The 43,411-nt window shown below is 71.7% G+C and carries 53 protein-coding genes and 2 pseudogenes; 30 read left to right on the top strand and 25 right to left on the bottom strand.

Annotated elements, in window-relative coordinates:
- The 3 genes from JWN97_RS00255 to JWN97_RS00265 all read right to left on the bottom strand — a co-directional run.
- Nucleotides 1–1,403: acetate--CoA ligase (locus JWN97_RS00255; protein WP_297616347.1), on the bottom strand; the 1,403-nt coding region annotated here is incomplete at its 3' end.
- A 270-nt stretch (nt 1,404–1,673) separates the two neighbouring features.
- Nucleotides 1,674–3,308, bottom strand: coding sequence for a cation acetate symporter (locus JWN97_RS00260; RefSeq protein ID WP_297616350.1), 1,635 nt, complete (start codon nt 3,306–3,308; stop codon nt 1,674–1,676).
- Between the two features lies 1 nt (nt 3,309).
- On the bottom strand, nt 3,310–3,678 hold the full coding sequence (locus JWN97_RS00265) for a DUF485 domain-containing protein (protein WP_297616353.1): 369 nt from the start codon (nt 3,676–3,678) through the stop codon (nt 3,310–3,312).
- Between the two features lie 166 nt (nt 3,679–3,844).
- On the opposite strand from JWN97_RS00265, the gene JWN97_RS00270 reads away from it, so the two are divergent.
- Together JWN97_RS00270 and JWN97_RS00275 are read left to right on the top strand one after the other, a co-directional pair.
- Nucleotides 3,845–4,516: a phosphatase PAP2 family protein gene (locus JWN97_RS00270; protein ID WP_297616356.1), complete on the top strand. Its 672-nt coding sequence runs from the start codon at nt 3,845–3,847 to the stop codon at nt 4,514–4,516.
- On the top strand, nt 4,513–5,409 hold the full coding sequence (locus tag JWN97_RS00275) for an NAD(P)-dependent oxidoreductase (RefSeq protein WP_297616358.1): 897 nt from the start codon (nt 4,513–4,515) through the stop codon (nt 5,407–5,409). The genes JWN97_RS00270 and JWN97_RS00275 overlap by 4 nt, the downstream gene beginning before the upstream one ends.
- Nucleotide 5,410: 1 nt before the next feature.
- On the opposite strand, the gene JWN97_RS00280 is transcribed toward JWN97_RS00275, so the two are convergent.
- Both JWN97_RS00280 and soxR read right to left on the bottom strand, forming a co-directional pair.
- Nucleotides 5,411–5,836: a GNAT family N-acetyltransferase gene (locus tag JWN97_RS00280; protein WP_297616361.1), complete on the bottom strand. Its 426-nt coding sequence runs from the start codon at nt 5,834–5,836 to the stop codon at nt 5,411–5,413.
- The gene (soxR, locus tag JWN97_RS00285) at nt 5,833–6,312 is read right to left on the bottom strand and encodes a redox-sensitive transcriptional activator SoxR (RefSeq protein ID WP_297616364.1); all 480 of its coding nucleotides are present in this window, start codon (nt 6,310–6,312) and stop codon (nt 5,833–5,835) included. The genes JWN97_RS00280 and soxR overlap by 4 nt, the downstream gene beginning before the upstream one ends.
- Nucleotides 6,313–6,362: 50 nt before the next feature.
- Between soxR and JWN97_RS00290 the strand changes: the two genes are divergently transcribed.
- The 4 genes from JWN97_RS00290 to JWN97_RS00305 all read left to right on the top strand — a co-directional run bounded on the left by JWN97_RS00290 (nt 6,363) and on the right by JWN97_RS00305 (nt 9,587).
- The gene (locus tag JWN97_RS00290; RefSeq protein ID WP_297616367.1) at nt 6,363–7,058 is read left to right on the top strand and encodes an SDR family oxidoreductase; all 696 of its coding nucleotides are present in this window, start codon (nt 6,363–6,365) and stop codon (nt 7,056–7,058) included.
- Nucleotides 7,058–8,110, top strand: coding sequence for an S-adenosylmethionine:tRNA ribosyltransferase-isomerase (locus tag JWN97_RS00295; RefSeq protein ID WP_297616498.1), 1,053 nt, complete (start codon nt 7,058–7,060; stop codon nt 8,108–8,110). Before JWN97_RS00290 ends, JWN97_RS00295 begins: the two co-directional genes overlap by 1 nt.
- A 199-nt stretch (nt 8,111–8,309) precedes the next feature.
- The gene (locus JWN97_RS00300; protein ID WP_056886861.1) at nt 8,310–8,513 is read left to right on the top strand and encodes a cold-shock protein; all 204 of its coding nucleotides are present in this window, start codon (nt 8,310–8,312) and stop codon (nt 8,511–8,513) included.
- 144 nt (nt 8,514–8,657) lie between these two features.
- On the top strand, nt 8,658–9,587 hold the full coding sequence (locus tag JWN97_RS00305; protein ID WP_297616374.1) for a sensor histidine kinase: 930 nt from the start codon (nt 8,658–8,660) through the stop codon (nt 9,585–9,587).
- Here the strand turns inward: JWN97_RS00305 and JWN97_RS00310 are convergent.
- Nucleotides 9,584–9,706 carry a hypothetical protein gene (locus tag JWN97_RS00310; protein ID WP_297616376.1) on the bottom strand — a complete coding sequence of 41 codons (123 nt, stop codon included), beginning with the start codon at nt 9,704–9,706 and terminating at the stop codon, nt 9,584–9,586. The genes JWN97_RS00305 and JWN97_RS00310 overlap by 4 nt on opposite strands.
- Nucleotides 9,707–9,811: 105 nt before the next feature.
- Between JWN97_RS00310 and JWN97_RS00315 the strand changes: the two genes are divergently transcribed.
- The 3 genes from JWN97_RS00315 (at nt 9,812) to JWN97_RS00325 (ending at nt 12,536) form a co-directional block, all read left to right on the top strand.
- Complete coding sequence (locus tag JWN97_RS00315) at nt 9,812–10,381, top strand: hypothetical protein (RefSeq protein WP_297616379.1); 570 nt, start codon at nt 9,812–9,814, stop codon at nt 10,379–10,381.
- 83 nt (nt 10,382–10,464) lie between these two features.
- Nucleotides 10,465–12,000, top strand: a complete 1,536-nt coding sequence (locus tag JWN97_RS00320; protein ID WP_297616382.1) for an alpha/beta fold hydrolase — start codon at nt 10,465–10,467, stop codon at nt 11,998–12,000.
- A 68-nt stretch (nt 12,001–12,068) separates the two neighbouring features.
- The gene (locus tag JWN97_RS00325; RefSeq protein WP_297616385.1) at nt 12,069–12,536 is read left to right on the top strand and encodes a hypothetical protein; all 468 of its coding nucleotides are present in this window, start codon (nt 12,069–12,071) and stop codon (nt 12,534–12,536) included.
- A gap of 17 nt (nt 12,537–12,553) precedes the next feature.
- On the opposite strand, the gene JWN97_RS00330 is transcribed toward JWN97_RS00325, so the two are convergent.
- Nucleotides 12,554–12,976, bottom strand: coding sequence for a hypothetical protein (locus tag JWN97_RS00330; RefSeq protein ID WP_297616388.1), 423 nt, complete (start codon nt 12,974–12,976; stop codon nt 12,554–12,556).
- A 189-nt stretch (nt 12,977–13,165) separates the two neighbouring features.
- Between JWN97_RS00330 and JWN97_RS00335 the strand changes: the two genes are divergently transcribed.
- From JWN97_RS00335 to JWN97_RS00345, 3 genes are read left to right on the top strand one after another with little or no spacing between them, the layout of a single operon-like run.
- Nucleotides 13,166–13,588, top strand: coding sequence for an SRPBCC family protein (locus JWN97_RS00335; protein ID WP_297616390.1), 423 nt, complete (start codon nt 13,166–13,168; stop codon nt 13,586–13,588).
- Between the two features lie 37 nt (nt 13,589–13,625).
- Nucleotides 13,626–13,874, top strand: coding sequence for a hypothetical protein (locus tag JWN97_RS00340; RefSeq protein WP_297616394.1), 249 nt, complete (start codon nt 13,626–13,628; stop codon nt 13,872–13,874).
- A 22-nt stretch (nt 13,875–13,896) separates the two neighbouring features.
- A complete protein-coding gene (locus JWN97_RS00345; RefSeq protein ID WP_297616397.1) occupies nt 13,897–14,769 on the top strand; it encodes a VOC family protein in 873 nt (290 codons plus the stop codon).
- A gap of 6 nt (nt 14,770–14,775) precedes the next feature.
- Here JWN97_RS00345 and JWN97_RS00350 read toward each other — a convergent pair whose 3' ends face one another.
- Both JWN97_RS00350 and JWN97_RS00355 read right to left on the bottom strand, forming a co-directional pair.
- A complete protein-coding gene (locus JWN97_RS00350; protein ID WP_297616400.1) occupies nt 14,776–15,243 on the bottom strand; it encodes a hemerythrin domain-containing protein in 468 nt (155 codons plus the stop codon).
- 155 nt (nt 15,244–15,398) lie between these two features.
- Complete coding sequence (locus JWN97_RS00355) at nt 15,399–15,842, bottom strand: ester cyclase (protein WP_297616403.1); 444 nt, start codon at nt 15,840–15,842, stop codon at nt 15,399–15,401.
- 133 nt (nt 15,843–15,975) lie between these two features.
- Here JWN97_RS00355 and JWN97_RS00360 point away from each other — a divergent pair, with 133 nt between their 5' ends.
- The gene (locus JWN97_RS00360; protein WP_297616406.1) at nt 15,976–16,182 is read left to right on the top strand and encodes a hypothetical protein; all 207 of its coding nucleotides are present in this window, start codon (nt 15,976–15,978) and stop codon (nt 16,180–16,182) included.
- 197 nt (nt 16,183–16,379) lie between these two features.
- Here JWN97_RS00360 and JWN97_RS00365 read toward each other — a convergent pair whose 3' ends face one another.
- The 9 genes from JWN97_RS00365 to JWN97_RS00405 all read right to left on the bottom strand — a co-directional run bounded on the left by JWN97_RS00365 (nt 16,380) and on the right by JWN97_RS00405 (nt 25,565).
- Nucleotides 16,380–16,841 carry an isoprenylcysteine carboxylmethyltransferase family protein gene (locus JWN97_RS00365; RefSeq protein WP_297616409.1) on the bottom strand — a complete coding sequence of 154 codons (462 nt, stop codon included), beginning with the start codon at nt 16,839–16,841 and terminating at the stop codon, nt 16,380–16,382.
- Nucleotides 16,842–16,921: 80 nt separating this feature from the next.
- Nucleotides 16,922–17,977: a DUF4082 domain-containing protein gene (locus JWN97_RS00370; RefSeq protein WP_297616412.1), complete on the bottom strand. Its 1,056-nt coding sequence runs from the start codon at nt 17,975–17,977 to the stop codon at nt 16,922–16,924.
- A gap of 123 nt (nt 17,978–18,100) precedes the next feature.
- On the bottom strand, nt 18,101–19,618 hold the full coding sequence (locus tag JWN97_RS00375) for a cation acetate symporter (protein WP_297616415.1): 1,518 nt from the start codon (nt 19,616–19,618) through the stop codon (nt 18,101–18,103).
- Between the two features lie 7 nt (nt 19,619–19,625).
- Nucleotides 19,626–20,018: a hypothetical protein gene (locus tag JWN97_RS00380; protein ID WP_297616418.1), complete on the bottom strand. Its 393-nt coding sequence runs from the start codon at nt 20,016–20,018 to the stop codon at nt 19,626–19,628.
- The gene (locus JWN97_RS00385) at nt 20,015–20,728 is read right to left on the bottom strand and encodes a LytTR family DNA-binding domain-containing protein (RefSeq protein ID WP_297616421.1); all 714 of its coding nucleotides are present in this window, start codon (nt 20,726–20,728) and stop codon (nt 20,015–20,017) included. The genes JWN97_RS00380 and JWN97_RS00385 overlap by 4 nt, the downstream gene beginning before the upstream one ends.
- Nucleotides 20,725–21,855: a histidine kinase gene (locus JWN97_RS00390; RefSeq protein ID WP_297616423.1), complete on the bottom strand. Its 1,131-nt coding sequence runs from the start codon at nt 21,853–21,855 to the stop codon at nt 20,725–20,727. Before JWN97_RS00390 ends, JWN97_RS00385 begins: the two co-directional genes overlap by 4 nt.
- Nucleotides 21,856–21,918: 63 nt before the next feature.
- The gene (locus tag JWN97_RS00395; protein ID WP_297616426.1) at nt 21,919–23,370 is read right to left on the bottom strand and encodes a calcium-binding protein; all 1,452 of its coding nucleotides are present in this window, start codon (nt 23,368–23,370) and stop codon (nt 21,919–21,921) included.
- A gap of 20 nt (nt 23,371–23,390) precedes the next feature.
- The gene (locus JWN97_RS00400; protein ID WP_297616430.1) at nt 23,391–24,248 is read right to left on the bottom strand and encodes a class I SAM-dependent methyltransferase; all 858 of its coding nucleotides are present in this window, start codon (nt 24,246–24,248) and stop codon (nt 23,391–23,393) included.
- A 36-nt stretch (nt 24,249–24,284) separates the two neighbouring features.
- Nucleotides 24,285–25,565, bottom strand: coding sequence for a hypothetical protein (locus tag JWN97_RS00405; protein ID WP_297616433.1), 1,281 nt, complete (start codon nt 25,563–25,565; stop codon nt 24,285–24,287).
- A gap of 89 nt (nt 25,566–25,654) precedes the next feature.
- Here JWN97_RS00405 and JWN97_RS00410 point away from each other — a divergent pair, with 89 nt between their 5' ends.
- Nucleotides 25,655–26,377 (top strand): oxidoreductase, encoded by a 723-nt coding sequence (locus JWN97_RS00410; RefSeq protein ID WP_297616437.1) that lies wholly within the window; start codon nt 25,655–25,657, stop codon nt 26,375–26,377.
- Nucleotides 26,378–26,651: 274 nt separating this feature from the next.
- On the opposite strand, the gene JWN97_RS00415 is transcribed toward JWN97_RS00410, so the two are convergent.
- Entirely contained in the window at nt 26,652–27,449 is a 798-nt protein-coding gene (locus tag JWN97_RS00415) for an HAD-IB family hydrolase (RefSeq protein ID WP_297616440.1), read from the bottom strand.
- A gap of 134 nt (nt 27,450–27,583) precedes the next feature.
- Here JWN97_RS00415 and ssd point away from each other — a divergent pair, with 134 nt between their 5' ends.
- Nucleotides 27,584–28,597, top strand: a complete 1,014-nt coding sequence (gene ssd, locus JWN97_RS00420) for a septum site-determining protein Ssd (RefSeq protein ID WP_297616443.1) — start codon at nt 27,584–27,586, stop codon at nt 28,595–28,597.
- 79 nt (nt 28,598–28,676) lie between these two features.
- Nucleotides 28,677–29,495 carry a TadA family conjugal transfer-associated ATPase gene (locus tag JWN97_RS00425; RefSeq protein ID WP_363321232.1) on the top strand — a complete coding sequence of 273 codons (819 nt, stop codon included), beginning with the start codon at nt 28,677–28,679 and terminating at the stop codon, nt 29,493–29,495.
- Here the strand turns inward: JWN97_RS00425 and JWN97_RS00430 are convergent.
- Together JWN97_RS00430 and JWN97_RS00435 are read right to left on the bottom strand one after the other, a co-directional pair.
- A complete protein-coding gene (locus JWN97_RS00430) occupies nt 29,422–31,092 on the bottom strand; it encodes a recombinase family protein (RefSeq protein WP_363321233.1) in 1,671 nt (556 codons plus the stop codon). The genes JWN97_RS00425 and JWN97_RS00430 overlap by 74 nt on opposite strands.
- A 138-nt stretch (nt 31,093–31,230) precedes the next feature.
- A complete protein-coding gene (locus tag JWN97_RS00435) occupies nt 31,231–31,758 on the bottom strand; it encodes a hypothetical protein (protein ID WP_297616446.1) in 528 nt (175 codons plus the stop codon).
- Between the two features lie 74 nt (nt 31,759–31,832).
- Here JWN97_RS00435 and JWN97_RS00440 point away from each other — a divergent pair, with 74 nt between their 5' ends.
- The 10 genes from JWN97_RS00440 to JWN97_RS00485 all read left to right on the top strand — a co-directional run bounded on the left by JWN97_RS00440 (nt 31,833) and on the right by JWN97_RS00485 (nt 38,658).
- Nucleotides 31,833–32,213 (top strand): hypothetical protein, encoded by a 381-nt coding sequence (locus tag JWN97_RS00440; RefSeq protein WP_297616449.1) that lies wholly within the window; start codon nt 31,833–31,835, stop codon nt 32,211–32,213.
- Nucleotides 32,214–32,427: 214 nt separating this feature from the next.
- Nucleotides 32,428–32,850, top strand: coding sequence for a helix-turn-helix transcriptional regulator (locus JWN97_RS00445; protein WP_297616452.1), 423 nt, complete (start codon nt 32,428–32,430; stop codon nt 32,848–32,850).
- The gene (locus tag JWN97_RS00450; protein WP_297616455.1) at nt 32,847–33,113 is read left to right on the top strand and encodes a hypothetical protein; all 267 of its coding nucleotides are present in this window, start codon (nt 32,847–32,849) and stop codon (nt 33,111–33,113) included. The genes JWN97_RS00445 and JWN97_RS00450 overlap by 4 nt, the downstream gene beginning before the upstream one ends.
- Entirely contained in the window at nt 33,110–33,337 is a 228-nt protein-coding gene (locus JWN97_RS00455; RefSeq protein ID WP_297616458.1) for a hypothetical protein, read from the top strand. The genes JWN97_RS00450 and JWN97_RS00455 overlap by 4 nt, the downstream gene beginning before the upstream one ends.
- Entirely contained in the window at nt 33,334–35,016 is a 1,683-nt protein-coding gene (locus JWN97_RS00460) for a phage/plasmid primase, P4 family (protein ID WP_297616461.1), read from the top strand. Before JWN97_RS00455 ends, JWN97_RS00460 begins: the two co-directional genes overlap by 4 nt.
- 175 nt (nt 35,017–35,191) lie before the next feature.
- On the top strand, nt 35,192–36,010 hold the full coding sequence (locus JWN97_RS00465) for a hypothetical protein (protein WP_297616463.1): 819 nt from the start codon (nt 35,192–35,194) through the stop codon (nt 36,008–36,010).
- Nucleotides 36,007–37,575 (top strand): terminase large subunit, encoded by a 1,569-nt coding sequence (locus tag JWN97_RS00470; RefSeq protein WP_297616465.1) that lies wholly within the window; start codon nt 36,007–36,009, stop codon nt 37,573–37,575. The genes JWN97_RS00465 and JWN97_RS00470 overlap by 4 nt, the downstream gene beginning before the upstream one ends.
- Nucleotides 37,576–37,628: 53 nt before the next feature.
- Entirely contained in the window at nt 37,629–37,805 is a 177-nt protein-coding gene (locus tag JWN97_RS00475) for a hypothetical protein (RefSeq protein ID WP_297616468.1), read from the top strand.
- Entirely contained in the window at nt 37,802–38,407 is a 606-nt protein-coding gene (locus JWN97_RS00480; protein WP_297616471.1) for a hypothetical protein, read from the top strand. The genes JWN97_RS00475 and JWN97_RS00480 overlap by 4 nt, the downstream gene beginning before the upstream one ends.
- 38 nt (nt 38,408–38,445) lie before the next feature.
- The gene (locus JWN97_RS00485; RefSeq protein WP_297616474.1) at nt 38,446–38,658 is read left to right on the top strand and encodes a hypothetical protein; all 213 of its coding nucleotides are present in this window, start codon (nt 38,446–38,448) and stop codon (nt 38,656–38,658) included.
- A gap of 66 nt (nt 38,659–38,724) precedes the next feature.
- Here JWN97_RS00485 and JWN97_RS00490 read toward each other — a convergent pair whose 3' ends face one another.
- A complete protein-coding gene (locus JWN97_RS00490) occupies nt 38,725–39,135 on the bottom strand; it encodes a hypothetical protein (RefSeq protein ID WP_297616477.1) in 411 nt (136 codons plus the stop codon).
- A gap of 113 nt (nt 39,136–39,248) precedes the next feature.
- On the opposite strand from JWN97_RS00490, the gene JWN97_RS00495 reads away from it, so the two are divergent.
- Together JWN97_RS00495 and JWN97_RS00500 are read left to right on the top strand one after the other, a co-directional pair.
- Nucleotides 39,249–39,845 (top strand): hypothetical protein, encoded by a 597-nt coding sequence (locus tag JWN97_RS00495; protein ID WP_297616480.1) that lies wholly within the window; start codon nt 39,249–39,251, stop codon nt 39,843–39,845.
- Between the two features lie 104 nt (nt 39,846–39,949).
- Nucleotides 39,950–40,525 (top strand): hypothetical protein, encoded by a 576-nt coding sequence (locus JWN97_RS00500; RefSeq protein WP_297616483.1) that lies wholly within the window; start codon nt 39,950–39,952, stop codon nt 40,523–40,525.
- 15 nt (nt 40,526–40,540) lie between these two features.
- Here the strand turns inward: JWN97_RS00500 and JWN97_RS00505 are convergent, their stop codons facing one another.
- The 3 genes and pseudogenes from JWN97_RS00505 to JWN97_RS21160 all read right to left on the bottom strand — a co-directional run.
- Nucleotides 40,541–41,095, bottom strand: a complete 555-nt coding sequence (locus JWN97_RS00505; protein WP_297616486.1) for a hypothetical protein — start codon at nt 41,093–41,095, stop codon at nt 40,541–40,543.
- A gap of 21 nt (nt 41,096–41,116) precedes the next feature.
- Nucleotides 41,117–42,067 (bottom strand): hypothetical protein, encoded by a 951-nt coding sequence (locus JWN97_RS00510; RefSeq protein ID WP_297616489.1) that lies wholly within the window; start codon nt 42,065–42,067, stop codon nt 41,117–41,119.
- Between the two features lie 367 nt (nt 42,068–42,434).
- Nucleotides 42,435–42,908, bottom strand: a pseudogene (locus JWN97_RS21160) (WhiB family transcriptional regulator); the annotation flags it as partial.
- On the opposite strand from JWN97_RS21160, the pseudogene JWN97_RS00520 reads away from it, so the two are divergent.
- Nucleotides 42,868–43,224 (top strand): annotated as a pseudogene (locus JWN97_RS00520) (ATPase, T2SS/T4P/T4SS family); the annotation flags it as partial. The pseudogenes JWN97_RS21160 and JWN97_RS00520 overlap by 41 nt on opposite strands.
- Nucleotides 43,221–43,411 (top strand): hypothetical protein (locus JWN97_RS00525; RefSeq protein ID WP_297616495.1); only part of this gene is annotated, 191 nt, incomplete at its 3' end. The pseudogene JWN97_RS00520 and the gene JWN97_RS00525, both read left to right, overlap by 4 nt.

Here is a 43,411-nt window from a genome sequence, read left to right on the forward strand (position 1 = left end):
ACGAGGTAGCCGCCCGAGCCGTTGGGCACGGACTCGCCGGCCTCGTCGACCACGTCCGCCTCGATGCCCGGCATCGGCGTCATCGCCGAGCCCGGCTTGCCGGCGGTCACGCCCGGCAGCGGCGAGATCATGATCTGGCCGGTCTCGGTCTGCCACCAGGTGTCCACGATCGGGCAGCGCTCGCCGCCGATGACCTCGCGGTACCACATGTAGGCCTCGGGGTTGATCGACTCACCCACCGACCCGAGCAGTCGGATCGAGGACAGGTCGAAGCCGTCGGGGATGTCGCGGCCCTGCTTCATGAACGTCCGGATCGCGGTGGGGGCGGTGTAGAAGATCGTGACGCCGTACTCCTGGACGATCTCCCACCAGCGGCCCTTGTGCGGGGTGTCGGGGGTGCCTTCGTACATCACCTGGGTCGCACCGTTGGCGAGCGGCCCGTAGACCAGGTAGGAGTGGCCGGTCACCCAGCCGACGTCCGCGGTGCACCAGTAGACGTCCGAGTCGGGCTTGTGGTCGAAGACCGTGTGGTGGGTGTACGACGTGCCGGTGAGGTAGCCGCCGGTGGTGTGCAGGATGCCCTTCGGCTTGCCGGTCGTGCCGGAGGTGTACATGACGTAGAGCGGGTGCTCGGAGTCGTGCATCTCGGGCTCGTGCTCGGCCGAGGCGACGTCGACGGCGTCGTGCCACCACACGTCGCGGTCGTCGTGCCACTCGATGTCCTGGCCCGTGCGGCGTACGACGAGGACGTGGCGCACGAGGTCGCCGGTCTTCTCGACGGCTTCGTCGACGGCCGGCTTGAGCGCACTGGCCGCGCCGCGGCGGTAGCCGCCGTCGGACGTGATCACGACGTGGGCCTCGCAGTCGGTGATGCGCGAGGCGAGGGCGTCGGCGGAGAAGCCGCCGAAGACGACGGTGTGCGGGGCGCCGAGGCGGGCGCAGGCGAGCATCGCGACGACGACCTCGGGGATCATCGGCATGTAGATCGCGACCCGGTCGCCCTTCTTGACGCCGAGGTCGGTGAGCGCGTTGGCCGCCTTCGACACGAGGTCCTTGAGGTCGGCGTAGGTGATGTCGCGGGTGTCGTCCTCGGGCTCGCCGACCCAGTGGAGGGCGACCTTGTCGCCGTTGCCGGCGTCGACGTGGCGGTCCACGCAGTTGACCGAGGCGTTGAGGGTGCCGCCGACGAACCACTTGGCGAACGGAGGGTTGGACCAGTCGAGGACCTGGTCCCACTTCTGGCCCCAGTCCAGCCGGTCGGCGGCCTCGGCCCAGAAGGCCTCGCGGTCGGAGTCGGCGCGGGCGTAGGCCTCCTCCTTCACGTTGGCGTTGGCGGCCAGCTCGGCCGGGGGCTCGAACGTCCGGTCCTCGCGGGACAGGTTGGACAGGGTCTGGTCGGACAAGGCGCTCTCCTCAGGGGTGACTGCAGTTCAAGTTACTCTCGGTGCCTCGGTTTCGACACGCTCGCTCCGCTCGCTGCTCAACCAGCGGGCGGAGGTGCCTCGGTTTCGACACGCTCGCTGCTCAACCAGCGGCCAGGAACCGGGCGGCCGCTCGCTGCTCAACTAGCGGCCAGGAACCCGGCGGCCGCTCTGCTCAACCAGCGGCGTGCGGGCCGCTGGTTGAGCAGGGCCGCCAGGCCCGTGTCGAAACCGAGGTCGATCAGCGCTCGATCAGTGCTGGACGGCCTGTTCGGCGCCCGCGCCGGTGAGGGCGCGGACCTCGAGCTCGGTGTAGCGCTCCTGCGCCGACGGCTCCTTCGACGTGATGCTGCCGATGTAGCCGAGGAGGAAGCCCAGCGGGATCGAGACGATGCCGGGGTTCTCCAGCGGGAACCAGGAGATGTCGATGCTGGTCGGCAGCAGGGACAGGTTCTTGCCGGTGACCGCGTCGACGCCCTTGCCGCTGACGATCGGGCTGAAGATCACTAGGCCGACGGACGAGATGAGGCCGCCGTAGATGCTCCAGAGCGCTCCGCGGGTGTTGAAACCGCGCCAGAACATGTTGTAGATGATCGCCGGCAGGTTCGCCGACGCCGCGACCGCGAAGGCCAGGGCCACGAGGAACGCGATGTTGAGCTTCTGTGCCGGGATGGCCAGCACGATCGCGATGAGTCCGATGACACCTGCGGCGATCCGGGACACCCGGATCTCCTCGGCCTCGGTCGCCTCGCCGTTGCGGAAGACCGAGTTGTAGAGGTCGTGCGCCACCGACACCGACGAGGTCAGGGTCAGCCCGGCCACCACGGCCAGGATGGTCGCGAACGCGACCGCCGCGATCAGGGCCAGCAGCACGGCGCCCCCGGTGGAACCTGGGCCACCTCCGACGGCTTCCGCCAGGAGCGGGGAGGCCAGGTTGCCGCCGGACGCGGCGACCTCGGCGTAGGCGTCCTTGTCGAGCAGGGCCGCGGCACCGAAGCCGAGGACCAGCGTGAAGAGGTAGAACGCGCCGATCAGGCCGATCGCCCACAGCACCGACTTGCGCGCGTCACGCGAGGTCGGCGTCGTGTAGAAGCGGATCAGGATGTGTGGCAGGCCGGCCGTGCCGAGCACGAGGGCGATGCCGAGCGAGATGAGGTCGATCTTCGACGTCGTGCTGACGCCGTACTTCAGCCCGGGCTCCAGGAAGGCGTTGCCCTTGCCGCTGTTGGTGGCGGCCGTGCCGAGCAGCTCGGAGAGGTTGAAGCCGAACTTCGCCAGCACCAGCACGACGATCAGCGCGGAGCCGGCCATCAGGAGGACCGCCTTGACGATCTGCACCCAGGTCGTGCCCTTCATGCCGCCGACGGTGACGTAGAAGATCATCAGCGCACCGACGAAGAAGATGGTCAGGTTCTTGATGCCCTCGCTGGTGACGCCGAGCAGCAGCGCGACGAGCGCGCCCGCGCCGACCATCTGGGCGAGGAGGTAGAAGATCGAGACGACCACGGTCGAGGTGGCGGCCGCCATCCGCACGGGCTTCTGCTTCATCCGGTAGGCGAGCTGGTCGGCCATCGTGTAGCGGCCGGAGTTGCGCAGCACCTCGGCGACGAGCAGCAGGGCGACGAGCCACGCCACGAGGAAGCCGATCGAGTAGAGAAAGCCGTCGTAGCCCGACAGTGCGATCGCGCCGGAGATGCCGAGGAACGACGCCGCCGACATGTAGTCGCCGCCGATGGCGAGACCGTTCTGCAGGGGCGAGAAGTTGCGTCCGCCGGCGTAGTGGTCGGCTGCGCCGGACGAGGTGCGGCTGGCCCAGATGGTGATGCCGACCGTCAGGGCGACGACGCCCAGGAAGAGCGCGGTCGTGAGCAGCTGGTGACCTTCCATGTCAGTGCACTCCCTTGTCGGTGCGCCCGTCGAGGGTGCGGTGGTAGTCCTCGGTGAGCTGGCGTGCGAGCGGGTCGAGGTTGGCGTTGGAGTAGCGGGCGTAGACGAACGCGAGCAGGAACGTCGTCAGGAACTGCAGCAGGCCCCAGACCAGGGCGATGTTGATGTTGCCGACGAGATTGGTGCTCATGAAGTCGTGGGCGAACATCGACGCCAGGACGTAGAGGCCGTACCAGGTCAGGAAGGCGGCCGTGGCCGGGATGACGAAGCGGCGGTAGCGATGGCGCAGCTCCGTGAACTCGGGCCGGGCTGCCAACTCGTCGTAGACGGGGTCGTGGCGCGCGGCCTGGTCGTGGGCATCAGGTGTCACGGCAGGGTCCTTCCGGGCGGGGCCACCGAGGTGTGACCGCTGTCACCGTGACACCGCTCACATCACGCCGGGGAGTGGCGTGCGCACGCCGGTCTGTCGGTGGGCGCGGTCGCGCGCTCAGCGGTCGGTGCCGTACGACGAGCGGTCCACCTGACAGGCTTCGCCGGTGACCGACACCAGCTCCCGCCGCGACGCCGCCCGCACCCTGGCGATCGCGTGGACGCTCCTCCTTCTCGGCGTGCTCACCGTGGGGTGGCTGATCACCCACCCGCTGGAGTCGGTCGTGGACCCCTGGGACGACAGCGTCGAGCGGTGGATCGCGGAGCGTCGTACGCCTGGCCTCGACCTCGCCGCGTCCATCGGCAGCCACGTCGCCGACACGGTCGTAGGCGTCGCCGTGGCGGTCGTCGTCGCCCTCGTCGCCTGGCGGCGGCAGCACTCGCGGCGACCGCTCGTCTACTACTCCCTGCTCGTCGGCGGCACCCTCGTGCTCTACCTCGTGGTCACGCACCTCATCACCCGCGACCGCCCGCCGGTGGAGATCCTCGACCCCGGGCTGGTCCCCGACCACAGCTTCCCGTCGGGCCACGTGGCCACAGCGATCGTGGTCTACTGCGCCACCGCGGTCCACCTCGCGCGCACCGTGCCCGGCGCGCGGCGCTGGGTGTGGCCGCTCTACCTCGTCCCGCTGGTCGTCATCCCCTCGCGGCTCTACCAGGGGGCGCACCACCCGACCGACGTGCTGACCAGTCTCGTCTTCGCCCCGCTCTGGGTCGCGGCCGTCGCCCACGTGGTGCTGCGGCGGAGTGATGAGTCGGGTGACAGGGTGGAGCCATGACTTCTCCCATCGTCGTCGTGACCGGAGCCAACGGACTCGTGGGCAGCCACGTCGTGGCCGCACTGGGCGAGCGCGGGGCGACCGTGCGCGCCGTCGTACGTCGTGTCGGCACCGCACCGACCGCGGCGGGCGTCGAGGAGCACGTCGGCGACTTCGGTGACCCGGCCTTCGCCGACGCGGTGGTCGCCGGCGCCGACGCGCTGGTGACGACCGTGCACCCCCTCGGCAGCGACCGCGACAGCCAGCGCCGGGTCGGGCTCGACGGGACCCTCGTGATCGCGGAGGCCGCAGTGGCGGCGGGCGTGCCGCTCCTCGTGCACGTCTCGACGGCCGCGGTCTACGACCGCAGCCCCGACCGGGGCGACATCACCGAGGACTCCGAGCTGGTGGGCGACGACGGCAACGACTACGCCGTCGTCAAGCGCGACGTCGACGCCGCACTGGCCCGGCTGGGAGGTACGACGCGGGTGCTGCTGCGACCGCCCGCGATCCTCGGCGCAGGCGACTCGTCGGTCTGGAACACCGTCCAGCCCGCCGCGATCCGCGACGACGAGTCCCGTCGCCACGCGATCCCCGACCAATCGTTCGCCTGGGTGCACGTCGACGACCTCGCGACGATCGCCGCGGACCTGGCGACCGGGGCCATCGCCGTCTCGGGCGACGCCTCGGTCGGTCCGGTGGTGGGCGGCTGCACCCCCGTCAACGTGGCGAGCGGCCCGGCCACCCAGCGCGACTACCTCGGTGCCGTCACCTCGGCGCTGGGCGTCGAGCCAACGTGGGACGAGGGGGAGGCGTGGACCGGTCGGATCGTCGCCGACCGCGCGCGGGGCTGGGGCTGGACGCCGCAGGTGTCCCTCGACGACGCGCTGGTCGAGCTGAGGGCCGGCCTCTGAGTCACGGACCCGGCGGCACCCGGATCATCCACATGCCCGGGTCGGGCAGCGGCTCGAAACCGACTCGCTCGTAGACCTCGTGGGCGTCACGGGTGGCGAGGACGATGCGTCCGATGCCCATCGGCTCGAGGTCGGCGATGGCCGCCTCGACGAGCCGGTTGCCCAGGCCCCGGCCGCGGTGGTCGGGGTCGACGTACACGTCGCAGAGCCAGGCGAAGTTGGCCCGGTCGGTGAGGACGCGGGCGTACGCCACCTGCTGCCCGTCGCCGGTGAAGGCGGCGAAGTTGAGCGAGTTCGCGGCCGCCGTCCCGACCTTGTCGCGGCTGCGGCCCATCGCCCAGTAGGCGTCGGTGCTGAGCCAGCGGTGGACCAGGTCGAGGTCCATGTCGGCGAGGTCGGTGCGGATGACGTAGTCGTCGCTGCTCATGCGGGAGTCCTCCGGGTGGGGTGGGGCCGCCGCAGCGAGTCGGGCAGCAACCGCGCGCCCGAGCCGCGCTCGGCATAGACGTCGTCGGGGTTGGAGAAGGCGCAGCTGCGCAGGCTCAGGCACCCGCATCCTATGCAGCCGTCGAGGCCGCCCTTGAGGCGCTGCAGTGCGGCGATCTGCTCGTCCAGCCGCGTGCGCCAGTGCTGGGAGATGCGCTGCCAGTCGGCCTTGGTCGGGTTGCGGTTGCCCGGCAGCCGGGCGAGCTCGTCGCGGATCTCCTCGATGGTCAGCCCGACGTTGGACGCCGCCCGGATGAAGGCCAGCCGGCGCAGCACGTTGCGCTCGAAGCGTCGCTGCCCACCACCGGAGCGGTGCGCCTCGATCAGGCCCTCCGCCTCGTAGTAGCGGATCGCCGACGCGGCGAAGCCGCTGCGCCGGGCGATCTCGCCCATCGGCAGCAGATCTCGCGCATCCATCTCGCTTCACTCCTTGATCTCAAGTTCACTTTAACTTGAACCATGGAGTCATGACAACGAAGACGACAGAACGGGTGGCGCTCGTCACCGGGGGATCGGCCGGCCTGGGGCTGGCGCTGACCAGGGCGCTGGCGGAGCGGGGATGGCGGGTCATCACCGACGGCCGTGGCGCAGGGAGGTTCAAGGAGGCGGAGCTCCCCGACGGCGTGACCGTCCTCGTCGGTGACCTCACCGACGCCGAGCACCGCGACCGCCTGCTCGCGGAGGTGACGGCGCACGGCCGGCTCGACCTGCTGGTCCACAACGCCAGCACTCTCGGCCCGCTGCCGATGCGCCCGCTCGCGGAGGTGGACGTCGCCGACCTCCAGCAGGTGTGGCGCACCAACGTCGGTGGCCCGCTGGTCCTCACCTCGACGCTGCTCCCGTGGCTGCGCACCGCCGACGGGGTGCTCCTCTCGATCAGCTCCGACGCCGCGGTCAACCACTACGAGGGCTGGGGCCTCTACGGCGCCAGCAAGGCCGCGCTCGACCACCTGACGCTGACCTGTGCCGCGGAGACCGGCCTGACGGCGTACGCCGTGGACCCCGGCGACATGCGCACCGCGATGCACCAGGACGCCTTCCCCGGCGAGGACATCTCCGACCGACCGCTGCCCGAGACCGTGGTGCCGCGACTGCTCGCGCTGCTCGACGCCCGGCCAGGGTCGGGTCGCTACCGGGCCGCAGACGTAGGAGGGGAGGCGTGATGGCCGTGCTGATCGAGACCCCGCGCACCAGGTTCACCGCGTCGGCGTTCGCCCCGCAGCCCGCGGAGGAGCGCGGTGTGGCGCGCGACGAGGTCCGGCTGCTGGTCGCGACCCCGGACGGGCTGTCGCACGGTCGGTTCCGCGACCTCCCGGACCACCTGCGCGCGGGCGACGTGCTCGTCGTGAACACGTCCGCCACCGTGCCCGGCGAGATCGACGCCTCGCTCGACGGCCGGCCGGTCGTCGTCCACGTGGCCCACCGCCTCGACTCGGGCGACCGCGTCGTCGAGCTGCGTACGGCGCCCGACGCCGCGCGTGCCCTCCTCGACGCCGCCGCGGGCGACAGCGTGCAGGTCGGTGACGTCCGGCTGACGCTGCGCTCACCGTGGCCGGGCGACGAGGCGTCCTCGCCGACCGGGTCCGGCAACCGGCTCTGGCGCGCGTCGGTCCGCGGTGACCTGGACCGCCAGCTCGCCTGGAACGGACGGCCGATCGCCTACGGCTACCTCGACCGCCGCTATCCGCTCGCCAGCTACCAGACGGTCTTCGGCACCCGCCCCGGCAGCGCCGAGATGGCCTCTGCCGGACGGCCGTTCACCGAGTCGCTGGTGACGCGGCTGGCGACATCCGGCGTCCTCTTCGCTCCGGTCACGCTGCACACGGGGGTCTCCTCACAGGAGGCCGGCGAGGCGCCGGGACCCGAGTGGTTCGAGGTGCCCGCGGAGTCGGCCCGGCTGGTGTCCGCCGCGCGCTCGTGGGGCGGACGGGTGATCGCGGGGGGCACCACCGCCACCCGCGCGATCGAGTCCGCCGTCGTCGACGGGCGGGTCGAGGCGGCGGCGGGCTGGAGCGCGCGCGTGATCACTCCTGCCGACCCGCCACGTGTCGTCGACGGCCTCGTCACCGGCTGGCACGACCCCCTCGCCTCGCACCTGCTGCTGGTCGAGGCGGTGGCCGGCGAGCGCCTCACGCAGGCGGCGTACGACGCGGCCGTCGCGGAGAGCTATCTCTGGCACGAGTTCGGTGACTCGGCGCTTCTGCTGCGTCGCTGAGGCGGCGAAGCCGACAACCGGAGGCCGATGCCCTACGATGGGGGTTGTTGAAGGGACGGCTCCCGAGCCGTCCTGGCCGCACACATGTGCGGCTCGTATCTCGTACTCCTGGTTTTCGGTTCGCTGGACATCAGAAACGCATGGATGTCTTCAGCGGTTCAGGGGCAGACAGCCCCGACACGAAACAAAGGAAATCATCATGGCTTCAGGCACCGTCAAGTGGTTCAACGCCGAGAAGGGCTTCGGCTTCATCGCCCAGGACGGCGGCGGCGAGGACGTGTTCGTCCACTTCTCCGCGATCCAGTCCGGCGGCTACAAGTCGCTCGACGAGAACCAGAAGGTCGAGTTCGACCTCGCCCAGGGCCCCAAGGGTCCCCAGGCCGAGAACGTTCGCGTTTCCTGATCTCACCACGTTGAGCCCCGACCGCCTGGCGGTCGGGGCTCTTCTGCGTCCGGAGGTCCTGCCACGAAGGTGTGTGCGAACTCCATGGTCAGTGCGGCACATCTCGTCCTAGAGTGACTGGTGAGCCCGTGGGAGGGGGGCACGATGAGCGCAGCCACGCACACGTCACTCTTCTACGACGGCGCCCTGCAGTACGCCGCCGAGACCGGCGGCTTCCTCCGGGAGGGGCTCGAGCTCGGGCACCGCGGACTCGTCATGGCACCCCCGCAGCGCGTCGACCAGCTGCGCTCGACGCTGGGCCGCGACGCCGACGAGGTGACCTTCGTCGAGGACGCGGTCGCCTACGCGCCGCAGTGGAACGTCTACCGCGTGATGCTCGACTTCGCGGCGCGGGCGCCCGGCGTACGCACGACCGTGGTCGCCGAGCAGGCGCTCGACCACCGCACTCCTGCCGAGCTGGTCGACTACCGCCGCATCGAGGCGGCGGTCAACCTGGTCTTCGCCGAGCACGACGTCGACCTCCTGTGCCCCTACGACGCGGGCTCGCTCCCCACGCACCTGCTCGACATCGGGATGCGGACCCACGGCGCCGTCCGCAGCGGTGGTGCGCTGTCGCCCAACCCGCGCTACGACGACCCGTGGGACCAGCTCGCCGCGCTCGCCGCCGTGGCACCGCCGCCTCCGGGCGCCACCACCCTCGACTGCGGGTCACCCGCCGACGTGGCCGGAGCGCGACGCCTGGTGCAGGCGTGCGGCGCCGAGGCCGGGCTCGATCCCGAGGTCGTCGCCGACGTGGCGCTGGCCGTCACCGAGGTGCTGACGAACGCGCTCCTGCACGGCCAGCCGCCTGCGCTCCTCCACGTCTACGAGGAGGGGGCCAGCTGGATCTGCCACGTGGACGACGGTGGTCGCGGACCGATGGACCCGTTGATGGGTCTGCTGCCGCCGGCCATGCCGTCGGACCACGGCTACGGGCTGTGGCTGGCGCGCCAGCTGTGCATGGCCGTCGACGTCGGCAACGACCTGTCCGGCACGCACGTGCGATTGCACACCCGCGTGGACGCGTGGTCCTAGGAGCCGGACCTGCGCGTCACGCCCACCGCGGTCATCACGGTCACCGCCACCCGGGCGACGCCGGCGCCGAGCATGCCCAGCACCTGACCGAGGGAACGGACGTACATCGGGGTGCTCATGACGCCCGGTACCCCGGTAGACCAGTTCACATGCGCGCACGGCGCCGAGGTCGGAGGATCCACGCATGACCGATGTCCGGGAGCTCCGGGGAGGGGAGGTGAGCGGTGGACGCGTGGGTGGACCTCTACTGGCTGCCCCTCGGCGCGGGCGGTCACTTCGTGCGCGCCAACGGCCGGGCCTACGAGCGGTGGGCGGCGTGGCGCGAGCACCGCGCGCCCACCGACCTCTACCACTCCGGGCTGATGGTGCACGCCGGCGACGTGACGTACGCCGTGGAGATGGGGCCGGTGTGGAACGTCCGTGACCCCGGTCGCGGCGTCCTCTGCGAGGGCGCCGTCGGGTCCACGAGGCTCGGTCGCCTCCGTGCGTTCCGCTACGAGGTGCGCTGCTGGCCCGGCGGCCGCATCCCCGACGTCGACGAGGCGGTCGACAGCCCGGTCCGCACCACGGAGGACCCGGCCCGGGTCGCCGAGGTGCTCGGGATCCTCGAGCTCGTGCCACCGCTCGTGTGGGGCCGGGACCAGCTGGCCCTCGGCGAGATGTGGAACTCGAACTCCGTCGTCGCGTGGGCGCTGGCGCGGGCGGGCCACGACATGGACGCGATCCGCCCGCCTCCCGGTGGTCGCGCGCCGGGGTGGGACGCGGGCCTGGAGCTGGCCAGACGCCACCGCTGACCGCTGAGCGCGGCAGGCGCCGTAGCCACCGGCGGGACTACTCGTTGGTAAGGGTGACCGCCGTCACCCGAGAGGCCCCCGCCATGCACCGACTCATCGCAGCCGCCGTCGTCAGCGCCCTCACAGCCGCCACCCTGCCGTTCCTGGGCTCGCCGGCCACCGCCGCCCAGGTCACCACGACCGACGGGTGCATCACGAGCGTCCCGGACCCGGGCACGACCGCGCCGGTCGAGATCTGCTTCACGCTCTTCCGGCCCGCGGGAGCGACGAAGGCCAACCCGGTGCCGATGGTGCTGCACAGCCACGGCTGGGGCGGCAGTCGTACGACGGACCCCGCAGCGTTCTCCTACCTGACGGACGCCGGCTTCGGTGTGCTGAGCTTCGACCAGCGCGGCTTCGGCGAGAGCGGCGGCCAGGCCTACATCGAGAACCCCGACGTCGAGGGCAAGGACGTCCGCAAGATCGTCGACCTCGTCGCGGCGCAGGCGTGGGTGGAGAAGGAGAAGCCGGGCGACCCCGTGCTGGGCGCCATCGGTGGGTCGTACGGCGGCGGCTACCAGTTCGTCGGCGCCTTCAGCGAGCTCCGCGACAAGGGCGCGACCCGCTTCGACGCGCTCGTCCCCGAGATCACCTGGTTCGGCCTGACCGAGAGCCTCTTCCCGGAGGGCGTCCCGCGGACCGAGTGGGCGAGCGCCCTGGTCGCCGCCGGGTTGCCGACCAACGCGCTGCCGCCCCTCGTGCTGCGGGGCTTCGCAGAGGCGACCGCGACGGGCAACGTGCCGGCGTACCTCCACGACTACCTCGACAAGAACGGCCCGGAGTGGCACGTGCGGAAGGGTCGCAAGCTCGACATCCCCGTGCTCTTCGGCCAGGGCGAGACCGACAACCTCTTCCCGCTCGACCAGGGCCTGAAGAACTTCACCCGCGCACTGACCGCCAAGGCGCGGGCGAAGAGCATCTTCCTCGGCTACAACGGCGGCCACACGCTGCCGTCGGCGCTGCCGACCGGCACCAACGTCGACATCCCGCTCGCCACCAGCGACGCGTGCTCGCCGACGCTGGGCAGCCCGTCCTTCGCCGACCTGGGGCTGCGGTTCCTCCAGCAGAACCTGCAGGGCACGAAGACCGGGCTCCGCGGCTTCGGCACGTTCCACCTGACCACCGCCGCCGGTGACCGCTGCGTCAAGGTGGGCTCCGTCTCGCCGAACACCACCGTCGAGCTCGGTGACGTCGTCAGCACCGTCGGCGTCGGTGCGCCGATCGCCTACCCCGTCGCCCAGGGCCCGATCACCATCGCCGGCTCGCCCACTCTGGACGGGAAGATCACGACGCTCGGCCTCGACAACCGCGCCTTCCTGGCGCTGTCGGTGGGCACCAGCCCGGCCGACGCGCGGATCGTGCAGAACAACATGCTGCCGATCCGGGAGAACGGCATCGCGATCAACAAGCCGCGCACCGGCATCCAGCTGCCCTCGGTCGCGGTCGACGTACCCGCCGGGCAGACGCTCTTCCTGACGGTGTCGCCGGTCTCGGACATGTACGCCGGCTTCGGGAGCCGGGTGGTGGGGGCGATGAAGCTGAAGGACGTGGTGCTGCACCTGCCGGTGGCAGGAAGCTGAGCGACGGCGGGTTCGGTCAGGCCTGCAGGGCCCGCGGACCGCGTCGACGGGTGTGCCACCCTCGAGGGGTGCCTGTCCCGCATCGCGCCCTGACCAGCGAGACCCTCGGCGCGTGGCTGGTCAAAGCCACCGGCAGCGTGCCGGCGACCACGGCGCACGTGCGGGCCGGCTTCGCCGGGGTGGCGACCTGGTGCGTGCGGCCGACCTACCGCACCGAGCTCGTCGCTGCCGGTCAGCCGGTGCTGCTGTGGGTCAGCGGGACCGAGCGCGAGCACCCGGCCGGGATCTACGCCGCCGGACGTACGACGGGGCGCGCGGACGGGGACCTGATCCCGATCGCGCTCTCGCCCCTGGCCCACCCGCTGCTGCGCTCGGAGCTGACCGGTCACCCGGGCCTGACCACCCTCGAGGTGCTGCGGATGCCGGCGGGCAGCAACCCCTCCTTCGTGACGCACGCGGAGCTGCGGGTGCTCGTGGAGCTGTGCCCGGAGCTGGGCCGAGAGCTCGGCCCGGTGCAGGCCGCCGCAGGCGCCTGACTGCAGCCTCGACCGCGTCAGGTCGCGAAGTCCTCCAGGGGGAGCTCGACCCGGCACTCGTAGTAGCGCATGGCCAGCCGCGCGTGCGCGACGTCGATCGTCCCCTCGCCGACGGCGAGGACGTGGTTGAGCCACAGGTGGGACGGCGCCGCGGTCTGGAACGTCATCACGTGGACCCCTTGGCCGTCGTCCAGCGCGGACAGGCCGGAGAGGGCGAACAGCACCTCGGCGTCGCCGGCACGGATCACTCCGCGGGCGTCGGGCAGGGCGAAGCCGTCGCGGATCCGCGGGAAGTTGGACCACTGCGCCGTCCCCGACAGTCGGCCGGCGAGGGTGGCCGTGCCCTGTCCGTAGACCCGGCCGTCGGCCCCGGCGGCAGGCGGCACCTCGTGGAGCAGGTCATAGGTCCAGCTCACGTCGCACAGGTGGTCGAGCCGCATGTCAGGACCTCCGGGACTCGCATCATCTGACGTGCCTGACCACCGTACGCCGGACGGGCACCAGGCCGCGAACGCCACCGGGGTCCCCACAACCCCACAAAGGGTGCGGGGTCGACGCATTCCGGGCGGGAGCTCGGACGCGAGGCCGACGCCATGGTCTTCGTGATGAAGGATTCCTAGACTCCTGGCATGGCTGGTCTGCAGCACTCCGTCATCATCGCGTCCGCCCCCGCGCGTGTCTGGCGGCTGATCGTCGACGTCGAGGGCTGGCCGGAGCACATCGCGACGGTGGGCTCCGTGGAGCGCCTGGACGACGGTCCGCTGGCGGTCGGGTCCCGGACCCGACTGCGGCAACCGAAGCTGCCCGAGGCGGTGTGGACGGTCACCGAGCTCGACGAAGGTACGTCGTTCACGTGGGAGTCGGCGTCGCCGGGAGTCAGGGTCGTCGCCGGGCACGTGGTCGAGCCGCACGCGGAGGGCAGCCGACTCTCGCTCAGCATCACCGTCTCCGGGCTGATGGCACCCGTCGGCTGGCTCATGACCAAGTCCCTGACGCGGCGCTACGTCGAGACCGAGGCAGCGTCGATCAAGGAGGCGGCCGAAGCCGGCTGAGCCGGACGTCGGTTGTGCCGTCGCAGCTCACAGCGAGGTGAAGGTCAAGGCCAAGGGCACAGTGACCGCCACCGGCGCCGCGGGAGCCCGCGACTGCTCGAACGGCCTCGTGAACGTCGTCGTCAAGGTCGGCAAGGTCGCCGCAGCCGACAAGATCGTGAAGCTCCGCAGCGACTGCACCTTCTCCTCGCGTCCTCGGGGCGCGACAAGATCTGACCGCCTGAGCACCGACCGACTGGCAGCGAGGCCGCTCCCCGTGGAGCGATATCCGTTGGCGGCTGGGTGATCGTCGTGCCTAGTGTCCGAGGATGGCATCCACGCTGCATGCGCTGACCATCCTCGCCTTGGACCCTGAGGAGCTCGCAACCTTCTGGTCAGGGTTGCTCAGGTCTTCGCGACAGGGTCTCGTGCTCTCGGATGTCGACGCGCCGGTCCGGCTTGCCTTCCAGACGGCCGACGAGCCCAAGGTCGGCCTCAACCAGATCCACCTTCACCTGACCAGCAACTCCGCTGCCCAGGACGCGACCGTCGCTCGGGCGCTCGAGCTGGGTGCGACGCACCTCGATGTCGGGCAGTTGCCGGAGGAGGACCACGTCGTCCTGGCTGATCCCGGGGGCAACGAGTTCTGCGTGATCCCGGAGGGGAACAACTGGCTGGAGGGGACGGGTTTCCTCGGCGAGCTGGCCGCCGACGGGACGCGCGAGGTCGGCGTCTTCTGGGCGGCTGCCTTGGATTGGCCGCTGGTCCATGACGAGGACGGGGAGACGGCGATCTCGCCTCCGGACGGTGGGTTGAAGATCTCGTGGGGTGGGGAGCCGCTGAACGAGCGGCATGGACGGAACCGGATGTACTTCGTGCTGGTGGCGGACGAGCTGGATGCTGAGGTCGAGCGGTTGGCGGCTCTGGGGGCCTCGCTCGTCGAGCGGAGTGGCGGTGAGGTCGAGATGGCGGATCCGGAGGGGAACGAGTTCGTGGTGAGGGCTAGGGCCTTGGTTTCGACACGCTCGCTTCGCTCGCTGCTCAACCAGCGATCCCGCTCGCTGCTCAACCGGCGACGTGGGGGCTCAGAGCCAGCGGCGGACTCTGCTCCTGCAGGCGTCGTACGACCAGGCCGTCGAGTGGACGCTGGCAAAGACGCTGCGATGTCAGGCGCTGGCGGTGGGGCACCCGGCGAGGGGTGATCGGGCTCAGGTCTCGCCGCCGATGTCGAACTCATAGGCCTCGAAGACGAGGTCGGCGCCTCGCTGCCGGTGCCGGACGAGTCGTCCGAGCAGGGCCGTGCCCGAGCCGCGTACGTCGTCCACGTCGGCAATGACGTCCGGCCCGGCCACCCGGGCCAGCAACGTGTCGATCTGACCGCCGATCAGCAGGTGGTCGCGCGTGAGGCCGTCGACGGCACCGGCCAGCCGTGGCGAGGTCTTGAGGAGCTCGAGGTACAGCCCGCTCGGACCCTCGGTCATGTGGATGTGCGTGCGGAAGTCACCCGCGACCTCCACCAGGGCCGCCTCGACCCGCTGCGTCCAGCGTGAGTGCTCGGAGGTCGCCGGCGCGGCCAGGGCGTCCTCCAGCGCGCCCATCGACTCGCGCAGCTCCGCGCGATGCCGCCGCAGCTCCTCCAGGAAGGTGCGGTCCGATGCGGACGAGTTCTCCTCCACCGACGCCTCCGGTGCGTGAGATCGGACGCGACCAGTGTCGCGCGATCGGGGCCGCTTGGCGAGGTTCGTCGAGGTCGCCCTCCTCGACGGGGCGCAGCAGCAATGTCGCGACCTCCCCGGCGGTGAGCCGACGCCGGTTGTGCCTGATCGATCTACTACTGGTGCTGGGATGCCGTCTGTCCAGCCCCGAGGCCGAGCTGAGCCATCATGGATCCGGTGTCGAAGTACGTCCTCTGGCTCCGGACCTTGCCGTCCTTGAACTCCATGACGTCACAGAGCTGCAGGGTCAACGATCGCCCGGTCGCCGGGATGTTTCCCATGCTGGTGACCAGGGTCCCGGTGTGGGTGCCACGACCGGTGAACTCGACCACGACGAGGTCGCCCGACTCGATGACCCGGTCAATGGTGACCTTGCCGTCCGGGAAGCCGTCGGCCCACATCTTGTTGTAGTCACGCGAGCCCTCGACGCCCTCGAAGGTGTCACCCGAGCCGACGATGGTGATCGTCGCGTCCGGGGCCGTCGCTTCGGCGATCTCGTCGAAGTTCCGCTCGTTCCATGCTTCGTGCAACCTGCGTGCGAGGTCTGCATTTTCTGCCATCTGAGCCTCCGCTCTGGCGCCAGCTCACTCCGGCCCACGCTAGACCCGACGCCGCGGTGATGTGAAGCCTCGGGAACCGTGCGTGGGTACTGTTGGTGGGAGTGAGGGGAGTGTGATGTTCAGGTCCCGATTCATGCCCTGCCCTGTGTGCGGGGCGTCGGTCGATCGGACCGCCCTGCGGGAGCACGAGTGTTCACCCGAGCGCCGGGCCGACTACGAGATGTTCGGGTTGCGAGGCGAGACCGCGCAGCTGGAAGCAGGGGTGCTCCGCTACCTGATGACGGCTGCTGGACGGTTCGAGACCTGGCTCGCTGCGAAGCACGTACGCCGTCGGGCCTGAGGCGGATCATTTCGCCGCAGCACTACGCGCGCACTCGACTGGCCGCTGATCCACGACGAGGGCGGGGAGACGGCGATCTCGCCTCCGGACGGTGGGTTGAAGATCGCGTGGGGTGGGGCCTTGGTTTCGACACGCTCGCTTCGCTCGCTGCTCAACCAGCGGGTGGACGTCGCTTCGCTCGCTGCTCAACCAGCGATCTAGAGCCAGCGGCGAACTCTGCTCCTGTAGGCGTCGTACGGGTCGCCGAAGCGGGCGTGGAGGAAGCGCTCTTCCGGCAGGATCGCGCCCCAGAGGACGAGCAGCACTGCCACGGGGAACAGCACGAGGGCCCAGAAGCTGCCGCCCAACAGCGCCAGCGCGAGGTAGAGCGCGAGGAGGCCGACGTACAGCGGGTTGCGGGACAGGCGGTAGGGGCCTTCCTCGATCATCGCCTCGGTCGGCGAGCCCGGCAGCAGCCCTGTCTCGTGGCGGGCGAACAGCCACAGCGACCAGCCGTTCCAGATGACGAACAGCACCACCAGCGCCCAGCCGAGGGGCACGCGCCAGGGGCCGGGTTCGACGGGGTCGCCCCACCACGCCGTCGCCAGCGCGCCGGCCAGCAGGGGGGCGCCGATCGCGACAGGGGGCCACAGTCGGAACGCGACGATGTCCTCGGGCATGAGGAGAGTGTGCGCCTGGTGCGGCGTGGCTTCGAGGATCGCTCCACTCGCACCTCGACCAGCGATCACCGGCGGAGGAGTCAGCGGGTCGTGAAGGTGAAGGTGGCCGGCTGGATGCCGGGCTTGCGCGGGTCTTGGTCGAGCGGGTTGCCCGAGAGGTCAAGGACGCGCGAGGTGATCACGACGTGGTACCTCGTCATGGCGCGCAGGCCGCCCTTGGGGTCGAGCGTCAGGCGGTTGCGCCCCTCGTCGTAGCGCATCGTGACGGCGACGGGCTTGCGGTGTCCCTTGCGCAGCAGACGGACGTTCGCCTTGGTGAGGCCCTTGGTCTGGACACGCTCGGAGAAGGTGACCTTGATCGTCCTGGCGAGCCCGACGCCCTTCGCGCCCCTGCTCGGCGCGGTGGTGCGGACCTTCGGCGGCTCGACGTCGGCGCCCGGGGGCGTCGGGTCGGTTGGCGGGTCGGTCGGCGGGTCGGTTGGCGGCTCGGGGGTGTCGGTGCCGGGGGTCGGCCACAGCGGGGTGACCCAGTAGTTGGAGTCGCGGAAGCTGTTGACCGGGAACGAGCAGGTGGCTACGTCGTAGCAGTGCACGCCGTTGGGGCTGGTCTCGGTGGCCCGCAGCGCAGTGACGGGTCCGCGGGTGACCGCGCGCCTGAAGTAGTCGTACTGGAAGGCGTACTTGGTCGCGGGGGAGTAGTAGGAGGCGATGTAGGTCTGGCCGGGCGAGATCACGACCGGCGTGGCGAAGACCAGGTCCTGCCAACCCTTGCGGACCAGCGGGTCGAAGGTGGCCGTGGCCAGGCGGTTGCCGTCGGCGTCCCACAGGGAGCCGGTGATCGTGGCTGGGTCGACGCGATAGACCCGAACCCCGGTGATGGTCAGCTCGCGCGAGGTCTCGAACCTCGTGCCGAGCTCGACGCCGTTGCGGGAGTCGTCGGCGGTGCAGAAGCCGTCGCTGTCGAGCCGCCAGCTCCCGCACTCCTGCTCGGTCAGGTCGGCGGCGAAGTCGCTCTCCCAGAGGGCGGCCGCACCCCTCTGGGCACGCGACTCGACCGGTGCGGCCGTCGCGGGCAGCGCCGACATCGGCACCAGCACCAGCACGGCCAGCGACGCGACGAGCGCTCTGATCCCCATGTTCTCCACCCCACGAACAGCGTCCACAGGGTCCCCGAACCCGAGCCGCGCCGAGTGCGGCGGACGATGTCAGGACCCTAGCAATGCACCCCAAGGGGTCGGGGCGGACCGCGTCCACGGGGGCTAACCGCGCTGGAGGTCGACGGCCTCGGGGGTGTGGAGGCGGACCATGAAGCGCCCGGCGTGCGCCGGGACCGAGGCGCGCGTGAGGCGGGAGACGACGACCATCGTGAGGAACGACGCAGGGACCGACCAGGCCGCGGGCTGACCCAGCAGGGCGGCGGTCCACCCGGCGGACGGCGAGGCCGCCAAGGTCCAGGCGACGGCAGCGCCCGAGCCGAGCCCGCCCAGCAACAGCCCGGCGACGACCCCGGTCGGCGTGAGCCCGCGCCACCAGATGCCCAGCATCAGGAGTGGCGCGAAGGTCGAGGCGGTCACGGCGAAGGCCAGGCCCACGGTCCGGGCGACAGCGACGTCCTGAGCCGGGAGAGACAGGAGCAGCGGGACGACCACCGCGATGGCCGCCGCCACGCGGAAGGCCGCGACCCCGCCGAGGCGGTAGGAGCCCCAGCGCCGGCCGGTCACGTCCTGCGACAGCACGCCCGCCACCGCGATCGTGAGGCCGGAGCTCGTCGAGAGGAAGGCGGCGAAGGCGCCGGCGGTGACCAGCCCCGTGAGCACGGCCCCGAGCAGCCCGCCGACCATCAGGTGGGGCAGCTCCAGCACCAGCACGTCCGAGCGACCCGAGATGAGGTCGGGTGCATAGACGCGGCCGAGGGCGGCGTACACGGGTGGCAGGACGTAGAAGATGCCCAGCAGCCCGAGCACCGCGAGCGTCGTACGACGTGCAGCCCGACCGTCGGGGTTGGTGTAGAACCGCACGACCACGTGCGGCAGGCCCATCGTGCCGAGGAACGTCGCGACGATGAGGGAGTACGTCGTGTAGAGACCGATGCCGCCGCCGGGTGCCGCCAGCGGGATCGACCACGAGGCGGGTGCGGACGTGGTCGGGTCCGCCGCGCCGTCCGAGGCCCACACCGCGAGCAGGACGAAGACCGGGATCAGCAGGGCCGTCAGCTTCACCCAGAACTGGAAGGCCTGCACGAAGGTGATCGACCGCATCCCGCCCGGGCTCACCGACGCCAGCACGACCAGCGCGACGACCAGCGAGCCGGCCCACGGCGGGGCTCCGATCGTGGCGCGCAGCGTGACGCCGGCGCCCTGGAACTGCGGCAGGAGGTAGAGCCAGCCGATGCCGACGACGAGCACCGAGCACAGCTTGCGCACGCCGCGCGAGCCCAGTCTGGCCTCGGCGAAGTCGGGCAGCGTGTAGGCGCCCGAGCGGCGGAGGGGAGCGGCGACGAGGACGAGCAGGACGAGGTAGCCCGCGGTCCAGCCGACGGGATACCAGAGCATCTCCGCGCCGAAGGTCAGCAGCAGGCCGGCGACGCCGAGGAAGGACGCGGCGGAGAGGTACTCCCCACCGATCGCGCTCGCGTTGAGCCGCGGCCGCACCGTGCGCGAGGCGACGAAGAAGTCGCTCGTGGTCCGCGAGATCCGCAGCCCCCACGTGCCGATCGCCAGCGTGGCCAGGGAGACGAGGACGACCGCGACGACGCCGGGGACGATGTCGGTGTTCATGGGGCGCTCACGTCGGGTTCTCCGGCACGACCGACCCGACCAGGTCGGCGAAGTCGCGCTCGTTGGCCTCCGAGCGCCGGACGTAGAACCAGCCCAGCGCCACCAGCCACGGATAGGTCAGCACCCCGAGCAGCAGCCACGCCACGGGCACCGGCCCCCACCGCACCTCGCCCAGCGACGGGAAGAGGTGGAAGAGCACCGGCAGCAGCCCGACCGTCAGCGCCAGCGCGGCGAGCACGCGCATCGCCAGCACCAGCTGCTCGCGCAGCAGCGAGCGCATGAAGACCTCGCCGAGCGCGGTCTCCGCGTCGATCTCCCGCGTCCCGGCGGACCGTACGACGTCCGCGCGCCGCCGCGGCGGACCGGTCACCCGGACCCGTGGCTGCGGCTGCTCGCTCACGGCTCGCGCCGGGTGAGCACCGACCGCAGCTCGCGCGTGTGCCGCCGGCTCACCGGCAGCTCGGTGCCGCCGACCACGACGCTGACCCGACCGCCCTCGCTGCGGACCTCCTCGACGTGGGGGAGCGCGACCAGCACCGAGCGGTGGATCCGCACGAAGCCCGCCGGTGCCCACTGCTCGGCGAGCGAGCTCAGCGGCGTACGGACGAGGTGCGAGCCCTCGGCGGTGTGCAGCCGGGCGTAGTCGCCCTGGGCCTCGACGTGGGTGATCTCGGAGCGGTTGATGAAGCGTGTGACGCCGCCGCGCTCCACGGGGATCTGCACGTCGCCCGACGGTGCCGGGCCGCCGGCCTCGACCACCCGGCGTACGGCCTCGGCGAGGCGCTCCTCCCGCACCGGCTTGAGGACGTAGTCGACGGCGCGCAGCTCGAAGGCCGCGACCGCGTGCTCCTCGTGGGCGGTGACGAAGACGATCGGCGGCGGCGACTTGAAGCGCGAGAGCACCTGGGCCAGGTCCAGACCGGTCAGGCCGGGCATCTGGATGTCGAGGAAGACGGCGTCGACCTCCTCGGCCTGCAGCACCCGCAGCGCCTCGGTCGCGGAGTCGGTGCCGCGGACCTCGCCGATGCGCGGGTCGCGGCCGAGCAGAAAGGTCAGCTCGTCGAGGGCGGGACGCTCGTCGTCGATGACGAGCACCTTGAGCGGCGTCATACCTGGACTCCGGGGGCGAACTTCGGCACCCGCACGATGACCTTCGTGCCGGCGCCTGGGGCGGTCTCGACGACCAGACCGTAGTCGTCGCCGTAGGCGTTGCGAAGCCTTGCGTCGACATTCCCCAGTCCGACGGAGTCCATCGACGCGTCGCCGGCCAGCGCCTGCCGCACCCGCTCGGGGTCCTCGCCCATGCCGTCGTCCTCCACCTCCAGCACGCACTCCTGGTCGAGGTCGCGCGCGGTGATGGAGAGACGGCCGACGCCGTCCTCCTTGTCGGCGCTCGCCTCCAGCCCGTGGCGTACGGCGTTCTCCACGAGCGGCTGGATGCAGAGGAACGGCACCGCCACGGGCAGCACCTCCGGCGCGATCTGCAGCGTCACCTGCAGCCGGTCGCCGAAGCGCGCCTGCTCGAGGAGGAGGTAGCGCTCGACGGAACGGAGCTCTTCGGCGAGCGTCGTGTACTCACCGTGCCGGCGGAACGAGTAGCGGGTGAAGTCGGCGAACTCCAGCAGGAGCTCGCGCGCCCGGTCGGGGTCGGTCCGCACGAAGCTGGCGATCGCGCCGAGCGAGTTGTAGATGAAGTGAGGGCTGATCTGGGCACGCAGCGCGCGCACCTCGGCCTCCATCAGCCGGGTCCGCGACGCGTCGAGCTCGGCGAGCTCGAGCTGGCCGCTGACCCACGACGCCACCTCGTCGGCCGCGCGGACGAGTCCCCCGGTGGTCTGCGGGGCGCCGACGACCAGCGCGCCGATCAGGGTGTCCTCGACGACCAGTGGGCTCACGATGGCCTGCCGCACCTGGCAGCCGCCGTCGTCGCAGACCAGCGTCCGCTCGTCGACGATCATCGTGCGACCGGTCTCCGCGACCTGGCTGATCGTGGCCGCGAGCTGGCTGCGGTGGTGGCCGCCGAGCCCGTCCCACGCGAGCAGGCCGCTGGTGTCACCCAGCCCGGCGGCCGGCGTACCGAGCAGCGCGCGCAGGTGGCGTACGGACCGCTCGGCGCTCGCCGTGGTCAGGCCCTCCCGCAGCGCGGGGCTCGCCAGCGAGGCGTTGTGCAGCGCGCGGAAGGCGGCGCGGTCGGCCTCGCCACCCAACGACGTACGCCGCCACCTCCATGTCGCCACGCTCGGAGACTAGCCGCGATCAGCGCTCGCAGCGCGGCAGCGGTCAGTGACGTCGTACGGCGCTCATCGCTCGCACCGGCGCGCGCGCTCGGCGACGCAGCGGTCGCGGCCCTTGCCGCCGTCCGCCTGGTCGGTCCCGCGGCCGCCGAGGAGCACGTCGTCGCCGGCGCGGCCATGGAGCGCGTCGTTGCCGGCGTCGCCCCGGAGCTTGTCCTTGCCGGGGCCGCCGCGCAGGCGGTCCTGGCCAGGCCCGCCTGCCATCGTCGAGGTCGCCTCGAGCGAGAGTGCCTCGCAATCGTAGGAGAACTGGTCCCACCACGGGTCGCCGGCGACGATGCTGAGGCGGTCGCCGCCGGCGCCGCCGCGCAGGGTGCCGCGGCAGCCGTTGTAGGAGAGCTCATTGGCCTTGCCGTTGCCGAGGATCTTCACCTCGGGAGCCATGAGGAAGGCGTTCTCGACGTTGTCCACTGCCGAGGTCACGACATCCGGGGTCGGGCCCCAGTAGGCGGGGTCGGGGCCGAAGAACCGCTCGCTGCGCCACACGCCCGTAGCGAGGTCGAGCCTCATGCCGCCGTTGGGACCGGCGGCCACCAGGAGGTCGTCGCCGGCGCCGGTGTCGACGCGCGTGTCCGAGGTCGGCGTGTCGGCGAAGAGGACCTGGTCGTCCCCGCCGAAGGTCTGCACCGTGACGTCGGGGTTGGAGGCTGTCTGGTCGGGGCGCAGCGTGACCACGTCGTCCCCGGACGTCCCCTTGTAGGACACCGTGGCCGGACCCCAGGCGCCGGACCCGCCGGGCCACGTCGTGGAGATGTCGGCCGTCTCGAACGAGATGAGGCTCACGGGCTTCGCGTAGGTCCCGTCGCCGGCCTGGACGATGCCCCGCTCCATGTCGACCGACGACACGCCGTCGTTGGTGAAGTCGACCGCGATCTGGTCGGTGCCCTCGCCGCCGTCGATGGTGGCCGCTGCCAGCATGGTCCGGCTCTGGATCGTGGCGACGTCGTCGCCAGGACCCAGCTCGACGGCGTCGGACCTCAGCTCTGTGTTCGGCAGGTACTGCGTACCGACGACGACCCGGTCGTCGCCGGCGCCTGTGCTGACCGAGTCGGTGTCGTTGTCGACGTCAGAGCCCTGATGCGGATCTCCCGTGGTGACCGTCTCGGCGGCCGCGCCTCCGACGAGGGTGTCGGCTCCGGCTCCGAGATAGACGGTGACGTGGCTGGCGCCGCCCAGCGCGGTGGTGTCGACGGTGTCGTTGCCGGTCCCGGCGGCGACGTACGTGCCGGCGGTCCCGGTCACGCAGACCAGATCGTCACCGCCGAGGGCGGAGACCTCGGTCGCGGTGCCGGTGACGATGACGTCACGGCCCTCGGTGCCGATGAGGGTCGGCCCGGAGCCGACGATCGTCGCGGCCTCGCCGCGGCAGGTCTCGCCGACGGCCGTGGCCGAGGTGGTCGGGGCCAGCAGGGCCAGGCCCAGCATGGCGGCAGCGGTCAGTGGCGTCGTACGTCGCACGGTTCCCCCAGGAAGTGTGGTCAGCGGAAGTCGATGAGCAACATGTCCGTGTCGGTCCCGTCGCTCACGACCGGTCCCTCATGGGATGTGCCGTCCTCGGGATTGGTCGCCGACTCCCCGCGCAGGTCGCGGACCTTCGCCCGGAAGCACTCGGTGACGTAGGGCAGCTGCATGCCGTCGTGGCCGCGGCCGTAGTCGTCGTAGAGGGCACGGACGGCGTCGAGCCGGGCCTCCCGCTCGGCCTCCGGGAGCGAGGCGACGTACGAGCGGGACGCGACGATGTCGACGAGGATGTCGCGGTTGACGTCCTGCCAGAAGGCGAAGGTCGTGCGCTCGGCGGGCTCGAAGAGCTCGTGGTCGACCAGCACGTCGGAGGACGCGTGGGAGGAGGCTGCGTGCTCGCCGACGACGTTGACGAGGCGGCGGACCCACGGGATGCGCTGGTCGAAGAAGTTCCACGCCAGTGCCACGTGGCCACCGGGCTTGAGCACGCGCGCGATCTCCGGGAGCGCCACGTCGTGGTCGAACCAGTGGAAGGCCTGCGCGACGACCACGACGTCGACCGACCGGTCGTTGGCCGGGATCTCCTCCGCGGTCGCGAGCCTGGCGCTCACCTCCGGCACCCGCTCGCGCAGCACGGCGAGCATCGCCTCGTCGGGCTCGGTCGCGAAGACCGCGTGGCCCTGGTCGACGAGCTCGCGGGTCAGCTTGCCGGTGCCCGCGCCGAGCTCGAGGACGACCTTGGCGTCGCCGCCGGCCAGCCAGGCGACGGCGTCGGCGGGGTACGACGGGCGCCCCCGGTCGTACGCCTCCGCGACGGCGCCGAAGGACCGCGCCAGCTGGTCGGTGGTCGGGCTCTCGGCAGCATCGTCGCTCATCGGGAACAGGCTACAAGCGCCGGCGAGCCCCGGACCTCAGCGGCGTACCTCGCAGCTCGTCCTCCTCTCCGCCTGGCAGGTGTCGCGGCCCTGGCGGCCGTTGGCGCTGTCCCGCCCCGGACCGCCGACCAGCACGTCGCGACCAGCCGAGCCGACCAGCGTGTCGTTGCCGGGACCGCCGAGGAAGTGCGTGCGACGACCGTTGCCGCACTCGACCCGGGCTCCGTCGGGGGTGTTGATGAAGGCGGTGATCTCGTCGCGTCCACCGAGTCCGTGCACCGTGGCACGGCAGGCGTTGACCTCGAGGTCGTTGGTCCGGCGGGTGCCGGTGAGCGTGACGACCGATGAGGCGAGGCGGGCATCCTCGAAGCTGTTGGCCTCAGCGCGGACCGCCTTCCTGCCGGAGCCGGCCGTCAGCCTCTCGCGAGCCAGGTCGAGATCGACCCGCGACCGGGAGCCGGCGACGAGCTCGTCGACGCCGTCGCCACCGCTGAAGCTGCTCCTCCTCGCGAAGAGCCCGACGCTCAGCCGGTCGTCGCCGCCGCGGAGGGCGACCCTCTGCGTGACCCTCGCGCTGGTGTTCCACCCCAGGCTGACGCTCTCGTCCCGGTTGCTGCCCAGGATCGTGACCTGGCGCAGGGTGCTGTAGCCGCGCACGGAGAACCCGGTGAACCCGTCGAGGTCGAGCCTGGGGCCGGGGCCCGTCGACAGATAGCCGGCCCCGGTGTCGATCTTCAGCCGGGCGACCTCGTTGGCGTAGAGCATCTGGAACGTGCTGCCGGTGCCTGCGTGGGCGACGCTCGTCGCCGTGGGGATGCCGCTCCAGAAGAGCTGGAGCTCGCCTTCGCCACGGATCTCGTCGGCGTTCGTCTCGCCACCCTCTCCGGAGGAGACGCTGTCGAACCCGCCGCTGCCGAGGTCGATGACGTCACGCTCCGTGTCGCGGTCGTCGTCCTCGCCGCCGGTGACGCTCTCCCCGTTCGCGGAGCCGCGGTAGGTGTCCGCTCCGGCTCCGAGCGTCGCGCTCACGCCCCCGGTCGCGAGCGTGGCGTCGACGACGTCGTCGCCCGCGCCGGCGTAGACATCGGTGTAGGTGTCGCCCGTGACGCAGATCAGGTCGTTGCCGCCCAGCGCGTTCACGGTGAGCGCGTCGTCGGCGACGATGACGTCGTCGCCCTCCGTGCCGGTGACCGTGCCGGTCCCGGAGATCGTGGCGGTGACACCGGGACAGGTCACCGCGGCCGTGGCCGGACCTGCGGGCGCGAGCAGCGTCAGGCCGAGCAGGGCGGCAGCGGGCAAGGTGGTGGTGCGGAGCATGTGGTCCCCCAGGGTCGATGTCGCGACACGGTACGTCGGGGTGTGATGCGAGCGGCGTGCCGAAAGTTGTCACGGATACCGTCCTCCCCATGACCGACCCGCTCGCCTGGCTCACCGACCTCGAAGGGGTCCGCTCGGCCTACGCCGGCACCCGGGACGGGATCGACGTGATGCTGCGCGACCGCGGCCTGCGTCGTACGTCGCCGGAGATGACCGCCGAGTCGTTGCTGCGCGGCGCCCACGCGAGCGCCGTCCTCGAGGGGTCGGTCTCCACGCTGGAGCACGTGCGGGCGGGGGAGACCGACGAGATCGCGACCGACGCGGTGCGGCTGTCCGCCTCGATGCTCGCGCTCGCGCCACTGCTCAAGACCGCGCCGCTCCAGGCGATCGCGCGGCTGCACGCCGTCGTCGGGTCGGCGGCGCTGGGACCGGACGAGCTGGGCCGCCCGCGCGACGCCGCCTCGGCCGACCGGCTGCGCGGGGTCGCCGAGCTCCTGCTCTCGAAGACCGAGGCGCCCGCCCTGCTGGTGGCCGCCATCGCCCACGCCGACGTCGCGACGGCCGCGCCCTTCGCCTCGCACAACGGGATCGTGGCCCGGGCCCTCGAGCGGCTGGTGCTGGTCTCGCGGGGCGTCGACGCCAAGTCGCTCGTCGTGCCGGAGGCCGGGCACCTGGCCCACCGGGCGGCGTACGAGTCGAACCTCCGCGCCTACCGCGACGGCGGGCCGAGCGGGGTGCACGCATGGGCGCTCTACGGCGCCGAGGCGTTCTCGGCGGGTGCCGAGGCGTCGCCACTCGTCCACGCTGGTTGAGGTGGGAGCGCAGCGGGCCTCGAGACCCCCTCGCATGCGAGCGGCACCCGCTCACGAGGATCGGGTGCCGCCGCTGACACGTGCCTTGGGCTACCAAGTGCACTCGCAAGTCGCCGCCCTCGAGAAGATCTCGAATGGCTAGCACCCCATCGGATGGGTTGATCGCCGCGTGGGTACCCGCTGCACGTGTTGTCTGTGGAGTTCCTGCTTCAGTTCTAGTCCTGCCCGGCGGCGTCCACAAGGGTTGACTTTGGGGGTGGCCGGTGGGTGCCGCTCAGGCGCCGAGGTCCCGCTTGCGACGGTTGGCCCAGATGACGCCACCGGCGGCCACGGCGCCCCCGACGGCGAGCGCGGCGAGGGTCGGCCTGGCCGGCGGGACGGGGAAGCGCGGGCGGAGGGCGACCGGCCGGACGAAGGCCAGCACCGGCCACTCCTCGGTCGTCGCGATGCGGCGCAGCTCCCGGTCGGGGTTGACCGCGAAGGGGTGCCCGACGACCTTCAGCATGTGCACGTCGGTGACGGAGTCGCTGTAGGCGTAGCACTCGGCGAGGTCGTAGCCGACGGTCTCCGCGAGGTGCTCGATCGCGCGGGCCTTCTCCTCGGCGTAGGCGTAGTAGTCGATGTTGCCGGTGTACTTCCCGTCCGTGATCTCCATCCGCGTCGCGATCACGCGGTCGGCGCCGAGCAGCTGGCCGATCGGCTCGACCACCTCGGCGCCGGAGGCGGAGACGATGACGATGTCGCGACCGGCCTGGCGGTGCTCCTCGATGAGGGTGACGGCCTCGTCGTAGACGAGCGGCTCGACGATGTTGTTGAGGGTGTCGTGGACGATCTCGCGCACCGTGGCGACGTCCCAGCCGGCGCACAGCTGCGACATGAACTCGCGCATCTTGTCCATCTGGTCGTGGTCGGCGCCGCCGGTGAAGAAGACGAACTGGGCGTACGCCGAGCGCAGCATCGCGCGCCTCGAGATGAGCCCGCCCGCCTGGAACTCGCGGCTGAAGGCCAACGTGCTCGACTTGGCGATGATCGTCTTGTCGAGGTCGAAGAAGGCCGCGGTGGGGCGGGTCATGCGTTCATCGTAGGGGCCTGCGGGCCGTCTTCCGGGGCCAACTGGCGTCCACAGGCGGGCTTCCGTGCTGGTTGTCCACACGCTGCGGGTCCTCGCCCTTCCTGCCGTCGGTGCGGACGTCGACGCTGGTCGGCATGCCTGTCCTCCTCGTCACCTCGTCCTCCTCGCTCCACGACTCCGTCGTCCCCCTGTGCGCGGCGGCCGGCGTCGAGGCCCGGGTCTGCGCCGATCCGGCGCTCGCCCTGGCTTCCTGGCACGAGGCCGACCTCGTGCTGGTGGGCGCCGCCGCCGCCTCGGCGGTCGCCGCACTGGCCCCTGCGCGGCGACCGGGTGTGCACGTCGTCGGCATCGCACCGGGCGACGCCGTCTTCAAGTACGCCGTGGAGCTGGGCGCCGCGTCGGTGATCGACCTTCTCGAGGCCGCCGAGTGGCTCGTCGACGTGCTGGCCGACGTGGGGGAGCGGGCCTCCCCGGGGCGGACGGTCGGGGTGGTGGGGGGTGTCGGTGGGGCGGGCGCCACGACGCTCGCCTGCGCGCTCGCCCAGTGGCACGCGGCCCACGCACCCGCCCTCCTGGTGGACGCCGACCCGCTGGGCCCCGGGCTCGACCGGTTGCTGGGGATGGAGGACCGGCAGGGGGTGCGGTGGGAGGCGCTGGTGGAGACCGCCGGCCGGCTCGGGGCGCGCGCGCTGCGGGAGAGTGTGCCGCGCCGCGACCACCTCGGCGTCCTGACGTGGTCCGGACTCCGACGGCGGCTCGACGTGCCGACCGTGCGCCGGATCCTGCCGTCGGCCGTGCGCGGCCACGACCTCGTGGTCCTCGACCTGGCTCGTCAGGGTGGTCCGGCGCTGGCGGAGCTGGTCGACCGGTGCGACGACCTGCTCGTCGTCACCCCCGCCACGGTGCCGGGGCTCGCCGCGACCGCGCGCCTGGTCGCCGACCTCGGGCGCGACGCCCGCGCTGGCCTGGTGGTGCGACCGGGCGGACTGAGCGATGCCGATGCCGCGCAGGTGACCGGGCTGCCCGTCGTGGCCGCGGTCGGCCACCAGCGCGGCCTGGCCGCCTCGGTCGATCGCGGGCTCGGCCCGCTGACGGGCCGAGGTCCGCTGGCCCGCGCCGCTCGCGACCTGCTCGCGGACGCGGCATGAACACCCCACGACGTTCTTCGCCTCCTCCGCTGCGCTCCTCCGCCGAACAACGTCGCGGGGACAGCGAATGAGTGCGCCCGTGTCGACCGCGGTCCTCGACGACGTACGCCGTCGGTTGGCCGGGTCAGCGGGCGAGCTGACGCCGCACCGGGTCGCGGAGGCGCTGCGCGCGTCGGGCTCGCCGGTGGGGGACGCCACCGTGCTGGCGGTGCACGACCTGCTCCGGCGCGACGTGCTCGGGGCGGGGCCGCTGGAGGAGCTGCTCCGGCTGGCGGACGTGACCGACGTGCTGGTCAACGGGCCCGAGGACGTCTGGATCGACCGTGGCGCGGGGCTGGAGCGGGTGGCGGTGGGCTTCCCGGACGAGGCCGCGGTGCGGCGGCTGGCCCAGCGGCTGGCGGCCTCGGCGGGGAGGCGGCTGGACGACGCGACCCCGCACGCCGACGTACGACTCCCCGACGGGACGCGGTTCCACGCCGTGCTGGCGCCCGTGGCCCGCTCGGGCACCGTGATCTCGCTGCGGGTGCCGCGCGGTCGGGTCTGGACGCTGCCCGAGCTGGTGACCGCCGGAGCGATCCCGCCCGACGGTGCCTTCCTGCTCGAGGAGGTGGTCGACGCGCGGTGCGCCTTCCTGGTCACCGGCGGCACCGGCACCGGCAAGACGTCGGTGCTCTCGGCGCTGCTGTCGCTGGTCGATCCCGGCGAGCGGATGGTGCTGGTCGAGGACGCCAGCGAGCTGCGCCCGGACCATCCGCACGTCGTCGCGCTGGAGGGGCGACCGGCCAACATCGAGGGAGCGGGGGAGATCTCGCTGCAGACCCTCGTCAGGCAGGCGCTGCGGATGCGGCCCGACCGGCTGGTGGTGGGCGAGGTGCGGGGGGCCGAGGATCCCCGCTAGAAGGTCTACCGGGCTCCCCCTCGCCCGAGAGCGCCTCCAGGACGGCCGCGTGCGGGACGGACCCGCGCATCTCCAGGACTGGCACCCCGTCGCGGACGTCGACCACCCTCGCCCTGAGGTCGAGGAGGTTGTAGAGGTCCCGCTGCTCCTCCAGGGTCAGGTTCTCCAGCCGTCGGCGGCCCTGCTCGGCGAGGGTGGCGAGCTGGTCGACGACGTGGCCCTCAGCCTCGGCCTCCGCCCGGGTGCGCCTCAGGGACGCCTGGTGCGCCCTCAGGGACTCGATCTCGCCCTGGATCTTGCCTGCCACGCGCTCCAGTGTCTCGGCGCTCACGCCGGCCCTGAGGACCGCCTCGACCTGGCGCTCCAGCTCCGCCTCACGCCGCTTGATCTCCGTCTCCAGCGACTCGACGGTGACGCCCTCGACCGCGGCGCCGGGCGCCGCCTGCCGCAGGCGCTCCTCCGACAGCCGCAGCAGGGAGGAGGGGTCGGACAGCAGCTCTATGACCGACTGGAGGACGACCCACTCCAGGTCGTCGCAGGGGATCCGCGGGCAGTCGCAGCGCTCGGTCTTGGCGGGGTTCTTTTTCCCGTTGGTGCACATGTACGAGCGGGTGTCGCGGTCGACCCGCCACGTCCCGAAGTAGGTCGCCCCGCACGCGCTCGTCAGGTGCTTCGACAGCGGGTAGACCTTGTTCGCCCGCCGCGGGCCGAGACGCGTGGCCTCCAGCGCCGCGAGGACGGCGGTGCGCTGCTCCTCCGTCACGATGGGGTCGAGTTGGATCCGGATCTCGTCGCCGTACTTGCCGGTCGTCCGGTGCTGGCCGCGGTTGCCCTTCTGCTTGGCCCACCCGACGCGGCCCGCCAGGGCCTCGTTCTCCATCGTCTGGCGGACGCGGACGTGCGTCCACTCGGCCGCCAGCCGGGGCTTGAACCCGAGCGCGTTGAGGCGCTCGGCCACCCTCGCGGTGGAGAGGCCGTCGTCGACCAGCAGGCGCGCGGCGAGGCGGGCGACGTCGGCCTCGCCCGAGCCGTCGGGCCTCGTGTCGGGGACGGCGACGCGCCCCGCCCTCGGGTGGACTGGGTCGACCGGCTCGGTCCTGTAGCCGTAGGGCGGACGGCCGCCTCCCCACAGGCCCTGGTTGAAGCGCTCGCGCTGGCCGCGCGCCATCTTCCTGACGAGCTGGCGCTTGAACAGTTTCGCCATCGAGCCCTGGAGGTCGAGCATGAACTCGTCCTCGTCGGTCTCCGCGATCTTGCCGGTCGAGAGCGGGAAGAGCTTCACCCCGGCGGCCTCCAGGGCGTTGCGGATCAGCACGTTGGGCATGAGGTCGCGGGCGAGGCGGTCCATGTGGTCGACCACGACGACGTCGACGAGGCCCGCCTCGCAGTCGGCGAGGAGCCGGTCGAGCTCGGGCCGGTTGAACAGGTCCCCCGACACCGCGTCGTGGTAGACCCTCGCGACGGCCCAGCCCTTCTCGGAGGCCTTCTCCTCGCACGCCTTGCGCTGGTACTCGGGGGAGGTTCCCTCCTCCGACTGCCGCAGGGTGGACGTACGCGTGTAGATCGCGGCCCTCATCCGGGCGCTAGCGCTGTTCATGGTGTCGTCGTCTCCTTCAGTCTCGACGGCACGAGGCGGTCTCCCTGGTCGGAGGCCGCCTCGCTTCTTCTTGGTCGAACGTGCCGCGCCGGTAGGCCCGGGGGGAACCTGCGCCCGCCACCCGGGCCTACCGTCGGCTCACAGCACGGATGCGGCTATCGCGTACTCGGCGGGGAGAACCTCCGCCCGGTCTGCGTCGGTCAGGCCTTCGGCGACGAGGGCAGCTTCTAGCCGGTCGCAGATGCCTCGCGTTTCGGCGATCCAGTCCAGCGGCACGCACTTGGCCCCCCTGTAGCCGTGCTCCTCGATCAGTCGGACTTGGGCCGTCAGCGCGTTGAGGGCGAGCGTCACGAGCCACTCTTCGCCCCACTCGTTGCGGACCTGCTCGACGACCTCCACGACGATGGCTGCCCGTACCAGCTCGTCAGTGAGCCTCTCGTCGTGCGCAGACGGATCGTCGTCGGGCGTCGGCCCGTGAACTGCGGTGAGTGCCTCTCGGAGCCGTCCGTCCAGGAACGTCCCGTAGCACGTCGGGAAGAACCCGACAGCGTCGTCGTAGGTGTCGATGACGATCCGCTCGCTTGTGCCCTGGTAGGCGGACCGCTCTTCTGGGTGGTGGGTGTGCTTCCGTGGCATGCCGTGCTCCTTCGCGATGGTAACTCTCATGATGAGAGTCTCATATGACGCAAGGATCAGACCACCACTTCACAGTCCTGTCAACTGCATGGTCTACTTCCGCCATGACGACCGCAGCCGAGCAACAACTTGAGAGCCGCATCTCAGTGCTTCGGGACGAGATCGCGGAGCGGGAGGCGGAGATCGCCGAGCGGTTGGCCGAGCTCCGCCCCATGGAGCAGACGCTCGCGTTCCTTCGTGGCGAGAAGCCGACGCCTGCCAGATCGCCTGTTCCTGACCAGCGGGCACGACGCCGCCGCGGCGCCCGCACCACCTTGATCCTCGAGTTGCTGGCAGGCGCGCCCGACGGAATGACCCGGTCCGAGCTGGCCAAGGAGCTGGGCGAGGAGGGCGAGGAGGACCTGTTGAGTAACGGCCTGTCGTACCTCAAGCGCAACGGGAAGGTCCGCCGCTCGGCGGACGGCAGGTGGTCCCTGCCGCAGTAGGTTCGGTACTGCTCCTTCCGAGCTGCAGTTGACCGAGAAGCCCCGCGACCCCCTCTCCAGGGTCGCGGGGCTTCTTCGTTCCCCGACTCGGTCGCGGCGGCGGGCGGAGCTGAAAAGTGGGCGAAGTTGGGCCCGTGGTGTCGTACTCTTCGGGTTGTCATCTACACCTACCGGATGAGAGCCTCATCCGGTACCACTCGGAAGGCCGACCCGAATGCCACGCCCCTACGTTCACCGCCCGCTGGCGCAGGCCGCGAGGCGCGCAGGACTCTCGCGCGCCGACCTCGCCAGCGAGCTCGGCGTCTCGCTGACGACGCTGTCCTACTGGTCGGCGCAGTACACGGCGATCCCGCGCAAGCACGTCGGCCGGCTGGCCGAGCTGCTGCGGCTCGGCCCCGCCGAGGTCGAGGAGATGAGCCGGCCGCGCGAGGGCGTGACCAACAACATTGCCGCGGTGATGGAGGAGCGCGGGCTCGGCCTCGCCGAGCTGGCCGCCCTGACCGGCTACACGCGCAAGAAGCTCCAGCCAATGGTCGCCGGGGTGACGTGGGTGCCGCCGCACGTGGCCCGAGCCCTGGAGGAGGCGCTCGGCATGCCCGCCGAGTACCTGACCGCGCCGAGCGGAGGCGACCGATGAGCCGCCGCGTCCGGTTCACCGACTGGATGGCCGAGGCCGGGTTCGACGGCTTGCCCGGCGGTTCCACCGCCGCCGCGGCGAGGGCCGAGGTCGCCTCCGACCCCGACGCCTGGTGGCACCTGACGCCGGACGAGGTCGACGGCTGCCACGCGCTCTACTGCTGGGAGCTCGGCCTGCCCATGCTCGCGTCGGTGTCCGTGAGCCCGATGGACGAGGGCTCGACGCGCTCGCTGGCCGGCTTCGTGATCGGCGCCGCGTCGTGAGCGCCGCGGAGCCACACGGCTACTACGACCTGCCGCCCCGCGAGTTCGTCGAGCGCCCCACCTTCGCCGCGTGGCTCAGGCTCCAGGGCTTCGAGGACGTGCCCGAGTTCGGCGGCTACGACGCCGTGCTGGAGCACACGTCCGACGCCGGCCTGCTGGCCCGCTTCGACGACCTCCGGGCCGAGTACCTCAGCTCGACCGGCCTCGGCGGGGTGGGCCTGTGAGCACCCTCAGCCGCGAGGAGGTCCAGCGGGCGCTGCAGGAGCGGTGCCCCCGCGACGACGAGGGGCGGCTGTACTGCCCCGAGCCCGACCTCCACGAGGCGGGCGAGTACCGCCTCGTCGTCGGGCCGACGGGCGTCCCCCTGTGCCAGGCGCCCGAGCCCTGCGACCCGCTGTCCGTCCTGATCCTGGCCGGGATGACCGCCGCCGACGCCCTCCGGGTAATCGCCCCGGAGGACGTCCACGAGCCCGAGGTCGAGGCCCGCGAGTTCGACGACGACATCGACAACGCGCACCTGCTCCGTGACCTCCACGGCGGACGGCTCCGGTGGGTCCCGACCCGGAAGACGTGGCTCGCCTACGTCGGCACGCACTGGAGGGAGGACCTCGGCGGCACCGCAAAGCGCCACGCCATGGACACCGCACGCAGCCTCGCCGGGCGCGCATCCAGGGAGCCCAACCCCGAGCGGCAGGCCCGGATGTGGCGCCGCGCCCAGAACTCCGCCAGCCGCTCGCGAGTCGAGGCGATGATGGAGCTCGGCAAGGCGCTCCTGGAGGTCGGCGAGGAGGAACTCGACTCCGACCCGTGGCTGCTGAACGTCCTCAACGGGACGCTGCACCTGAGGACGGGCGAACTGCTGCCGCACGACCCGCGCGACCTGCTGACCAGGGTCGCCCCGGTCCTCTGGGACCCGGCGGCTACCTCCCCGCGCTGGGACCAGTTCCTGGCCTCGTCGATCCCCGACGAGGACGAGCGGGCATTCCTGCGCAGGCTGGCCGGCTACACCCTGACCGGCGTCGCGACGGAGGAGCGCTTCTTCGTCGTCCACGGCCCCGCCGGGTCGGGCAAGTCGACGTTCGTCGACGCCCTGACCGCCACGCTCGGCCAGTACGCGGCCACCGCCGACCCGGCGCTGTTCCTCAAGTCCCAGCGCCCGACCGACGACGCCAACCGCGCCAACCCCGCGCTGGTCCACCTCGTCGGCCGCAGGCTGGCGGTCTCGACCGAGCCGCCGAGGGGCCGCTCGTGGGACGAGGGCCTGATGAAGCGCCTGACCGGCGGCGACGCCATGACGACCCGCCAGAACTACGGCTCGACGTTCGAGTTCACCCCGCAGTTCACCCTGCTGGTCGTCGGCAACTCGCGCCCGCCGGTCGAGGACGACTCGGGCGGCGCGATGAGCAGGCGCCTGGTCGAGGTCCCGTTCCCCGTCCCGGCGGGCGACAGGCGCGACGACTCGCTGAAGGCGGAGCTGCGCGACCCCGAGCGGTCGGGCGCGGCGATCCTCGCGTGGGCGGTCCGGGGCTGCCTGGAGTGGCAGGCGGGCGGTCTGGCGATCCCCGAGACCGTCCGGGCCGCGACCGACGAGTACTGGGCCGAGCAGGCCGACAACGACCCGGTGCAGGCGTTCCTCCACGAGCACTACGAGGCCGCGGAGGGCGGGGAGCTCGTGCCGCAGGCGAGGCTGGCCGGCCAGTACCGCGACTGGGCGCGGCCGCAGGACCGGATGAGCACGACGGCGCTCAACAAGCGCCTGGAGGCGCTCGGCCTCACGAGGAGGAAGTCGTACGGCATCTGGTCGTGGGAGGGCCTCAGGCAGCTCCCGGTGGTCGTAGAGCCGGTGCAGACCGTGACCTGGGCGCAGCTGCTCGCCAGCGCCGAACCGGTGGTGAACGCGTGACCGGGCTCGTGGACCCCGGCGACCCAGGGCAAGAAAACAAGCCCTCAGGGCAAGAACTGGAGCAAGTAGTTCAGAAAGAACTCCTAGGGAGAGTTTCCCGAGTACCCGCCCCAGGGGCAAGAAACCTGCCCGCGCCCAAACCGCAACGAGACGGCAACGACGAGAGGAACGAGCGATGAGCGCGGACGCGACCGGACCGACGGCGAAGGAGAGCGGCCAGACGGCCCGCGACGGCGGGGAAACCGCACGTGTGCGAACCGTCCTGGTCGACGGCTACGCGGTCGAGGTCCAGCGGGGGTGGAACCACCTGCCCGACGGGCGGCGGCTCTGGCTGTACCCCGACGGCACCTGGCAGGTCAACGGCCGGGCGAGGCCGAGCGAGGAGACCGACGGCGCCCCGAAGGCAATGGACGCGGTAGGCCGGGCGGGGAACCAAGGATCGGTCGGTGGGCTGAGCCCCATCGTCCGCGGCCACACCGTCACCGTCACCCACGGCGCCTGGTCGTCCCGGCGGGTCGACCCGCTGGCGGCCGAGCTCATCGAGACGGCCGTCTCGGCGGTCTCCTGGCTGAGCGACCCCACCTACCGGCCCGCCGTGACCAGCTGGGCGAGGGCGGAGGCCCGCTGCCAGCTGCTGGCCGAATACCTGGACCGCGAGGGGATCCTCGACCCGGCGACCGGCGAGCCCAGGCCCGCGCTGGCCGCGGCCGAGAAGCAGGAGCGGCTGGCGATCCAGCAGCGCCAGCGGCTCGGCCTGGACCCCGCGTCGAGGGCGCAGCTCGAGTCGACGCTGACCTCGGCGGCCGTCGGCCAGCACGCCCTGGAGGACGCGATCCGGAGGGGCCAGGAGGCGCTGGACCGGCGGACGGCGGGCGACCCCACCGGCCAGGAGGCCCGCCAGGAGCCGCCGGGGCAGCCTCCGGGCTCCGACCGCGGCCAGGGAGCGCAAGTGCCAGGGCCGACCGGCCCGGGGACCCCAGGGGACCACCGGTGAGCCCGCTCTTCCGCGAACGGCGGCTGGAGCTGCTGCACCGCCGGGACCAGGCGCTCGCCCTGCTGCTGACCTTCGTGTTCGACGACGACGGGCGCACGCTCGGCGACGTCCTGATCGACCGCCAGATCGCCGACCTGAGGGACGTCCTCGACGAGTCCGCCGAGCGCTTCCACCTCCAGCTCAAGCCCAGGGGCGCGGGCAAGTCGGACCTCGTCGGCGCGGCCATGCTGGCGATCGCCCTGGTGCAGGCCCCGTCGGACGCCCGGATGTACGTCGCCAGCGCCGACAGGGACCAGTCGCGGCTGGTCGTCGACTCGATGCGGTCCTACGTCCGCCGCACCCCGCTCCTGCGCCAGGAGTTCGACGTCCGGGCCTACGAGGTCGAGTGCAGGCGCAACGGCGTCGTGATCGAGGCGCTGGCCGCCGACACCGCGGGCTCGGCGGGCCTGCGGCCCTACGTCCTTGTGCTCGACGAGCTCTTCCAGTGGGAGGCGGTCCAGCGCAGGGTCCAGGCGTTCTACGAGTTCCTCGTGACGTCCGTCCCGAAGGTCGAGGGCGCCCGCATCGTCGCGATCTCGACGGCGCCACACCCCGACCACGGCTTCGCGCCCCTCGTCGAGCAGGCCAGGACCGACGCGCTGTGGAAGCTCAGCTGGTGGACCGCCGTCGACGGGCTCGCGCCCGCGCCGTGGCAGAGGGCCGACGAGATCCAGTCCATCCGGGCCAGCCTCAGCGAGGGCGCCTACCGGCGGCTGTACCTCAACGAGATGGTCGCCGGGTCCGACGAGCCCCTCGGCACCCCCGCCCAGCTGCGCGGCCTCTTCCGCCCGTCCGTCGTCCCGCCCAGGGTCTCGGGCCGGGTCCGCTACGCGCTGGGCCTGGACCTCTCCGTGACCGGCGACAAGTCGGCCGCGGCGGTCGCCCACCTGGAGCAGGGCGAGGGCGGCTCGCAGGTGGTGGTCGTCGACCGGCTGCTGGTGTGGTCGCCGACGAAGGCCGCGCCGCTGAGCCAGGACCGCGTCCTGTCCGAGCTGCTCGGGCTCGACGAGCTGTACGCCTTCACGGTGAACGCCGACGCCTACCAGTCGCTCGGCCTCCTGGAGCGACTGCGGCGGCACGGCGTCCTGACGGACGTCTTCAACTACACGCCCAAGTCCAAGTCGCGGCTCGGCGCGATGGACCTGACCCTGGTCCGCGAGGGCCGGTGGTCGCTCCCGCCCGACCCGGACCTGGTCGCCGACCTCAACGAGGCCACGGTCGTGGACCGGCCCGACGGCTCGTTCTTCGTCCAGGTCCCGCGGTCCAGCCGCGGCCACGGCGACGCGCTGTCCGCCGTCGAGCTCGCCAGCGAGTGGCTCCTGACGAACCAGCCCCGCGTCGCCCGCTCCGGCGGCAACTGGCTCGGGGGCGCGGGCGGCTGGGACCGGGGGGCGGGGACGCGGGACCTGCCCGACGAGGGCAGCCCCCACAGGTTTGGCGGACTGACAGAGCAGGAGTACCGCCGCACCCGGCTCGACGCCCGGCACGCCGGGGGCGGCGACCCGCGGCTGGCCGGTCGCCGGTGACCGCAACGACGCAACGCAACAACGCAACGACCCAACCAGAGAAGGAGAAAGCAATGACGCAGGACCAGGACGAGAAGCCCGACGCGGAGCTGACCCCGTTCGAGCGGGGCGCCCGCATCGCGCGGCAGCGCGGCGCCGGGCACGACTTCCGGGTGGACAACCGGGCGCGCCCCGCGGGCGAGCTCGCCCCGCGAAGCCCCCGCGACGAGCGGGAGGGGGAGGGCCAGTGAGGCGCGACCTGCACCCCGTCGTCGCGGGGCACCAGCACTGGGGGGCGTTCGAGCGGGAGGCGGACAAGCTCGCGAAGGCCGAGGCCAAGGAGGCCACCCGGCGCGGCGCGGCGGAAGCGGAGCGCCGCGAGCACGAGCGCAGGCTCGACGAGTACCACCGCGAGGTCGAGGCGGCCGTCGTGGAGGGGCGCGAGCCGGAGGCCAAGTACCCCGGCCCGGTCCCCGAGGAGGCCCCGCGGCGGGCCAGCGCGGCGCAGCTCTTCATCGCGAAGCGGGACGAGCTCAACGCGATGACCCGCTCGTGGGCAGCGCGGAAGGCCGACGAGCTGGAGGACGCCGTCGCGGCGAGGGAGGCACAGCTCAACGCAGAGGCGGAGCTGGCGCTGGCCGCGCTGGAGTCCGCCGTCGCGGAGATGGCCCAGCTCAGGGACACGCTCGGCTGGGTGAGGGTCTGCGCCGGTAGGGCGCAGCCCGTCGGGCTCACGCCGACGCTGCCCAACTTCCTCACGGCCCGTGCCGAGGGGTTCAGCCTCGTGAGCGGCATCCAGGAGCGCGGGGCGACGTCGCTCCCCATGAACCTCGACCACGTCGACGTCTCCTGACGCCGGCGTGAGGACCGACGAGGAGAGGGGGTGAACACATGAGCAACGTCATCCAGCAGGGCGCGACCACGGTCGCCCCGGCGGGCACGAAGGCCCTCACTGCCGACGACAAGGCGTGGGTGGCCTCGCTGCCGACGGCCGCACCAGCGCTGACGGCTGCCGAGCGCAAGCGCCTGGAGATGATCCGGGACTCGGCGAACGGGGTCGAGCCCCGGACGCACGCAAGGGCGCTGCAGGTGCTGGCGGCCTGAGAACGAGAGAGGCCCCGAACCCATCGGCTCGGGGCCTCTCTCTAACGCGTCGCGCGGGACGCGGGGTCATTCCGCGGCGGCGGACTCTCGCTCGGCGCGCTTCTTCGCGGCGTAGCGGCGGCTCGCCTCGCGGGCCTTCTCCCTCCTCTCGTCGGAGGACCGGTACGCGCGGGTGTAGTGCATGGAGCACATACCCCTCGACGTCGCGGCGCGGTCGCAGTCCGCGTCCGAGCACGCGGCGCCCTGGTTCTCGTACCTCGTCGGGGTCGTCGCCTTCCCGGCCTGCACGCGCCGGGTCTCCGCGACCTTGACGCCGTCTACGGCCACGAGGACCGGCGCGCCCAGCAGCCACTCGGGCTTGGGACGGCGGACCTTCCGCCGCGTCGCGTAGGCGGTCAGCTCGTCGAAGTCCTTCGTCTCCAGCTGCGTTCCGGCGTCGCCGAGGGCCATGAGCTGCTTGTACTCGTTCGCGTTCATCGGGGACCTCCCCAGGTCTCTGGCCGCCCCGAGTGGGCGGCACGTGAGAAACCTGTCGAGCGGTCTCGGATTCGGGAGCCCCTCGTCGGCAACGTCTCGGCTACGGTCCTCGCGTGGACCTGAGCAACTTGGAGTTCTTCGGACTGGCCGTCACGTCGGGGGCGGTGGCGGGTGTGGCGAACCAGGTCGCCCGGTTCGGCCACGACTGGCTGGCCCGCCGCGGGCAGGCGAAGCAGCAGACCGCCCAGCTAGAACACCAGCGAACACTCCAGACGGAGCAACTCAACCACCAGAAGGCGCTCCAGCAGGAGCAGCGCTCCCACGAGGCCAGACTCAGGTTGGAGGGCTTCTTCTTCGACGCGAGGAAGGAGTTCCTCCCCCTCGCGATGGAAGCAAACGACTGGATCGATTGGGAGTTCGCCGATCGCTTCGGCGGGGAGGTCGACTACTACATCCTGGACCGCCAGCGTCCGAAGCTCGGGAGCGCCGGGGAGGCGGTGGCGGCGCTCCTGCGCGTCGCTGGAGAGCACCCCAGCGCGAACGTCCGCCAGCGCGCCCGACGGATCGGCGACGGCATCGACGGCGCCTTCAACATGCCGGACCCCAACACTGGCCGAGCCGAGCCGAGCGACGAGCAGATGCGCGAGTGGATGGGCGCGGCCGACGACCTCATTCTGTCGATGCACGACCCAGACTTCCCGGCCCTCTGATAGCAAGCGTCAAGCGGTCGGCGCGAGCCTCTCGTCTGCAACGAGCAGTCCGTGGCCAATGGCAGCCGGGCGTGGGAGACTGCCCGCCCGACCAAGCAGGGGGAATGAACATGCAGGACGGCCCGCTCTTCTCTGGCCAGAACATCGACGCATTGCGGAGCACCTCCCGGCAGCGCCTCGACAAGGCGCTGGCCGGTATCGGCACCGTGAAGGAGTGCGACGACCCAGCGACCGCAGCGAGGCTCCTCAAGGACGCGCAGCTCGAGCTCCCGGAGCTCGACCGCGACAAGACCACGCTGACGCCCAGCGAGGAGGAGGGGAACAACCTGACGATCACCGCGGGCTTCCCGGTGCCGCAGGGCTGGTCCCTGCTCGAAGTCAGGCCCAATAACTTCACTCTGAGCCCTCCGGTTGGCCGGGTCGACCGCTACTCGGTGGCGTCGGGGACGCCTGTCCTTCTCATCAGCAGGTCCTTCCCCCGCGGCACGAGCCCCGACGCCATGAAGGCATGGGCGCGCAAGGAGGCCGACGTGGTGGACCGGTGGATCGAGTGGCTCGCGGTCGATGTGCGGATGCACAACGCCGGACTTGAGGAGCGGATCGCCGCGGGGCTGGCCGAGCGGAAGCGCCAGCTCCAGGACATCGACGACCTGCGCGACGGCCTCAGCGGCGGCATCTAGCCGTGTGGAGGCCCCTCAGTCCCGGACGGATCCGTTGAGCCGGTCCGAGACCTTGTTGATGTAAAGGTACGAGTCGTACAGCTTGAAGATCACGAGCATGAACAAGATGGCGACGTGAGCGCCCACGGCGACGACGATTCCGCACGCCCAGCCGCCCAGAGAGCCGTCCGTCGCGTTCGACGTGGACTGGCCGACGATGATGGCGACGATGCCGACGACGGACCAGAAGGCCGCGACGAGCACGTTCGTCACGGCCTCGTCGAGCGAGTCGCGGTCCGACGCCTCGGACTCCGCGAAGAGGCGCTCGCGGTCGGTGAGCCGCTCCCGCCAGACGGCGATCTGGGCAAAGACAGCGAGCATGCCGCCGACCAGCAGTGCGAGGCCGGCCAGGAGCGCGTCGGGGCTCTTCAGGGCGAAACCCGACACGCCGGCCACCACGCCCAGGGCAAGCGGCACGAGGTAGACGACTGCGCGGATGACGACGTCCGCGCGGGTCGAGTTACTCGTTCGCAGCGTGAGCACCTTCCACTGGCCGCGGAACAGATCCCGTGGGTCCAGTCGGTCGCTCATCTCACTGCTCCACCCTCATCGCTACCACTCTACGTCGAAGTCGAGGTTCCCACCGAGCACCGACAACCGGGTCAGAATCTCGGACTTCCAGCCGTCGGGCGTCGTCCTGGAGTCGCTGCCCGTGGGGTAGATGAAAACATCGTCGAGCTGCCACGGCTTGATCCGCTGCCCCGTCTTCCCGTCAGTTAGGTAGACGTCTGCCTCATCGGGGTCCAGATCCCCGACTCCCGCGATCTCAGAGAGAATGCCGACACTTTCGGCCTTCGCCTTCTTGTCGCCCAGCAGCCACTTCTTCGCCTCGTCGAGAAGCTTGCCACGCTCATCCGACCGGTCCAGCTGCGCCACGATCGTCAGCGGGGTCTGGTAGCGCTTGTCCGTCGTCGTCTTGCCCTTGCGCTTCAGGCGGATCTCGGCCTTCTTGCTGTTCGCGATCAGGTCGGAGAGCCGCTTGTCGTCAGACAGGGGCTCGGCTCTCATCCGCCACCAGGGCTGGGTTCCCCCGTTGGTCTTGGACTGCTTGCCGATCCACTGCGCAACCGCGAGCCCGGGGCACGAGCGGTCCACGTCCTCGGCGATGAGCAGGCCCTGATCGCCGGACTTCGGCAGGAGGATCTCGACGCGGTAGGGGTGCGACGGGGCGGCGCCCTTGATGTCCACGTCGGTCGGCCCGATCGCGAGGTCGTGCCCATCGACCGACCCGTAGCGGACGTTGACCGAGAAGTGAAGGCTGCCGGGCTGGGACCAGTCGATCAGCTTGATGGCGCGGTGCCCGCGCTCAGACGGGACCTCCGGGGTGACGTCCGAGCCGTCCTCCGCATTCCGAAGCGAGGGCATGGCCCAGCGGGTGCTCTGATCGGCCGTCAACTGGTCCAGCAGGCCGGAGAGCAGTTCGACGGCCGTCTTGTCGCCGAACTTGTCGTCCATGCTGAGCGGGCTGCGGCCCATCCCTTCGTGCAGTCCGAAGTAGTACATCCGGAAGCCGTATCCCATGACTCTCCCCCGTGGTGGCGTCTCGAAGTTTCATGGAGCCTAGACCTACGGCACCTTCACCGCCCGCGAAACGCCTGCGTACACCGGAACTGGCGCCAGGGAGCCCTCAGCCCGCGGCGCGCTCTCGCAGGTGCCGCTGGCAGAGGTCTGCCCGCTTCCCCGCCCTGCGCTTGTGGCCGAGATTCCTGCAGCCGTCGGTCTGGCACGCCTCGGCGTCGCTGGGGATGAGCTCGAACGGCGGGGCGATGCGCGACCGCCCGGCCCGCAGGTCGCCGACGGAGTAGCGCTGGTCCTGTTCAGCGGCCACCAGCGCGGCGACCTCCTCGGCGGGCACGCCCTCGTCCCGCGTGGCTTGCCGGAGCTTCTCTCGCTCGGTCTCGGTGGTCCCGCCCCAGACGCCCCAGCGCTCGTCGGCGCGGAGCGCATAAGAGAGGCACTCCTCTCTGACGGGGCAGGCGAGCAGGCAGAGCTGCGCCGCCTCGCGCTGCTCGCGGTTCGTCTCCGGGAACATGTCGTTCACGTCGACCCGCGAGCACGCGCCCCGCAGGCGCCAGTCCGCCAGCGCCTCGCCCCTTCGCGCCTCGGCGACCTTGGGCGGTGCCGCGAGGTGCCTGTCGACGGTCCGTTCCGCGTCGTCGTCCGCGTCGGAGCGGCGCCAGGGCGTCGGCCAGTCCCGCGCCCCGGGCGGGTAGATGGTCCGGCCGGTCACGGCCTCCTGCGCCGTCACGCGACCACCCGCTCGACGTGGAACGGGAAGGCGGAAACGCCGGTAGACCTTTGCGCGTGGATCTGAGGTCGTCGACCTCCTCGCGGCGCTCAACACCGGTCACGGCGGGGGGTGCGGCACGCTCCACGCCAACTCGGCCGCGGACGTCCCGGCCCGGATCGAGGCCCTGTCGCTGGCCGCCGGGCTGCCGCGCGAGGCGGCGCACAGCCAGCTGGCCGCAGCCCTCGACGTGGTCATCCACCTCGCCCGGGGACGCGACGGCCGGCGTCGGATCGTGGAGCTCGGCGTGCCCGAGCGCGACGACACCGGACTGGTCACGCTGCGGACGGCGGCGACCTTCGAGCCGGACCGCGTCGTGCGCGGGCCGGCCGCCGGCAGGCTCGCCGCACGTCTGGGGTCGGTGGCCTGGTGAGCGCGTGGCTCGCGGCGCTGCTGGCGGCCATGGCGTTGGCGGTCTGGGTGCCGGCGGCGCCTGCTCCTCACCGGCCCCGGAGGTCAGGTCGGGAGTGGCCGACCGCGCTGCCCGGCCTGGGCAGGAGACGGGAGACGGCCGCCGACCGGGCGGCGGTGCTCGAGGTCTGCGACCTGGTCGCCGCCGA

Source organism: Nocardioides sp. (genome assembly GCF_025965415.1).
GTDB lineage: Bacteria > Actinomycetota > Actinomycetes > Propionibacteriales > Nocardioidaceae > Nocardioides.

Bases quoted from the DNA above. Each gene is read 5' to 3' on its own strand.
- JWN97_RS00260 (WP_297616350.1), bottom strand. From the start codon at position 3,308: ATGGAAGGTCACCAGCTGCTCACGACCGCGCTCTTCCTGGGCGTCGTC.
- JWN97_RS00275 (WP_297616358.1), top strand. From the start codon at position 4,513: ATGACTTCTCCCATCGTCGTCGTGACCGGAGCCAACGGACTCGTGGGC.
- JWN97_RS00280 (WP_297616361.1), bottom strand. From the start codon at position 5,836: ATGAGCAGCGACGACTACGTCATCCGCACCGACCTCGCCGACATGGAC.
- soxR (WP_297616364.1), bottom strand. From the start codon at position 6,312: ATGGATGCGCGAGATCTGCTGCCGATGGGCGAGATCGCCCGGCGCAGC.
- JWN97_RS00290 (WP_297616367.1), top strand. From the start codon at position 6,363: ATGACAACGAAGACGACAGAACGGGTGGCGCTCGTCACCGGGGGATCG.
- JWN97_RS00295 (WP_297616498.1), top strand. From the start codon at position 7,058: ATGGCCGTGCTGATCGAGACCCCGCGCACCAGGTTCACCGCGTCGGCG.
- JWN97_RS00300 (WP_056886861.1), top strand. From the start codon at position 8,310: ATGGCTTCAGGCACCGTCAAGTGGTTCAACGCCGAGAAGGGCTTCGGC.
- JWN97_RS00305 (WP_297616374.1), top strand. From the start codon at position 8,658: ATGAGCGCAGCCACGCACACGTCACTCTTCTACGACGGCGCCCTGCAG.
- JWN97_RS00310 (WP_297616376.1), bottom strand. From the start codon at position 9,706: ATGAGCACCCCGATGTACGTCCGTTCCCTCGGTCAGGTGCTGGGCATG.
- JWN97_RS00320 (WP_297616382.1), top strand. From the start codon at position 10,465: ATGCACCGACTCATCGCAGCCGCCGTCGTCAGCGCCCTCACAGCCGCC.
- JWN97_RS00330 (WP_297616388.1), bottom strand. From the start codon at position 12,976: ATGCGGCTCGACCACCTGTGCGACGTGAGCTGGACCTATGACCTGCTC.
- JWN97_RS00335 (WP_297616390.1), top strand. From the start codon at position 13,166: ATGGCTGGTCTGCAGCACTCCGTCATCATCGCGTCCGCCCCCGCGCGT.
- JWN97_RS00345 (WP_297616397.1), top strand. From the start codon at position 13,897: ATGGCATCCACGCTGCATGCGCTGACCATCCTCGCCTTGGACCCTGAG.
- JWN97_RS00355 (WP_297616403.1), bottom strand. From the start codon at position 15,842: ATGGCAGAAAATGCAGACCTCGCACGCAGGTTGCACGAAGCATGGAAC.
- JWN97_RS00360 (WP_297616406.1), top strand. From the start codon at position 15,976: ATGCCCTGCCCTGTGTGCGGGGCGTCGGTCGATCGGACCGCCCTGCGG.
- JWN97_RS00365 (WP_297616409.1), bottom strand. From the start codon at position 16,841: ATGCCCGAGGACATCGTCGCGTTCCGACTGTGGCCCCCTGTCGCGATC.
- JWN97_RS00370 (WP_297616412.1), bottom strand. From the start codon at position 17,977: ATGGGGATCAGAGCGCTCGTCGCGTCGCTGGCCGTGCTGGTGCTGGTG.
- JWN97_RS00375 (WP_297616415.1), bottom strand. From the start codon at position 19,618: ATGAACACCGACATCGTCCCCGGCGTCGTCGCGGTCGTCCTCGTCTCC.
- JWN97_RS00385 (WP_297616421.1), bottom strand. From the start codon at position 20,728: ATGACGCCGCTCAAGGTGCTCGTCATCGACGACGAGCGTCCCGCCCTC.
- JWN97_RS00400 (WP_297616430.1), bottom strand. From the start codon at position 24,248: ATGAGCGACGATGCTGCCGAGAGCCCGACCACCGACCAGCTGGCGCGG.
- JWN97_RS00405 (WP_297616433.1), bottom strand. From the start codon at position 25,565: ATGCTCCGCACCACCACCTTGCCCGCTGCCGCCCTGCTCGGCCTGACG.
- JWN97_RS00410 (WP_297616437.1), top strand. From the start codon at position 25,655: ATGACCGACCCGCTCGCCTGGCTCACCGACCTCGAAGGGGTCCGCTCG.
- JWN97_RS00415 (WP_297616440.1), bottom strand. From the start codon at position 27,449: ATGACCCGCCCCACCGCGGCCTTCTTCGACCTCGACAAGACGATCATC.
- ssd (WP_297616443.1), top strand. From the start codon at position 27,584: ATGCCTGTCCTCCTCGTCACCTCGTCCTCCTCGCTCCACGACTCCGTC.
- JWN97_RS00430 (WP_363321233.1), bottom strand. From the start codon at position 31,092: ATGAACAGCGCTAGCGCCCGGATGAGGGCCGCGATCTACACGCGTACG.
- JWN97_RS00435 (WP_297616446.1), bottom strand. From the start codon at position 31,758: ATGAGAGTTACCATCGCGAAGGAGCACGGCATGCCACGGAAGCACACC.
- JWN97_RS00440 (WP_297616449.1), top strand. From the start codon at position 31,833: ATGACGACCGCAGCCGAGCAACAACTTGAGAGCCGCATCTCAGTGCTT.
- JWN97_RS00445 (WP_297616452.1), top strand. From the start codon at position 32,428: ATGCCACGCCCCTACGTTCACCGCCCGCTGGCGCAGGCCGCGAGGCGC.
- JWN97_RS00450 (WP_297616455.1), top strand. From the start codon at position 32,847: ATGAGCCGCCGCGTCCGGTTCACCGACTGGATGGCCGAGGCCGGGTTC.
- JWN97_RS00465 (WP_297616463.1), top strand. From the start codon at position 35,192: ATGAGCGCGGACGCGACCGGACCGACGGCGAAGGAGAGCGGCCAGACG.
- JWN97_RS00475 (WP_297616468.1), top strand. From the start codon at position 37,629: ATGACGCAGGACCAGGACGAGAAGCCCGACGCGGAGCTGACCCCGTTC.
- JWN97_RS00485 (WP_297616474.1), top strand. From the start codon at position 38,446: ATGAGCAACGTCATCCAGCAGGGCGCGACCACGGTCGCCCCGGCGGGC.
- JWN97_RS00490 (WP_297616477.1), bottom strand. From the start codon at position 39,135: ATGAACGCGAACGAGTACAAGCAGCTCATGGCCCTCGGCGACGCCGGA.
- JWN97_RS00500 (WP_297616483.1), top strand. From the start codon at position 39,950: ATGAACATGCAGGACGGCCCGCTCTTCTCTGGCCAGAACATCGACGCA.
- JWN97_RS00505 (WP_297616486.1), bottom strand. From the start codon at position 41,095: ATGAGCGACCGACTGGACCCACGGGATCTGTTCCGCGGCCAGTGGAAG.
- JWN97_RS00510 (WP_297616489.1), bottom strand. From the start codon at position 42,067: ATGTACTACTTCGGACTGCACGAAGGGATGGGCCGCAGCCCGCTCAGC.